This window comes from Pseudomonas sp. S3E12 (assembly GCF_001702295.1).
Classification (GTDB): domain Bacteria; phylum Pseudomonadota; class Gammaproteobacteria; order Pseudomonadales; family Pseudomonadaceae; genus Aquipseudomonas; species Aquipseudomonas marginalis.
Genome location: NZ_MBDT01000030.1, coordinates 113,472 through 170,122, shown reverse-complemented (window position 1 = coordinate 170,122; position 56,651 = coordinate 113,472). Strand labels below are relative to the sequence as shown.

The following is a 56,651-nucleotide window of genomic DNA, read 5'->3' as shown; positions in this document are numbered from 1 at the left end:
GAGATTCTTCATGGCATTGAGCGGCTGCCCGAGGGGAAGCGTAAGCACAGCCTGCACACTCATGCAGTAGCCATGTTTCAAGACGACTTCGCCGATCGCATCCTTGCGTTCGATGCCTACGCAGCCGTCCACTACTCAAAGCTGGTGACCGCTCGCGAACAGTCTGGAAAGCCCATTGGACTCGCTGACGCTCAGATAGCCGCAATCTGTCGTGCCCAGCAGGCAAAACTCGCAACAAGGAACGTCAAGGACTTTGAGGGCACCGAGGTGGATGTCATCAATCCCTGGACAGCGGCAATGGCTGGTTAACCCTGTGCTGAGATAGCGGCCATCGCAGAAATCAAATGTGGCAGGGATTTGCCCCTCCCACATTGACCCGGTGCTATCAGGTTATTCCGCGTTGGATGGCTTTTCCCACAGGTTAATCCCACCTTCCTGCGCAAACCGATCGATCTCCGCCAGTTCCTCCGCACTGAAGCTCAAGTTCTTCAACGCGCCGACGTTCTCGATGATCTGCTCCGGCCGGCTCGCGCCAATCAACGCGCTGGTCACCCGTGGGTCGCGCAACGTCCAGGCCAGCGCCAATTGCGCCAGGCTCTGGCCGCGGCGCTGGGCGATTTCATTCAACGCACGCACGTGGGCGATGTTGGTTTCAGACAGGTGCTTGGCCTGCAACGAACCACCACCCGGGCGGTTGACCCGGGCGTCGGCCGGCACGCCATTGAGGTACTTGTCGGTGAGCAAACCCTGGGCCAGCGGCGTGAAGGCAATCACTCCGGCGCCGAGTTCTTCGGTGGTGTCCAGCAGGTCTTTTTCCACCCAGCGGTTGAGCAGGTTGTAGGCTGGTTGGTGGATCAGCAGCGGGACTTTCCACTCTTTGAGCAGCGCAGCGATTTCGCGGGTTTTCACCCCGGAGTAAGACGAGATACCGATGTACAACGCCTTGCCCTGTTGCACGGCGGTGGCGAGGGCGCTGGCGGTTTCTTCCAGGGGCGTGTCGGCATCAAAACGGTGGGAGTAGAAAATATCCACGTAGTCGACGCCCAGGCGTTGCAGGCTCTGGTCCAGGCTGGCCAGCACGTATTTGCGCGAGCCGCCGCCCTGGCCGTAAGGCCCCGGCCACATGTCCCAGCCGGCCTTGCTGGAGATGATCAATTCGTCGCGGTAGTGCTTGAAGTCTTCGCGCAGCAAACGACCGAAGTTGATCTCGGCGCTGCCGTAGGGTGGGCCGTAGTTGTTGGCCAGATCGAAGTGGTTGATGCCCAGGTCGAACGCGGTGCGCAGCAGGGCGCGCTGGGTGTCGATCGGGGTGCTGTCGCCAAAGTTGTGCCACAGCCCCAGGGACAGTGCCGGCAGCACCAGTCCACTGCGGCCTACGCGGCGATACGGGATAGATTCATAGCGGTTTTCGGCAGCAATGTAAGTCATCGAATCCTCTCTTGGACGTAGGCAAATAAGGCCTGGGAATAACGATATTCCCAGGCCTTTTAACCAGCTGAATCGCTTAAGTCTGCCCTTCCGTTTTACAGCAATTTCCTACCAGAGTGGAACGACATAGCTGACATAGAAGCGGTTTTCATCCTGCACGGTGGCACCGGTAATGTCCGGACTGGCGTGGGCATTTTTCCAGGTCACGCCAAGGCCTTTGAGGGTACCGGTCGGCACTTGATACGCCACCGCCACGTTTCGCTCCCATTCACTGGTGGTGCCCTGGACGGTGCGGATGTCATCGCCGTGGGCGTAGGCGGCGGAGAAGGTCAGGCCGTTGAGGCCGAGTTTGCCGAAATCATATTTGTACTGCGCCAGCCAGGTGCGTTCGCCGGCATGCTGGAATTTGTTCAGCTGCATGTTGGTCAGCGCCGGGGTGTCGGCACCCGAGCCTGGGCCTTGGCGCGCGTCACCGCTGTTAAGGCCGGAGTCGAGGTACGGGAAGTCGCTGTCGCCGCTGTTTTTCTGGATGCCCAGGCCGACGGTATGACCGTCCAGGCTGTAGCTTTCCAGCAGGCTGACGGTGGACTGGTTGATGCGGCCCTTGTTCACGCCATCGCCATACAGGCCCGCTGCGGCAAAGTCCTTGTCACCGTCGGCGTTGCCGCCCACACCCAGGCTGCGGAACACGCGCACGTCGGTATCGATCGCACCGACCGACAAGGCGTCATGGCGCTTGGCGCCGAGGAAGAACTGCTGGTAGTAATCCTCCAGGTTGGAGTACCACAGGCTGACAGTGGTGTTCTGTATGCCGGTGTAATCCGCACCACCGAACAGGAAGCGGTCGCTCTCTTTGGTCCCGCCCGCGGTGATCATGCCCTGGTCGCCGGTTTCGTTGCGGATCTTGGTCTTGAAGATATCGCCGCCGGTGAAGGTGAAGTCGCTGAGGTCCTTGGACACCAGTTGCACACCGGTATTGGTCTGCTGGTACAGGCGCCCGTCGGTGTTGGCCAGCACCGGGTTGTTGCCGTACAGCGTACCGACGCGCAACTCATCCTTGGCAAAGTGCATCTTGAACGTCGGGCTGAGCACGCCGAACTGATCGGCGGATTTGCCGTTGTCCAGCGGGAACATGCTGCCGGGATAGCGGCCCTGGTGATCCTTGTCGTTGAGGTCGCCGCCGGAATCCAGTTTCAACCCATAGAACGCCTGCAGATCGAGGCCGAAGCCCACCGGCCCTTCGGTGTAGCCGGACTTGAAATTGAACTCGAAACCCTGGCCCCAATCCCGAATGCTGTGGGCCTTGGCGTTGCTGTTCACCACGTCCCGTCCCTGCTGGTTGAGATAGCGGTTGAGCAGGGTCACGTCGGCGTGGCTGTCATCGATAAAATCGGCGTGGGCGGACAGCATAAAGCTCGCCATGGCGGCACCCACCATAGGGCTTATCAACGTCTTCATTGTTACCGGTCTCCGTCACTGTTCTGAAATGAAAGCGTCAAACGCTTCACACAATTACGCAGTGACCAGATGACAGTTGCGCGTCAAAACCCGATGCAGACGGATGAAATTAAATTTATGAAAGCCTTTAACTACGCGGGTTAGCGGGCGTTTTCGAAGATTTCCGCGAGCCAGTCGACGAACACACGCACCCTCGGCGACATGTGTCGGTTCTGTGGATAAAGCACCGACACCGGCATCAAGGGCGGCGGTGTTTCCTGCAGAATTTCGCGCATCACGCCCTGCTCGATCAGATCGGCCATGCGGTAATGCGGGCATTGGATAATCCCCAACCCCGCCACCGCACTGGCGGAGTAAATCTCCGCGCCGAACACCGACAGCGCACCGTCGATACTCACTTCCTGCAACTCGCCATCGACCATAAACTCGAACGGAAACAGCTTGGCCGTGGTGCGTGAAACGTAGTTCACCGCGCGGTGTTTACCTAACTCGGCCAGGCTCTTGGGTTCGCCGTATTTGCGCAGGTAGGCAGGGCTCGCGCACGTCACCTGGCGCAGGTTGGCGACGCGCCGACCAATCAACGCGGAATCCCCCAGGGTGCCCGCACGCAATACGCAATCCACACCCTCGGCGATCAGGTCGACAAAGCGGTCCGCCTCACTGATGGACAGCTCGATATCCGGGTATCGCACCATGAATTGCGGCAGCGCCGGCACCACAAAATACTTGGCCAGCGTGCCGTGCAGGTCCACGCGCAAACGCCCCTTGGGCGCCACGCTGCGGAACGCCAACTCGGCTTCTTCCAGCTCCGCGAGTAGCTGCACGCAGCGTTGGTAGTACGCCTCGCCATCCAGGGTCGGGCGCACACGCCGAGTGCTGCGTTCCAGCAGGCGCGTACCCAACCAGGCTTCAAATTGATTGAGGGTGTGAGTCAGGGTCGCACGGGGCAGGTTCAAGTCATCAGCCGCCAGCGTGAAGCTGGAACGCTCGTAAATACGCACAAAGACCTTCATGGCTTTGACTTGATCCACGCTGTACTCCTACACCCTTATTGTTGGCGATTATTGAACAGTCAAGGCAACTCTGGCGCATTTATCGCCCAGGGTAAACATGTGAATCTGCTTCCAGACCCCCGTTCAAGGAACCCAGATCATGACGACTCAAGTGGCAATCATCACCGGCGCTTCCCGTGGTATTGGTGCCGTCATCGCCAAACAACTCGCCGCCGACGGTTACGCCGTGGCCATCAACTACGCCAGCAGCGCCGCCGAGGCGTCGAAGCTGGTGGTGGAACTGCGTCAGGCGGGCCATCAGGCCATAGCGATCCAAGGTGACGTCGCCAAACCCGCCGACATCAAGCGCCTGTTCGACGAAACCGAGGCGCAATTGGGCAAGGTCGATGTGCTGATCAACAACGCCGGCATCCTCAAGACGCTGCCCCTGGCCCAGCACAGCGACGAACTCTACGACCAGAACTTCGATATCCACACCCGTGGCACGTTCAACGCCCTGCGTGAAGCCGCCACCCGCTTGAACGACGGCGGGCGCGTCGTCAATTTTTCCAGCAGCACCGTCGGCCTCAACTTCCCCGGCTACGCGGTGTACATCGCCAGCAAGGCGGCAGTGGAGTCCCTGACCCAGGTGTTTGCCAAAGAGATGCGCGGGCGGCGCATTACCGTCAACGCCGTGGCGCCAGGCCCGGTCGCCACCGAGTTGTTCCAGCACGGCAAGAGCAAAGAGCAGATCCAGGGCATGGCCAAGATGCCGCCGCTGGAACGCCTTGGACAACCGGAAGACATCGCCCGCGTGGTGGCGTTTCTGGTGAGCCCGGCCGGTGGCTGGATCAATGGGCAAATCCTGCGCGCCAACGGCGGGCTCGTTTAAACCACCCACCAAAAATAGGGAGTCGTGCTCATGAACTCACTCGACCGTACTAACCACACTCGCAGCCAATCCAAGTGGATGTTCAACCTGATAACAGCCATCGCGGCGACCACTGCCGCCGTGGCGGCAGGTACCAGCGGGATGCTGACCTTGCCCGTCTGGGCGATGTTTGTCGGCTGGGTCGCCTTCTTCAGTCGCGGCCTGACCCTGCGCGATGGCCTGGCCAACCTCGGCTGCGTATTGCTTGGGATTGTGTTCGGCATGTTGGCGGCCAGGAGCATCGCTGCCTTGGCTCCGATTCTCGGCGTATGGGCATTACCTGCCGTCGTGTTTGTCGTGGCCATGGTCGTGGTTTCCCTGAGGGCCGTACCGGTGATGAACAACCTCGTCAGCTACTTTCTCGGCCTGATCACCTACTTCGCCTCGCACCTCGAGCCATCGCTGGAAACCTTCACCGAACTGGGCGGTGCCAGCAGCCTCGGGGCCTTCGCCGGCTGGTTCTCCCACGCCGTGCAGCAACGTTTCCACCGCCACGCCTAAGCCCACTTCCGACGAGGTCACCCCCATGAAATCGATCATCCTGATTACCGGTGCGTCCAGCGGTTTTGGCGCGCTCACCGCCCGCGCCTTGGCCGACGCCGGCCATACGGTCTACGCCAGCATGCGCGAAACCCTGGGGCGCAATGCGCCGCAGGTGGCCGAAGTGCAGCGCTATGCCCGCGCGCATCAGGTGGACTTGCGCAGTGCCGAGTTGGACGTGACCGACAGCGATTCAGTAGAGGCCGGCGTTGCCAGGATTGTCGCGGACTGCGGACGCCTGGATGTGATCATCCACAACGCCGGACACATGTCGTTCGGCCCGGCCGAAGCCTTCACGCCGGAGCAATTCGCCCAGCTGTATGACATCAACGTATTGAGCACCCAGCGGGTCAACCGCGCCGCACTGCCGTATTTGCGCAAGCAGGGCAAAGGCCTGGTGATGTGGGTGTCGTCCAGCAGCGCTCGTGGTGGAACACCGCCGTTTCTGGCGCCGTACTTCGCGGCCAAGGCGGCGATGGACTCCTTGGCGGTGTCCTACGCCAGTGAGCTGACCCGCTGGGGCATCGAGACCTCGATCATCGTGCCCGGCGCATTCACCAAGGGCACCAACCACTTCGTCCACTCCGGCAAGCCCGCCGACCAGGCGCGGGTGAGTGAGTATGAAGACGGCCCTTATGCCGGTGTGGCGCAAGCTGCCCTGCACGGCCTGGCGGCGCTGGAGCCCGCGGATGCTGATGTGGCTGAAGTCGCCCAGGCCATCGTCGAGATCGTCGACTTGCCCTTCGGCACACGCCCTTTGCGTCGGCATATCGACCCGTCCGAAGACGGCTGCGAAATCGTCAACGGTGTGGCCGACCGGGTACGTGCCGAGTTGTTCTGGAAAGTCGGTCTGCAGGACCTGCTCAAGCCGGTCAACCACTGAAAACACGGAGGCTCGCCATGACCTTGTTGATCCCCGCACTCGCCCCGCTTTACCGCTTCGCCGAACCCCTGGCGTACACGCTGCTGCGCGCAGGCTTTGGGGTGATCATGATCACCCACGGGCTGCCCAAATTGCTGGGCAACGCCCATGGGTCGATGGCAGACCCGATGGCGGCCTCCATCAACCTGATCCAGAACCGCCTGCACTTGCCGCAGGCGGAGCTGATCGGCCTGCTGGTGGCCTTGCTGGAAGCGGTCGGTGGATTGCTGTTGATCCTCGGCCTGGGCACACGGCTGGTCGCGGCCATGCTGACCGTGCAGATGTTGACCATTGCTTACTTGCTGGGGCCGACGTGGCCGTGGATCGACCGAGGCATCGAGTACCCGATGCTGATGGCGCTGCTATCGTTGTACCTGGTGTTTCGCGGTGCAGGCCGCTATTCCCTGGACAGCGCGCTGGGCAAGGAGCTCTGAACATGCACACCACCCTGGTGATCACCGCGGGCTTGATCCTGCTGGCCCTGATGCTGTTGATCGGGCAGAAGCTTGGCGTCAGCCGGAACATTCTGGCCTACAGCTTTGTGGCGATCTGGTTGGGGGTGGCGCTGATCAATGGCGCCGTGGGGGTGGTCACTGCCGGCCAACCCCTGGTGTCGGAGCTGGTGATCGGCAGTGGCGTGTTTGGCGTGCCCTTGGTAGCACTGGCCCTGTACCTCAGGGCCTGAGCCTCAACGCACCAAGTGCAGGAACTGCAGGTGGCGCTCGTACTGGTCGAGGATGTCGTTGATGATCTGCTCCTTGGTGTAGCCCACCAGGTCGTAGTCCTGGCTGCCCTCGCTCAAGTGCACTTCCGCGCGGTAGTAGCGGCGATTGTTGAGCTGCTTGGACCCCATGCCGCCGCGTGCAAATGAGGGCGTGAAATAGCCGCGCATCTGCACCTGGTACACGAACGGATGCTCTTCGCCGTGACCGATTTCCAGGCTGACGCTGTCGTTGGAGGGGTCGGGCTGGGTGAGGACATTGAGGCCTTTTTCGACAAACACCGCCGTCACTTCTTCGATCGCCGGACGCACCGTGGTCTCAAGGAAGCGGTACACCTCGTCCCGCGACGGGAAATGCACGGCCTGGCTCAAACGCTGGCGCCAACCGCCGGTGCCCTTGCGGGAGCCCGACACCGGCGCCAGCGAATGCAACTGCGCAATCTGCTTTTGCGACTCGAGGTAGAAGGCCTTGTGCAGCCCCCACATCATCAGCAGCAGGATCAGCGAGAACGGCAGCGAGGTCAGCACCACCGCCGATTTCAGCGAATCAATACTGCCGGCAAACAGCAAGGCACTGGTGACCAGCGCGGTCATCGCGCCCCAGAACACCCGCAGCCATTTCGGTCCATCTTCATCGGCGTTGCCGCCTTTGGACGAGAGGGTGGACAGCACTACGGTGCCCGAGTCAGCGGAAGTTACGAAGAACACGAAGCTGATAAACACCGTGACCGCGATAACCGTCTTGCTCCACGGGTAGGTTTCCAGCAGCAGGTAGAGGCTCATCGACGGATCATCGATGGCCGACTGAGCGAGGGCGGCCATGCCGTGGTTGAGCACCTGGTCGATGGCGCTGTTGCCGAAGATCGACATCCACGCCAGGGTGAAACCCAGCGGGATCAGCAGCACGCCGAACACGAATTCGCGGATGGTCCGGCCACGGGAAATGCGCGCGATAAACAGGCCTACGAATGGCGACCATGCAATCCACCAGGCCCAGTAGAACACCGTCCAGCCGCCCAGCCAGTCGCTCGGTTTGTCGTAGGCGTACACATCGAAACTCTTGGTCGGCAACGCGCCCAGGTAGTCACCGATGTTCTGGATCAGGGTGTTGAGCAAGTGCTGGGTCGGCCCGGCGAACAACACGAACAGCAGCAGCGCGCAGGCCAGCAGCATGTTGATGTCGGACATCACCCGCACGCCCTTGTCGACGCCGGCCACGGCGACCAGAATCGCCGCGCCCATCATCAGGGTGATCAGGCCGACCTGGATCCACTGGGTGTGGGCAACGCCGAACAAGTAGTCGAGGCCGGAATTGAGGTGCAGCACGCCAAAGCCCATGTCGGCCCCCAGGCCGAACACCGTGGCAATGATGCCGAAGCCATCCACCGCATAGCCGATAGGGCCATTGATGCGCTTGCCGATCAGCGGGTACAACGCCGAGCGCAACGCCAGCGGCAGGTTATGCCGGTAGGCGAAATACGCCAGCGCCATGCCAACAAACGCAAACACGCCCCAGCCGTGCAGGCCCCAGTGCAGGAACAGCACCTGCATGGCCTGGCGCGCGGCGTCGGCATTCATGGCCTCGCCCTGGGGCGGTTGCACCAGGTGCGTCAGCGGCTCGGACACGCAGAAGAAGAACAACGTGATGCTGATCCCGGCGGCGAACAGCATGCCGGCCCAGGACAGGTAACTGAATTCGGGCTCGTCGTGGTCGGCACCGAGTTTTATCTTGCCGTAGCCCGATAGCGCGGTGACCACCACGAAGACCAGATACAGGGTCATCGCCAGCATGTAGTACCAGCCGACCGTGTTGGCCGCCCAGTTTTGCGCCGCCAGCAACCAGGCCCCGGCCTGTTGCGGGATAGCGATGACAGTGATGCCGAACAGCAAGATGAAGGTGGCGGCAAAGTAAAAGACCGGCGCATTCATGCGCACCAGGCCGCTGGATGGGGTGGACGATGCACTCATGAACGATGCACCCCGAGGGTGAGGGATGTGGCTGTATAAAACGGACTCAGCAAAGGTAAGCCTCCTGTTGTGAGCGGGCAGCGAACCACCGGGTTTAACTTGAACGAACGTTCAAGTTAAACATGAATAGGCGGTTTGGGGCTAATCGCAGGGCTGAGTGGTATGACGGGTGAGCAAAGGAAATCGTTCAGCGACTGCTGACTGAAATACGGGCTCCGTGTGAAATGCCGTCAAAATGTGGGAGGGGGCTTGCCCCCGATGGCGGTGGTCCAGCCAATTCATTTTTGACTGACACTCCGCTATCGGGAGCAAGCCCCCTCCCACAGGGTTTTGTGTGATTTTTAAGACCGGCGCTATTTTTGCGCCCCATCATCATGCTGCAGATTCGCCTGCGTAATATTCGCCCCCGCCGGCACACTGCGGGTCAGCCACACATTGCCGCCAATGGTCGAGCCCTTGCCGATGGTGATGCGCCCGAGGATCGTCGCCCCGGCATAGATCACCACATCATCCTCGACAATCGGGTGGCGCGCATGGCCCTTCTGCAGTTGCCCATCTTCGTCCGCCGGGAAGCGCTTGGCCCCCAAGGTGACGGCCTGATAGATGCGCACCCGCTCGCCGATGATCGCGGTTTCGCCGATCACCACGCCCGTGCCGTGGTCGATGAAGAAACTCGGGCCGATCTGCGCGCCGGGGTGGATATCGATGCCGGTGGCCGAGTGGGCGATTTCCGCACTGATCCGTGCCAGCAGCGGCAAGCCGGCGCGGTACAGGTGGTGGGCCAGGCGGTGGTGAATCACCGCGAGGATCCCCGGGTAGCACAGCAGCACTTCATCCACGCTGCGTGCGGCCGGGTCGCCGTGGTAGGCAGCGAGTACGTCGGTGTCCAACAGGCTGCGCAGGGACGGCAAGGCCAGGGCGAAATCCTGGATCAGCCGGATGGCATGGGCGTCGATCTGGCTGTCATCCTCGCCGCCCTGGCGCGCGGCATAACGCAACTCCAGGCGCGCCTGGGCCAGCAAGGCATTCAGTGCGACATCGAGGGTATGGCCGACGTAGAAATCTTCACTTTCTTCACGCAAGTCCGCCGGCCCCAGGCGCATCGGAAACAACGCACCGCAAAGGGACTCGAGAATCTGGGCAACGGCTTCACGGGACGGCAATTCGCGGCCGCCATGCTCGCCGCTCAAGCGGCCATTGCGTGTTCGCCACTGGTCACGGGCGCTGCGCAGTTGGCTGACGATGGTCTGTAATTGCCAATGGCTGGAACGCTCACTCACGGTATTCACTCCTGACGTAATGGCCATCACTTTACGGTATCCACCCTGGCCGCCCTTAAGAACCAATGGTGTGATGCTAAGAACCATCAGACATAAGCGATTGTCGGTTGCCCGATGAAAAGTGCCTGCCTATAGTCGCTCCATCCCTTAGCCACCGTGCGTAGCCATGATCAAGCAACAGCTCGACCGTTTTAACCGCCTGGAACTGCTCGGCGGCGCCACCGCCCTGGAAAAACTCGAACGGCTGTCGACCTGGTTGGGACGCGACATCTACGTCAAGCGCGACGACACCACGCCGCTGGCCATGGGCGGCAACAAGCTGCGCAAACTCGAATACCTGGCGGCCGATGCCATCGCCCAGGGCGCCGATACCCTGGTGACCGCCGGCGCGATCCAGTCCAACCACGTACGCCAGACCGCCGCCCTCGCCGCCAGGCTCGGCCTGGGCTGCGTCGCCCTGCTGGAAAACCCCACCGGCACCGAAGACCCCAACTACCTGGGCAACGGCAACCGCCTGCTGCTGGAGCTGTTCGACGCCAAGGTAGAGTTGGTGGAAAACCTCGACAACGTCGACGACCAACTCAACGCCCTTGCCGATCGCCTGCGCAGCAACGGCAAGAAGCCATACCTGGTGCCCATCGGCGGCTCCAATGCCCTCGGCGCCCTCGGGTACGTGCGCGCCGGCCTGGAGCTGGCCGCACAGATCGAAGACAGCGGTATCGAATTCGCCGCCGTGGTGCTGGCCTCCGGCAGCGCCGGTACCCACAGCGGCCTGGCCCTGGCCTTGAGTGAAGTGCTGCCGCAGTTGCCCGTGATCGGCATCACCGTATCGCGCACGGAAGAAGCGCAGTTCCCGAAAGTCCAGGGCCTGGCCGAACGCACGGCCGAGTTGCTCGGCGTGGACCTCCCCGACGCGTTCAAGGTGATCCTGTGGGACGAATATTTCGGCCCCCGTTATGGTGAACCGAACGCCGGCACCCTGTCGGCGGTCAAGCTATTGGCGAGCCAGGAAGGCCTGCTGCTGGACCCGGTCTACACTGGCAAGGCCATGGCCGGCTTGCTGGACGGTATCGGGCGTCAGCGTTTTGAAGACGGGCCGATTATTTTCCTGCATACCGGTGGAGCACCGGCGTTGTTTGCCTATGACTCGGTTTTCAACTGAATAAACGCGGGCTACTTGTGGGAGGGGGCCTGCCCCTCCCACATTAGACTCGCCAAATATTCCTAATTAGAATATCAAATAAGATTTATATTATTTTCAAGTCTTAAAACCCGGCTTTATCATCGCGCCGTAGGCGAAGACGCGCTACGCGCTTTAAGGCAGGATACGTCTACTGCGTCACCTGCTTCGCTCAACATAAAAAACACAGGGGCTCTTCATGACTATTTCTGTATTCCGTCGCACGTTGCTGGTTGGCACTTTGGGTCTGGCTCTCGGCGCCGGTTGGCTGGGCCAGGCGGTTGCCGGCGAGCAACTGGGCAATATCAAAAAGGCCGGCGAGATCAAAATCGGCCTGGAAGGCACCTACCCGCCGTTCAGCTTCGTCGATGAAAGCGGCAAGCTCAGCGGCTTCGAAGTCGAGCTGTCCGAGGCCCTGGCCAAAGAGCTGGGCGTGAAGGTCAAGCTGCAAGCCACGCCATGGGACGGCATCCTCGCCGCCCTGGAATCCAAGCGCCTGGATGCGGTGGTCAACCAAGTCACCATCTCCGAAGAGCGCAAGAAGAAGTACGACTTCTCCACGCCTTACACGGTGTCCGGTATCCAGGCACTGGTGCTGAAAAAGAACGTCGACACCATCAAGACCGCCAACGACCTGGCCGGCAAGAAAGTCGGGGTAGGCCTGGGCACCAACTACGAACAATGGCTCAAGGACAACCAACCCAAAGCCATTATCAAGACCTATAACGATGACCCGACCAAGTTCCAGGACCTGCGCATCGGCCGTATCGACGCCATCCTGATCGACCGCCTGGCCGCCCTGGAATACGCCAAGAAAGCCCCGGACACCGCCGCTGCCGGCGACGCCTTCTCCCGCCAGGAAGCCGGTATCGCCCTGCGCAAAGGCGAGCCCGAGCTGCTTGAAGCAGTGAACAAGGCCCTCGACAAGCTGCGCGCCGACGGCACCTTGAAGAAGCTGTCCGAGAAGTACTTCAACGCTGACGTCACTCAATAATGGAAGCAGGTTTCCAACTCGCGCTGGACTCCGCGCCCTTTTTGCTCAAGGGCGCGTATTACACGGTGATTCTCAGCCTTGGCGGGATGTTTTTCGGCTTGCTGCTGGGCTTCGGCCTGGCCTTGATGCGGCTGTCGCGCTTCAAACTGCTGAGCTGGACAGCCCGCGTCTACGTGTCGTTCTTTCGCGGCACGCCCTTGCTGGTACAGCTGTTTTTGATCTACTACGGCTTGCCGCAAGTGGGCATCGAGCTGGATCCGATCCCGGCCGCCATGATCGGCTTTTCGCTGAACATGGCCGCATACGCCTGTGAAATCCTGCGGGCCGCCATCGCCTCCATCGAGCGTGGCCAATGGGAAGCCGCCGCCAGTATCGGCATGACCCGTGCGCAGACCCTGCGCCGGGCCATCCTGCCGCAGGCAATGCGCACCGCCCTGCCACCGTTGGGCAACAGCTTTATTTCGCTGGTCAAGGACACCGCGCTGGCCGCCACCATCCAGGTGCCAGAACTGTTCCGCCAGGCTCAACTGGTGTCTGCGCGTACCTTCGAAATTTTCACCATGTACCTGTCCGCCGCCCTGATCTACTGGGTGCTGGCCAGCATCCTGGCGCATTTCCAAAACCGCCTGGAAGACCGGGTCAACCGGCATGACCTGGAGTCTTGAAGCATGATCGTGGTTGAAAAACTGACCAAACAATTCAACGGTCAGGTGGTACTCAACGGCATCGACCTGGAGGTCAAGGAAGGCGAAGTCGTCGCCATCATCGGCCCCAGCGGTTCCGGCAAGACCACCTTCCTGCGCTGCCTGAATTTCCTCGAAGAACCCACCAGCGGCCGGATCAAGGTGGGCGACATCCAGATCGACGGCAGCAAACCGCTCAACCAGCAACAAGGCCTGGTGCGGCGCCTGCGCCAGCACGTGGGTTTTGTGTTCCAGAACTTCAACCTGTTCCCCCACCGCACAGCACTGGAAAACGTCATCGAAGGGCCGACCGTGGTCAAGAAGATGCCCCGTGAAGCCGCTGTTGCCCTTGGGCGCAAGCTGCTGGCCAGGGTTGGCCTGGCGGGCAAGGAAGACGCCTACCCACGGCGCCTGTCCGGCGGCCAGCAACAGCGCGTGGCGATTGCCCGCGCGCTGGCCATGGAGCCGGAGGTGATCCTGTTCGACGAACCCACCTCGGCGCTGGACCCGGAGCTGGTGGGCGAAGTGCTGGCGACCATCCGCAGCCTCGCCGAAGAAAACCGCACCATGGTCATCGTTACCCACGAAATGAGCTTTGCCCGCGATGTGGCCAACCGGGTGATCTTCTTCGACAAGGGCGTGATCGTGGAGCAAGGCGAAGCCAAGGCGTTGTTCGCCAACCCCAAGGAAGAACGCACCCGGCAGTTCCTGAGCAAGTTCCTCGCCCACTGATGTGCCGAGGGAGCTTGCTCCCTCACCACACAATCTGCTCATACAGAAAATCCTCGCCGTCCACGCGTAAACACGCCGTCTCCCCGATCCAAAAATCCCCTGTCCAGTCAGACCTTTCTGAATCTGCTCCAACCCGCCGTTTAGCCTTTTGCCGCCATTGACGCTCCTTGGCCAACCCTCTTATCTAGCGTCCAGAGGATTGGATCCTATCCCGGCTACTCACTGAATCGTTCCTTTCAGCCCACCTGCGCACCCGCGCCGCGGGGCTGGAACGATTGCTGCTGGCTGCATCAAGGAGATTACTTATGACGCGCACTGCAACCCCGGCCCTGCTCACGGCCCCCACCTTGCCCCAGGCTAACCGGCACGGCATCAACGCACTGGCGGCCAGTCAGCTGCAGGTGGACATCGCGCCTTACCCCGGCATGGATGAGGGCGACCTGATCGAACTGTTCTGGAACAACTGCTTTGCCGCCTCACGCAGGGTGAGCGCGTGCAAGGTCGGCTCGCCGACCCATCTGCGGGTGCCGGAAAGTTTTGTGCTGGACGGCCCGGCCCAGGTGCATTACCAGGTCATGCAAGTCGGTCGTGCACCTGTCCGCTCGGCCGTGAAAGGTGTGTGTGTAAAGACCCGATACCCCGGCGGCCAGCCCTCCCCCCTGTACAGCGACGAAAACCACAACCTCGCCCCCGTCGGTTTGCCCGAGACCATCCGTCGCTACGGCGTCAACGGTCGCCAGGTGCGACGGGGTATTCCGCTGACCATCGCGCCTTACCTGAACATGGCCACGGGCGATGCCATCACCCTGCGCTGGGGAGATGTACGCATGGACCTGCCCAGGATCCAGGCCAAAGCCGTCGGGGTGGTCGTGCAGGTGTGGGTGCCTTCGACGGTGATTGTCGAGGCGGGTGACGACAGCCGCCTGGAGGTGACGTACTGCATTCTCGATCGTGTCGGCAACAATTCGCGCTGGGCACCCACGCGTACGTTGCGCATTGCCGCCTGCGCGCCGAGCCAGCCGGCCGGGACCTCGCGGGTCTACCAACCACGGCCCCTCGGCTCACCCTGTGAACCGGGGTGACAGACCTTCTATGCATATTCCCAAAAGTTAGTTTATTTAAATATTTAACACGCTTAGGGTATATGCACCGGACCACCGGACATCTCTGATTTTTCTGTTTTTATTTCATTGAATGCGAGGTCGGTATGGTCAGAATTACCCCGGTGCATAACGCCAGGGCATTACGTGCAGCCAAGGAGCGGCGCTGATGTCTAACTTGGCTCTAACACCCCCCCAGAGTGATCTGGACGTCGCTCCCCTGCTGTTGCCGGCCACCGTGCTGCGCAACGATGCAGAGGCGCTTAAGGCTGCCCATGAGCTGGCCCAGGCCGCGCGCCTGCACGCCGCCCAGCGTGACCAGCAACGCAAACTGCCGTGGGCGCAGATCGAACAATTCACCCGCAGTGGGCTGGGCAGTATTTCCATCCCCCGCGAATACGGCGGCCCACAGGTGTCGTTCACCACCCTGGCCGAAGTCTTCGCGATCATCAGCGCGGCAGACCCGGCCCTCGGGCAGATCCCGCAGAATCATTTCGGCATCCTGCAGGTGTTGCAGGGCGCCGCCACCGAGCGCCAGAAAGAGCAGCTGTTCCAGAGCGTCCTCGACGGCTGGCGCATCGGCAATGGCGGCCCGGAACGCGGCACCAGGAACACCCTGGAGCTCAAGGCGCGCATCACCGCCCAAGGCGACGGTTACGTGATCAGCGGCCAGAAGTTCTACTCCACCGGCGCACTGTTTGCCCATTGGGTGGCGGTGAAGGCGCTGAACGACGATGGCAGGCAGGTCATGGCGTTTGTACGCCGTGGCACCGCAGGGCTGCGCATCGTGGATGACTGGTCGGGCTTCGGCCAACGCACCACCGCCAGCGGCACCGTGCTGCTGGACCGCGTGCCCGTGGACGCCGAACTGGTCGTAGACAACTGGCGTATCGGCGAAAGCCCGACTATCCAGGGCGCCGTTTCCCAACTGATCCAGGCCGCCATCGACGCCGGCATCGCCCGTGGCGCGCTGGATGACACCATCGCCTTTGTGCGGGAGCGTTCGCGCCCGTGGATCGACGCCAAGGTCGAGCGTGCCAGCGATGACCTCTACGTGATCGCCGATATCGGCAAGCTGAAGATCGAACTGCACGCCGCCGAGGCGCTGTTGCGCAAGGCCGGGCAAGTGCTGGACCAGGTCAGCGCCGCGCCGATCACCGCACAGTCCGCCGCGCGTGCGTCGATTGCCGTGGCCGAAGCGAAGGTGCTCACCACTGAAGTGTCGCTGCTGGTCAGCGAAAAGCTCTTCGAACTGGCCGGCAGCCGCGCCACCCTCGCCGAATTCAACCTCGACCGTCACTGGCGCAACGCCCGGGTGCACACCCTGCACGACCCGGTGCGCTGGAAGTATCACGCCGTCGGCGCCTATCGCTTGAACGGCACGTTGCCGGCTCGCCATTCCTGGATTTAACCGACCAGACCTCTGGAGAAACTCATGACCTTTTCTCACCGTGTCGCGGTTATCACCAGCGACGAACAAGCCCTTATTGTCGCCAGCGACCTGGCCGAAGACTTGCGCCGCGACAGCGCCCAGCGCGACCGCGAACGCCGCCTGCCGCTGCCAGAACTGGACGTGTTCTCGCGCTCCGGCCTGTGGGGCATCAGCGTACCCAAGGCGTACGGTGGCGCGGGCGTGTCCAACGTCACCCTGGCCAAGGTCATTGCCCTGATCGCCCAGGCGGATGCCTCCCTGGGCCAGATTCCGCAAAACCATTTCTATGCCCTCGAAGTGCTGCGCGTGAATGGCAGCCCTGAACAGCAACAACGCCTGTACGCCGAAGTACTCGCCGGCCAGCGTTTCGGCAACGCCCTGGCGGAACTGGGCACAAGGACCGCCCATGATCGCGTCACCAAGATCACCCGCGACGGCGACGGCTTCCGCATCACCGGCCGCAAGTTCTACGCCACCGGCGCGATCTACGCCCAGCGCATTCCTACCTCGGTGGTGGATGAACACGGTATCCAGCAACTGGCCTTCGTGCCCCGCGACAGCGAAGGCCTGAACGTGATTGACGATTGGAGCGGCTTCGGCCAGCGCACCACCGGCAGCGGCTCGGTGGTGTTCGATAACGTGTGGGTCGCTGCCCACGACGTGATCCCGTTCCAGAGCGCTTTCGAGCGCCCGACCACGGTCGGCCCGCTGGCGCAGATTCTTCACGCCGCCATCGACACCGGCATCGCCCGCGCCGCCTTTGAAGATGCGCTGCACTTTGTGCGCACCAAGACCCGCCCATGGATCGACTCCGGCAACGACAAGGCCACCGAAGACCCACTGACCCTGAAGAGCTTCGGCCACCTGAGCATTCGCCTGCACGCCGCTGAAGCCTTGCTGGAACGTGCCGGTGTTTACCTCGACCGCGCCCAGGCCGACAGCAATGCAGAGACCGTGGCGGCGGCGTCCATCGCCGTCGCTGAAGTGCGCGCCTTGAGCACCGAGATTTCCCTGGCCGCCGGCAGCACCCTGTTCGAGCTGGCCGGCAGCCAGGCCACCCTCGCCGAGCACGGCCTCGACCGCCACTGGCGCAACGCCCGCGTGCACACCCTGCACGACCCGGTGCGCTGGAAGTACCACGCGGTGGGCAATTACTACCTCAACGCTGAAAACCCGCCACTGCGGGGGACCATTTGATGGCAAAGAAAAAGATCCTGCTCAATGCCTTCAACATGAACTGCATCGGGCATATCAACCACGGTATGTGGACCCACCCACGGGACACGTCCACCCAGTACAAAAGCATCGAGTACTGGACCGACCTCGCGCAAACCCTGGAGCGCGGGCTGTTCGACGGTTTGTTCATCGCCGATATCGTCGGCGTGTATGACGTGTACCAGAACTCCATCGATGTGCCGCTCAAGGAGTCGATCCAGCTGCCGGTCAATGACCCGCTGCTGCTGGTTTCGGCGATGGCCGCCGTGACCCGGAACCTCGGTTTCGGCCTCACCGCCAACCTCACCTATGAGCCGCCGTACCTGTTCGCCCGGCGCATGTCCACGCTCGATCACCTGAGCCGTGGCCGGGTGGGCTGGAACATCGTCACCGGCTACCTCGACAGCGCCGCCAAGGCCATGGGCCTCACCGAACAGGTCGAGCATGACCGGCGCTACGACCAGGCCGATGAATACCTGGAAGTGCTCTACAAACTCTGGGAAGGCAGCTGGGAAGACGACGCGGTGCTCAACGATCCGCAGGCGCGGGTCTATGCGCAGCCGGGCAAGGTGCACAAGGTCGAGCACCATGGCGAGTTCTACCAGGTGGAGGGTTATCACCTGTGCGAGCCGTCGCCGCAGCGTACGCCGGTGCTGTTCCAGGCCGGCAGTTCAGACCGTGGCCTGTTGTTCGCCGGGCGCCATGCCGAGTGCGTATTCATCAGCGGGCAGAACAAGGCCGCGACCAAGGTGCAGGTGGACAAGGTGCGCGCCAGCGCGGTCGAGGCCGGGCGCAACCCGGATGACATCAAGGTGTTCATGGGGTTGAACGTGATCGTCGGCGCCACCGAAGAACTGGCCTGGGCCAAGCATGCCGAGTACCTGAGCTATGCCAGCGCGGAGGCCGGCGTCGCGCACTTTTCGGCGTCCACCGCGATTGATTTTTCTCAATACGAAATCGACGAACCGATCCAGTACGTGAAGAGCAACGCGATCCAGTCGGCCACCAAGAACCTGCAGAACAACGACTGGACCCGACGCAAGCTGCTCGAACAGCACGCCCTCGGCGGGCGCTATATCACCCTGGTCGGCTCCCCCGAACAGGTCGCTGACGAGCTGGAATCCTGGATCAGCGAAACCGGGCTGGATGGCTTCAACCTCACGCGCATTGTCACGCCGGAAAGCTATGTGGACTTTATCGATCTGGTGGTGCCGGAGTTGCAACGACGGGGCTCGTACAAGACCGCTTATGAGACCGGCACGCTGCGCGAAAAAGTCTTCCACGCCAGTGCTCGCTTACCCGAACAACACACCGGCTCGACCTACCGCCACTGATTGGAAAAGGTGGGAGCAAGCCCCTCCCACAGTGGATCTCCACTGTTTGTACAAATACCTTATGACTGGAAATCGACCATGAAAAAAACACTGCTCTCCCACCCAGTCAAAGCACTGGCTCTGGCCTTCGGGTTGTTCAGCTCGGCGGTGTTCGCCGCCGATGCACCGTTGAAAATCGGCACCACCGCCGCCTTCGCGATTCCCCTGGAAGCCGCCGTCGCCGAAGCCGGCAAGCAAGGCTTGAAGGTCGAGCTGGTGGAATTCACCGACTGGATCGCGCCCAACGTCAGCCTGGCCGCCGGCGATATTGACGTGAACTACTTCCAGCACATCCCGTTCCTGGAAAACGCCAAGGCCGCCGCCGGTTTTGACCTGGTGCCGTACGCGCCGGGCATCATCAACAACGTCGGGCTGTATTCGAAAAAGTACAAAAGCATCAACGACCTGCCCCAGGGCGCCAGCGTGGCGATTGCCAACGACCCGATCAACAGCGGTCGCGGCCTGCAACTGCTGGCCAAGGCCGGCTTGATCACCCTCAAGCCGGGCGTGGGCTACAAGGCCACCGAAGAAGACATCGTCAGCAACCCGAAGAAGATCAAGATCCTGCAAGTCGAGGCCGTGCAACTGGTGCGCGCCTATGACGACGCGGACCTGGTGCAGGGCTACCCGGCCTACATCCGCCTGTCCAAGACCTTCGATGCCGAGTCGGCACTGCTGTTCGACGGCCTCGACCACCCGGAATACGTGATCCAGTTCGTGATCCAGCCAAAAAGCAAAACCGACCCGCGCGTGATCAAGTTCGTCGACATCTACCAGCACTCGCCGGTGGTGCGTGCCGCCCTGGATAAATCCCTCGGCAAGCTCTACCAAGTCGGTTGGGAAGATAAAAAATGACCGCCGCCCACGCTCGACTGCGCGACCTGGGCTCACCGCCCAGGGACGCCGAACAGACAGAACTGCATCCGGACCTGAACCGCGCGCACGTGCGCTTTATCAACCTGGGCAAGACCTACGACGGCGGCGTGCATGCCTTGCAAGGCATCGACCTGGCGATCCAGCACGGTGAAGTGTTCGGCATTATCGGCCGCAGCGGCGCCGGCAAATCCTCGCTGATCCGCACCATCAACCGCCTGGAACAACCCAGCAGCGGGCGCGTGCTGATCGATCAGGTGGACATCGGCGACTTCGACGAAGACCACCTGGTGGCGCTGCGCCGGCGTATCGGCATGATCTTCCAGCACTTCAACCTGATGTCGGCCAAGACCGTGTGGCAGAACGTCGAATTGCCACTGAAAGTCGCCGGCGTGCCCAAGCCCCAGCGAGAGCAAAAGGTGCGTGAGCTTCTGGAATTGGTGGGTTTGCAGGACAAGCACAAGGCCTACCCGGCGCAGCTGTCCGGTGGGCAGAAACAGCGCGTGGGCATTGCCCGCTCGCTGGTGCACGACCCGCAGATCCTGCTGTGCGACGAAGCCACCTCGGCCCTCGACCCGGAGACCACCCAATCGATTCTCGGCCTGTTGCGCGAGATCAACCGGCGCCTGGGCCTGACCATCGTCTTGATCACCCATGAGATGGCGGTGATCCGCGACATCTGCGACCGCGTGGTGGTGCTGGAACACGGGCGCATCGTCGAGCAAGGCCCGGTGTGGCAAGTGTTCGGCAACCCGCAGCACGAGGTCAGCCAGACCCTGCTGGCGCCGCTGCAACATGGGCTGCCGGAAGAACTGCAAAGCCGTTTGCACACCCAGCCTGAATCGCCGGACGCCGCCGTGGTGCTGCGCTTGCAGTTCACCGGCAGTGCCAGCGATGAACCGGACCTGGCCGCGCTGTTCAGCGCCCTCGGCGGGCGTGTGCGCTTACTGCAGGGCGGTGTCGAACGAATTCAGGGCCACGCACTGGGGCAACTGCTGCTGGCGGTGAATGGCTCGCCCCATGGCACCGAAGAACTGCGCAACCGCGCCGCGAACTGGGCACAACAGGTGGAGGTGCTGGGCTATGTGGTTTGATCGTTTAGTGCAAGGCGCCATCGACACCTTGTTGATGGTCGGCGTGTCGTCGTTGATCGCCTTGCTGGTGGGGATTCCGCTGGCGGTGTTTCTGGTGACCAGTGACAAGGGCGGCATCTACCAGGCGCCGGCGCTGAACCGGGTGCTGGGGGCGTTCGTCAATCTGTTCCGCTCGATTCCGTTTTTGATCCTGATGGTGGCGTTGATCCCGTTCACGCGGCTGATCGTCGGCACCACCTATGGCGTGTGGGCGGCGGTCGTCCCGCTGACCATCGCCGCCACGCCGTTTTTTGCGCGGATCGCCGAAGTGAGTCTGCGCGAGGTCGACCACGGCCTGATCGAAGCCGCCCAGGCCATGGGTTGCCGGCGCTGGCACATCATCTGGCATGTGCTGTTGCCCGAGGCGCTGCCGGGGATTGTCGGCGGGTTCACCATCACCCTGGTGACCATGATCAACTCGTCGGCCATGGCCGGGGCGATTGGTGCGGGCGGCTTGGGTGACATTGCGTACCGGTACGGCTACCAGCGTTTCGACACGCAGATCATGCTTACGGTGATTGTGCTGCTGGTGATCCTGGTGGCGGTGATTCAACTCGGCGGCGATCGCCTGGCGCGAGTGCTGAACAAGAGGTGAGGTATAGTCGGGCCCTCTCAGTGCCCGGTATTCATCACCATGCCCCTCAAGCCCGACGACCTCGACCAGATCACGTCCACCACCCTCGGCCACTACAACAAGGTGGCCGAGGATTTCCGTGAAGGCACCCGCGATCACGATGTGAGCCAGAACATCGACGCGCTGCTGCGGCATATCCAGGGCTCGGCGCCCTTTACCGTGCTGGATTTCGGCTGCGGGCCGGGGCGGGACTTGCAGACCTTTACGCGCCTGGGGCATATCGCCGTCGGCCTGGATGGCTCCGAGCGGTTTGCGCAGATGGCACGCGAAGACAGCGGCTGTGAGGTGTTGCAGCAGGACTTCCTCAAGCTGGATCTGCCCGCCGAACGCTTTGACGGGATCTTTGCCAATGCGGTGCTGTTTCATATCCCCAAGCAGGAATTGCCCCGTGTGCTCAAGCAACTGCATGGGGCGCTGAAGCCCGGCGGTGTGCTGTTCAGTTCCAATCCACGGGGTGAGAACCAGGAAGGCTGGAATGGGCCGCGCTATGGTTCCTATCACGACCTCGAGGCGTGGCAGGCACTGCTCACCGCCGCCGGCTTCGTGGAACTGGAGCATTACTACCGACCCGCCGGGTTGCCTCGACCCCAGCAGCCCTGGTTGGCCAGCGTTTGGCGCAAGGCTTGAGTCAGCCCACATTTGGAATGCATGCCCCTGTGGGAGGGGGCTTGCCCTGATGCCAGTCAGTTAAGGAGGAACACTGTAACTGTGGCGAGCGGGCTTGCCCCGCGTTGGGCTGCGCAGCAGCCCCAATAAGAGCACTGAAGTGTGCCAGACAGCTCCGGGGCTATGTTTTGGGGCTGCTTCGCAGCCCAACGCGGGGCAAGCCCGCTCACCACAGGTGACTGGTTGCCCGTTCTGTCCCTTAACTGACCGGCATTGGGGCTTGCCCCCGATGACAGACTGATACACACCCCTACTGCACCTGATACACCACCGAGGTCCCATCCACCACCGCTGTCACACTCCTTGCCGCAAACCCCTCTCTGGACCCCGTGGAAAAATTCGCCACCAACCGCGTGCCATCGGCAAACGTGGTTTCCTGCACCTGCCGATCCGCCGTCAGCCAGCGAAACCCGGTCATCGCCTGGATGGCCAGGCGCTCATGCAGCGGTCGGAAAAATCGATCCTGGCGCTGGATCAGCGGCAGCCGCGCCTTGAGCGTCGCAGCACTCAGGTGATACAGCGGCGGCACGTTGTAGAGCAGTTGGGTCAGCTCATTTTCAGCCCGTACATTGCTCAGCTTGAGGCTGTCGAACAGCCAGTGATGGGTGGTGATCACCGAGCCATGGAACACCGCCTGATACAGCGGCAGGCGCAGCGTCGGGTCGAAGTAGAGGGTGCGAAACGGCTCGTTCAGCGGCACCGATTTGAAGAACACCGCCGGTTGCTCCGGCGGGTACCAGTTGCCCACGTAGTAGGGCGACTGTTTGTCCTGGGTCATGTCGCGATCCCCCCAGCCCAGCACCGGGGTTTGCATGCCATGGGCGAACAGGATGCCCTGGGCGGTGATGGCGTTGCCGTCTTCGGAGCCGGTCGGCAATTGCAGTGTGGTGTTCAGCCAACGGGCTGCATCGATATTGCCTTCGGCGTTTTGCGCCTGGGTCATCGGTGCGCTGCCGCGGTAGCTGTCGAACAGCATGCTGGTGGCGTACGCATCGAGAAACCAGGCGTTGAAGCCGGCCTTGGCCTGCACGGCTTTCACCCGCGCCTCCAGCAGAGGCCGCACGCAGCGCGGGTCGGTGTAGTGGCCGGACTGCTGGAAGCCGGTCTTGAGCGTGCCGTCCTTCAACACGATGGCGCAGTCGCGGTAAGCCTGGCTGCCCAGGTGGGCGGTGGTCCAGTCGGGGTTTTCGGTGGCGGACAACGCGGTTTGGTAGGAGTCGTAGGGCGCCATCAGGTAGCCGGCGTCGACACCGGCGCGGATGGTCTCGGGGTGCCAGAGGCCGCCTTCCCAGCCTTCGCCCAGGGTCAGCATCAAGCGCGGCAGCCCGGCGTCGCGCAGCGTCTGTACCACCTGGCTGCCCCAGGTGCCGGGGCTATCGCGCAGGGCACCGGCAAAGTCCACGGCCAATTCGCGACGCAACTCGCCGTAGCGCGCGGCAAGACGGGTCATATCGGGCTCGTCCACCTGCCAACTCTGCCGGGCCTTCCTGTTGATCGCGGCGTTGAGGCCGCGTAACAGCACGCCTTGCTCGTAGCGATTCAAGGCGCGGGGCTGCACCAGCACCGCTGCGGAGTCCTTGTCCAACAGGCCACTGAGTTCATGAGCGCGCAAACGCTGGAGCAACAACGGCCAATCACGCACATCCTCCGGCGCCAGCAGGTCATTGCCCCACAGGTAGACATGGCTGGCGCCCAGCAGCTTTTCAGCCCCAGGGGTTTGCCGCAGCTTGTCTGCCAGGGGCTCATAGCGACCCTGCGCGACCAGCCATTGGCGATAGCGCTTGGCCCCGGCCAGGGGATCGCTTTCGCCCAGGTGCAACAGCAGGGTCATGGGGGTGGCAGGCCCGAGCGAGGTGAACTCATGGGCCAGCGACAACGCCTGGCCCCGCCAGCGCAGGCGGTTGTTATAGGGATTGGTCAGCAGCCAGTTGAGGGTGAAGGCGCCGTGATCGACGCCCCACAGCGGCAGGCTGAGGTCCTGGGTGGTGTTGATGTCACCCTGCGCCACCAGGAAAGCGTTCCACATGGCATTGCCGGCCGGCACGTAATGCCCTTCGGCCAACGGCCATATCAACCCTCGGCCCATGGCGCTCGGCGGTTGCAGAAGAATCGGCAGCTCACCGGCTTCCCGCGCCGTGATCGACAGCACCAGGTCGCGCTGCTCAAGGCTGGCAGTCACGCGATAGGCACCGTCGTCCCATTGCCAACTGACCTGTTGCGCGTTTTGTGCGAGTTGACTGACGGCACGCGCCGCTACGCCGTTGGAGGCCTGCACCTACGGCTGACCACTGGGTGTCACACGGATGGCGAGGGTGGCCGGGTCGAGTTCGACTCGCCACAACGGGTTTTCCAATACAGTGCCGGCAAAGGCCAGGGGCGACAGGAAGCAGCAGATCAGCAAGGTAAGACGCAGACGGTTCATGGCAGGCGACCGTTGAGAGGTGGAGGTCGAAGGGTAAAGCGCTCAACGGTTGGCCAGGGCAACAAGTGTCGCTTTCGGAAGTTTCCCACGGATCAAATGCCCAGCTGAGATCAATTGTGGGAGGGGCGGTGCGACGATTCGACTTGCTCCCGATGGCGGTGGGTCAGACAAATATTTTTTGCTGACCCACCGCCATCGGGAGCAAGCCCCCTCCCACATTTTTAACCGTGTTGTTCCTGTTGTTCCTGCTTTGGCTCGCGGATCTTGTACCAGGCCACATACAGCGCCGGCAGGAACAACAGCGTCAGCAAGGTGGCGATGATGATCCCGCCGATCATAGCGTAAGCCATCGGCCCCCAGAACACTTCGCGGGCAATCGGGATCATGCCCAGGCTCGCCGCCGCCGCCGTGAGCAGGATCGGCCGGCGCCGATGCTCGGTGGCTTCCACCACCGCGTCCCACGGCGTGTAGCCGGCCACTTCATATTCGTGGATCTGCGTCACCAGGATCACCGAGTTGCGGATGATGATGCCGATCAGCGCCAGGATGCCGAGGATCGCCACAAAGCCCATGGGCGTGCCCGTGGGGATCAACGCCAGCACCACGCCGATCAGCCCCAGCGGCGCGACACTGGCCACCAGGAACATCTTCTGCACGCTGTGCAGCTGGATCATCAGGAACGTCGCCATCAGGAACAGCATCAACGGCACCACGCTGGCAATCGGGCCCTGGGCCTTGCCGCTTTCTTCCACGGTACCGCCGGTGGCGACCTTGTAGCCCACCGGCAGGCCGGCGCTGAATCTGTCGATCTCCGGCTTGAGCTGCTTGACCAGGTCGGTCGGCTGCATCTCATCGCGGACCGACGCTTTAATCGTGATGGTCGGCTTGCGGTCGCGACGCCACACCAGCGGCTGCTCCAGCTCATACCGCACAGTGGCGAAGGCCAGCAGCGGAATCGAGGTGCCGTTGGGGGTGACGATCTGCAGGTTCTGCAAGGTTTCCGGCGTGCCACGTTCGGCGTCTTCGGCACGGCCGACCACGCTGATCAGGTAGATGTCGTCGTGCACCTGGGTCACCGAGGCGCCGCTGACCACGCTGTTCATCAGTTGCGCCACGTCTTCGGAGGACAGCCCGAGCTGGCGCGCCTTGTCCTGGGCAATGTCGATGCGCAGCACTTTGCCCGGCTCGTTCCAGTCGTAGATGATCTCGCCCAGGTGGGTGTTTTGATCCAGCAGGGTCGCCAGTTCGATGGCGTGTTTACGCACCTGGTCGGTGTCTTTGCCGGACACGCGATACTGGATCGGACGCCCCACCGGCGGGCCCATTTCCAGCGGCTGCACGAAACTGCCGATGCCCACGAAGTCGTCGCGCAGGCGCTTCTGCAGGCGCGCAATCAAGGCACCGCGCTCTTCCAGGCCTTTGCTGACGATCACCAGTTGCGCGTAGTAGGGGTTTTCCAGTTGCTGGTCGAGGGGCAGGTAGAAACGGATCGCGCCCTGGCCGATATACGTGCTCCAGCGAGCAATGTCCGGGTCGTCCTTGATGATCGCTTCGAGGCGGTCGACGGCCTTGCGCGTCTCGTTGATCGAGGCGTTTTGCGGCAGGTTGAGGTCGACGAGGATTTCCGGGCGGTCCGACGACGGGAAGAACTGGTTCTGCACAAACTGCATGGAGAACACCGACGCCACGAACAGGCCCACGGTGATGCCGATGGCCCACCAACGGTTGCGCATGGCCCAGAGCATGCCGCCATTGAACGCGCGGCCGATGCGCCCCGGCTCGGCGCTGTGGGGTTTCACCTTGGCGCTGAGGATATGCACGCCGATCACCGGCGCAAACAGCACCGCCACCACCCACGACACCAGCATCGCCACGGCAATCACCGCGAACAGGGTAAAGGTGTACTCGCCCGCCGAACTGGCGTTGAGGCCAATCGGTACGAAGCCGGCCACGGTCACCAAGGTACCGGTGAGCATCGGGAATGCCGTGGAGGTGTAGGCGTAGGTCGCCGCCTGCTCCTTGGTTTCGCCTTTTTCCAGGCGCGTGATCATCATCTCCACGGTGATCATCGCATCGTCCACCAACAGGCCGAGGGCGATGATCAACGCACCCAGCGACACACGCTGCATGGTGATGCCGCTGTATTCCATGAACACGAATACCAGCGCCAGCACCAGTGGAATCGAGCACGCCACCACCAGCCCGGCGCGCATGCCGAGGCTGATAAAGCTCACCACCAGCACGATGATCACCGCTTCGAACAGTGCGCTGGTAAAACCGCCGACGGCTTCTTCCACCACTTCGGCCTGGTCGGAGACCTTATGCACACCGACGCCCACCGGCAGGTCGGCGGTCAGTTCGTCCATGCGCGTGTGCAGCGCCTTGCCAAACGACTGGATATTGCCGCCCTTCTGCATGGCGATGGCCAGGCCAATCGCCGGCTTGCCGTTGAAACGGAACATCGGCCGCGCCGGGTCGACGTAGCCACGGCTGATCTCGGCGATATCCGCCAGGCGATAGAAGCGGTCATTGAGGCGCAGGTTGACGTTGGCCAGGTCTTTCTCCGAAGCGAACTGCCCCGAGGTACGCACCGAGATGCGCTCCGGCCCGGCCTCGATCACCCCGGCGGGGGTCACCGCGTTCTGCGATTGCAGGCTTTGCACCACCTGGCGCTGGTCGATGCCCAGGGCCGCCAGTTTGCGCGTGGAGAAGTTCAGGTAAATCACTTCGTCCTGCTGGCCGATCATCTCGACCTTGCCCAGCCCCGGCACCGAACGAATCTCGGCGCGCACCTGCTCCACGTAGTCGCGCAACTGGCGCATCGACAGGCCGTCGCCGGTAAAGGCATACACCGAGCCGAACACATCGCCGAATTCGTCGTTGAACGACGGCCCCTGCAAGCCCTGGGGGAAGGTGCCGCGAATGTCGTCGATCTTCTTGCGGACCTGGTACCAGATCTCCGGAATCGCCTTGGCGCTGGTGGTGTCCTTGAGGAACACGAACACCGTGGATTCACCCGGTCGCGTGTAGCTTTTCACATAGTCGAGGGCGTCGAGCTCCTCGAGCTTTTTCTCGATGCGGTCGGTGACCTGCTTGAGGGTTTCTTCCTGGGTCGCGCCCGGCCAGCGGGTCTGGATCACCATGGTCTTGATGGTGAACGAGGGGTCTTCCTCGCGGCCCAGGTTCATGTAGGAGAACACGCCCATCAGCAGCGCGACAAACATCAGGTACCAGACGAAGGACTGATGCTTGAGGGCCCAGTCGGATAAGTTGAAGCTGCCTTTCATCGCGGGCTGTCCTCGTCGATTTTGACTTTCTGCCCGGGCTTCAGGCTGTTCACGCCGGCGGTAACGATACGCTCGCCGGGTTTGACGCCGCCGTTGAGCAAGGCGCTGTCAGCGTCACGGCTAAGCACCGTGATGTCGCGCGGTTGCACGGTCTGGCTTTGGGTATCGAGGATCCAGATGCGGGTCTTGCCGTCGACTTCCTGCAAGGCGCTCAGGGGCAACTCGATGCGTGGGGCGATGGCCGAACTCAAGGTCACGCTGATCGCCGTGCCAAGGCGGAATGCGGGCGGCGTTTCGACCAGGGTCAGGCGCGCGCGACGGGTGCGCGTGGCGCTTTGGGCCTGGGGTTCGATCTCGCGCACGGTGGCGGTGGTGTGGACGCTGGGGTCGAGTTGCCCGGCGACGAGGAATACCACATCCGCCGGCAGGCGCTCGGCGAGGCCGGCGGGCAGGTCGATCACCGCCTCCTTGATGTCCGGGCGTGCCAGGGTCACCACTTGCTGACCGGCGCTGACCACCTGGCCGGCCTCGGCATTCCAAGCGGTGACGATGCCGGCGTGGTCGGTGCGCAGCTCAGCGTAGTTGAGCTGGTCCCTGGCCTGGTTGACCGAAGCCTGGGCCTGGTCGAGGGAGGCCTGGGTGGTTTTCAGGTCGGTCTGGGCCACGTCCAGTTGGGCCTGGGCGCCGACGCCACGGTTGAACAGCTCCTGCTGGCGGCGGGCATTGGCCTGGGCGTTGATGAACTGCGCCTGCACCCGCGCCAAATCGCCTTGGGCGGCGCGCAATTGGTTCTGTTGGTCGGTAGGGTCGAGCACGGCGAGCAAGGCGCCCTTGTCCACTTCGGCGCCCACATCCACGGCACGCCGGGCGATGCGACCGGGGACCCGGAAGCCCAGATTGCTTTCATAGCGCGCCTGGATGGTGCCGGCGAAACGGCCGAGGGTTTCCTGGTCCTCGGATTTCACCTCCATGGACAGCACCGGGCGCACGGGCTCGGGCGCCGGTTCTTCCTTGGAGCAGGCCATCAGCAACAGGCTGGCGGCGAGTACAACCGTCAGGCGCTTCATGGCTGGGCTCCTGGCTGGGCGATCTCGACCAGCATGCCGGGGTGCAGCAATTGCCCACCGGCCACCACGACTTTTTCGCCACCCTTGAGGCCGTCGCCAATAATTACTTTGCCGGTGAGGTAACGCGCCACCGTGACCTTGTGCAGTTGCGCCTTGCCCTCGCCGTCCACCAGCCATACGGCGGGCTCGTTGAGGTCTTTGGTCAACGCCGACCAGGGCAGCTCGATACTCGCCTTGGCCGGGCCATTGGCGGTGGCACTGACCACCGAACCAAGCCGCATGCCTTCGGGTAACGATTGCAGGGCGATCTTCACTTGCACCGTGCCGGTATTGGCGGCCACGGCAGGTGTGACTTCACGCACTTTACCCACGGCCTTGATGCTCGGGTTATCCAGCAGGCTGACGGTGATCGGCGCATCCGGCGGCGGCTCAACCAGCAGTGACTCATAGACGTTGAACACCGCATCGCGCTCGCCATCGCTGGCCAGGCTGAAAATCGGCACGGTGGCCTGCACCACCTGACCGACTTCGGCCTGGCGCGCGGTGATCACCCCCGGCGCATCCGCGATCAGCGCGGTATAGCCGAGTTGTTCACGGGCGTTGGCCAACTGCGCCTGCGCGGCGGCCAGGGCACTTTGGCTGCTGCGCAGCGCGGCCTGGGCGGAATCGTATTCGCTGCGGCTGGTGTAGCCCTTGGGCAGGAGCTTTTCCTGGCGCACAAACGCAGCGGCGGTTTGCTTGACCCGCGCCTGCTCGGCCACGACCTGGGCCTGGGCGGAATCGACGTTGGTCTGCAAATCCTTGGGATCAAGCTTGGCCAGCACCTGTCTGGCTTTGACGCGATCGCCCACATCCACCATGCGCTGGATGATCTTGCCGCCGACGCGGAAGGACAAATCGGTTTGCACGCGGGCCTGGATATCTCCGGTCAGCGTGACGGCCGCGGCGAAATCGGCGGGTTGTACGGTTTGAACAAAGACCCGCGAATGGGCCTTGGGCTCAGCTTTTTCCTGGCCACACGCGCTCAGCAACACAACTAAACCCAGACCGACGATACAGATGGAAATACGACCGCCCATGCAGACTCCTTGTGCGCGATGCGATGTGCCAGTGTGTATGCGACTGTGAGCTTAGTTCAGGGTTCCTTATCTGCATGGGGAAGGCGTATTGAGGTGAGTTCATCGGCCTCATCGGGGGCAAGTCCTCTCGCACATGTGACGTGTGAATACATTCAAATGTGGGAGGGAGCTTGCTCCCGATATCGGCATAACAGTCAGCGCAGAACTAGCCCTGCCACTTCCCGCCTTCAACGATCACGCTCTCAGGCTTGGTGTCATCGCTCAGCTCCTTGCGCACATATTGGTCGTAGAGCTTGAGCAGGAATTTCTCCTCACCCAGCTTCGCCAACTCGGCATTCACCCAGTCACGCAGTTCGATATTGCCCTTCTTCACCGCCGGGGCGATGGGCGCTTCGTCACCGAGTTTCTGTTCCAGCACGCGGTAGCCCGGGTTCTGCTTGGCCCAGCTGAACAGCACCAGGTTGTCTTGCGCATAAGCATCGCCACGCCCGGCCGACAGCGCTTGCAGCGACTCGGAGTTTTTCTCGAACTTCAGCAGTTTCCAGTCCGGGTGGTTCTTGGTCAGCCAGATATCGGCAGTGGTACCGGTGGTGACGATGGTGGTGCGGGTGGCCAGGTCATCCAGGCTTTTCACCGCGCTGTCCTGGGGCACCAAAGCCTGCACCGCGACTTTCAGGTTGGGGTTGGTGAAGTCCACTGCTTCCTTGCGCTCGGGCGTCACGGTCATGTTGGCGAGGATCAGGTCGACCTTGTCGCTTTGCAGGAACGGAATACGGCTGGCCGGCTCGACGGCGACGAATTCGACTTTGTTCTCATCGCCCAACAGGTCCTTGGCGAATTGGCGGCCGATGTCGGTATCGAAACCGACATAGCGGCCCGCTTCGTTGACGAAGCCAAATGGTGGCTTGTCGGTAAACACGCCGACGATCAGCTTGTCGCGCGCCTTGATCTTGTCGAGGTAGCTCACGGCGGCAGCAGGTTTAGCAGGCTCTTCGGCCTTTTTATCGCAGCCGGCCAGTAAGGCGACGGCCAACAGTGGCAGCAGTAACTTTTTCATAGCAGCTCCAGTTCCTTGGTTTTCTTGGGCAGTGTTGAGACAAAGGAGAACTTCTCCAGGAACTGCTGCGCGCGTGCGGTTTGCGGGTTCGTAAAGAATTCTTCGGGGGTGTTGTGTTCGAGGATGCGCCCGGCCTCCATAAACACCACGCGGTCGGCGACGGCGCGGGCGAAGGCCATTTCGTGGGTGACGATCAGCAGGGTCATGCCATCGCGGGCCAGGCCCTGGATCACCTCCAGCACCTCCTTGACCATCTCCGGGTCGAGGGCGGCGGTGACTTCGTCAAACAGCATGACCTGGGGGTTCATGCACAGCGAACGGACGATGGCGATGCGTTGCTGCTGGCCGCCGGAGAGCTGGCGCGGGAAGGCGTCGCGCTTGTCCGCCAGGCCGACGCGCGCCAGCAGTTTCTCGGCCTGCGCGCGGGCTTCGCGCGGCTCGCGCTTTTGCACTTTCAGCGGGCCGAGCAGGATGTTGTCGAGCACGCTCATATGCGGGAACAGGTGGTAGCTCTGGAACACCATGCCCACGTCTTGGCGCACCTGGCGCCAGTCGGTGGTTTTATCCAACAACTCTTTGCCGGCAAACCGCAGGCTGCCGCTATGGGCCACTTCCAGGCCGTTGAGGCAGCGCAGCAAGGTGCTTTTGCCGCAGCCGCTGGGGCCGAGGATCACCACCACTTCGCCGCTTTGCACACTCAGGTCGATGCCCTTGAGCACCTGCTGGTCGCCGAAGAATTTGTTGAAACCCTGGAACTCGATCAATGCGCTCATGCTTGGGCCCAGCGCCGTTCCAGCACCTTGGAGGCGGCCGACAACGGGTAGCAGATAAAGAAGAAAAACAGGAACAGCACGCCGTAGATCAACACCGACTCATAGGTGCGCTCGATAATTTGCTGGCCGACCTTGATCACGTCCACCACACCGATCAGCACCGCCAGGGAACTGGTCTTGATGATGCGCGTGTAGACGTTGATGGTCGGCGGGGTCATGCGCTTGAGGGCCTGGGGCAGCAACACGTAGCCGTACAACTGCGGGTCGGACAAGCCAATCGACAGGCCCGCTTCGCGCTGGCCGCGGGGCAGCGAATGCAACGCGCCGCGTACCACTTCGCCCACTTCGCTGGCGCCCCACAGCGACAACACCAGCACCGCGCACCAGAAGCTGGGGATGCTCAGGCCAAAGAAGATCGGCAGGCCAAAGAACAGCAGGTACAACCACACCAGCACCGGAATCGCCCGGAACAGCTCCAGGTAAACCCGCAGCACCGCGTTGACCAGCCTGTTGTTCAAGGTGCGCAGCACGCCATACAACACGCCGCCGACCGTACTGAAGGCGATGCTCAACAACGAAATCGACAGGGTTTGTGCAGCGCCCTTGCCCAGTTGCGGCAACGACACCCACAACAACTCAAGACCCGAACTGGCCATGCTGGAGCCTCCTTTCCAGGCGGCTGAGCAGCAGCGACAGCGGCAAGAACAGCAGCACGCAAATCAGCGTCAGCACGGCGAGCATTTCGTAGGTCTTGTAGTAGAGGGCGATGTAGCTCTTGGTGGTGTAGAGAATCTCCGGCACCGCCACGGCAGAGACCACGGTGGTTTCCTTGAGCAGGAAGATGAAGTTGGCGAACAACGCCGGCAGGCTGAGGATGCCGGCCTGGGGCAGGATCACATGGCGCAGCAGTTGCCAGTCCGACAGGCCGATGGACTTGCCCGACTCGATCTGCGCCAGCGGCACCGCTTCCACACCGGCGCGCAGCACTTCGGTGAGGTAGGCACCGCCTAGGAACGTCATGGTGATGATCGCCGCCCAGAACCCGGAGATATTCAAACCCAGGGCCGGCAAGGCGAAGTACACGAAGAACAGCTGGATCAGCAGCGGTGTATTGCGCGCCAGTTCCACATAGAGCGCCACCAGGCGCGACAGGTACGGCGTGCGAAACACCAGCAGTGCAGCGTTGATCAGCGCCACCAGCAACGAGGTGGCAATGGCGATCAGGCCCACTTGCAGCGTGACGCCCACGGCGTTCAAAAACGCCGGCAGGGTGCTGAGGATAAAAGCGAAATCGAAGGTCATTGTGAGTCCATGACGCCGCAGGGGTAATGCGGCGAGCGCCGTCCGATCCGGCGTGGGTAACGCCGGGTAGCGCGAACTTTAAAGGTATAAAAAGTAAAATTTAAATACCGAAATAGCATATTGATATCACCCAAAAAGATAACCTGGGGATTCGCGGGGTTGGCGGGTGGCAGCTATGGTTGAGGGGTCTGTGTTTCGAGGGAATGAACAATGAACAAAGCGAAACCGATTGATCCGCAGGAGCTGGTGAAATGGTTGGTGGCGTTGCGCAGGGCGATCAATAGCCGCGCGCTCTGATACGCTGAAAATCCACTGTGAGATGAAGATCAAATGTGGGAGGGGGCTTGCCCCCGATAGCGGTATGTCAGTCACAGATGCATTGACTGAACCACTGCTATCGGGGGCAAGCCCCCTCCCACATTTTGATTGCATTCCAGATTCCACACATAAAAAACGCCGACGCTATGTGAGCCGTCGGCGTTGAAACCTTGAAGGGGGTTTTGGCTTACATCAGAACGCGGGCACGACTGCGCCGTTGTACTTCTTCTCGATGAAGGCTTTGACTTCCGGGCTGGTCAGGGCCTTGGACAGTTTCTGGATAGCGTCGCTGTCCTTGTTGTCCGGGCGCGCCACCAGGAAGTTCACGTACGGCGACTTGGCATCTTCGATGATCAGCGCGTCCTTGGCTGGGTTCAAGCCTGCTTCCAGGGCGTAGTTGGTGTTGATCAAGTCCAGGTCAACCTGGTCCAGCACCCGTGGCAGCAGGGCCGATTCCAGCTCCTTGAACTTCAGGTTCTTCGGGTTGCTGGCGATGTCTTTCGGCGTGGCCAGGGCGTTGGTCGGGTCTTTCAGGGTGATCACGCCGGCTTTCTGCAGCAGCAACAGGGCGCGGCCGCTGTTGGAGCCTTCGTTCGGGATGGCCACGGTGGCGCCATCCTTGAGCTCGGAAATATTCTTGATCTTTTTCGAGTAACCGCCGAAGGGTTCAACGTGCACGCCAACCACGGTGACCAGGTTGGTGCCCTTGCCCTTGTTGAAGTTTTCCAGGTACGGCAGGGTCTGGAAGTAGTTGGCGTCCAGGCGCTTCTCGGCAACCTGTACGTTTGGCTGTACGTAGTCGGTGAAAACTTTGATTTCCAGGTCCACGCCTTCTTTGGCGAGGGTTGGCTTGACCAGTTCGAGGATCTCGGCGTGCGGGATCGGGGTGGCGGCCACCACCAGTTTCTCGTTGGCCTGGGCGAAGCTTGCAGTCAGGGCAGCCGCCAATGCGGTAAACAACAGAACCTTTTTCATGCAGTGTCCTTATCGGAATTCCGGGGCGTCTCTGACGACCGTTTTTAGGTGGTGTGCCAGCGAAGTGCTATCGCGGCGTGGAATGGACAATACCTAGATTTTTTATTCCCGAACAATATCTTTTATTCACGTTGATATTCCATTTTGCTCATGTAGCTGCTTGTTCGCGTAGAAAGCTGCGCAAGGTTTCCTGCTCAGCCGGGCTGGCATTGGCGAAGATGCGCTGCACTTGCTCCAAGGGCGACCCCGCCACCGGCAGGTTCAGGTGTTCGGGCAGAATTTCGTCGCCGCTGCTCACCAGCAAGGCGAAGTGGATGACGTTCTCCAGCTCGCGGGTATTACCCGGCCAGCTGTGGTGTTCCAGTACGCGCTGGGCGGCGTCGCTGATCAACGGCACCGGCAGGTCCAGGCGCTGGCTGTAGATGCCGAGGAAGTATTCGGCCAACGACAGGATGTCCCCCACCCGCTCACGCAATGCCGGCAGATCCAACTGGCCTTCGCTCAGGTAATGGAACAGCCGCTCATGAAACTTGCCGGCGGCCACGGCCTGGGCCAGGTCGATGCTGGTGGCGGCCACCAAGCGCACGTCCACCGGGCTCGGCTGGTGGGCGCCCACGCGGGTGACTTCATGGTTTTCCAGGGCCGCCAGCAGTTTCACCTGGATCGGCAGCGGCAAGTCGCCGATCTCATCCAGATACAACGTGCCGCCATTCGCCGAGCCAAACCACCCGGCCCGGCTGCTGGCCGCGCCGCTGTGGGCGCCGGCGGCATAGCCAAACAACTCGGCGTCGGCGTAGGTTGGGCTGATGGCGCCGCAATTGACCGAGACAAACAAACCGGAGCGGTCGCTGCCCCGGTGAATATGCCGCGCCAGCAATTCTTTACCGCTGCCGGTCTCGCCTCGAATCAATACGGGCAAGGCGCGCGGGGCGAGATTTTCAAGGTCTTCGCGCAGCTTGCGCGAGCGCGGGTCGACAAACACCAGCGCCTTGGCGCGGATGCTCAGCGGGCTTTTTTCGGCGTCGGGGAAGGTCAGCAGCGGCTGACCAAAGGTTTCATGCAGACTCATGGCAGGCTCCCGCCCCAAATCCACTCAGGGACGGGGCGTTGAAAAAATATCAGGCGGTGCGCCGGGCGTGATGCTCCAGGCGGCTTTGCAGGCGATACAGGTAGGCAAACCCCTGCTCCCAGCGCTGGTGACCGGACTTCACATTGATATGCCCGGCCCCCGACAGAATGCCGGCTTCGGCGCCCCAGTTACGCGCCAGCTCCAGGGCCCGGGGGGCGCTGACGGCGCTGTCGTTATCGGAACTGACCACCTGGCTGGGAAACGGCAACAGGTCGGTCGGGATCGGCGCAAAGTTGCGCAGGGCAGGCGAGCACGCCGGACGTTCGACGTCCGCCGGAGCCACCAGCAAGGCACCGCGCACCTGCCGCAGGAACTGCACGGGTGCGGTGGCAGCCCAATGGGCCACGGTGATGCAGCCCAGGCTATGGGCGATCAGAATTACCGGGGTGCTGTCGGCGGCGATCGCCTCGGCCAGCGCGGCGACCCAATCTTCACGGCGCGGTGTGAGCCAATCGGCCTGCTCCACCCGTGCGCTGTTGGGCAGGCTGTTCTGCCAGTGACTTTGCCAATGATCTTCTGGCGATCCTTGCCAGCCCGGCACGATCAGATAACGAATCAACTCGCTGTGCATGGGTGTGCCCTCCTGCAGCGTTTAACGTTGTAGGACAGTATAGGGACGAGGGTTATATTCGTTAAGGAATAAGAAGCTATTTATTAATAACCAAAAACTCAAACCCACATTGACTCGATTTCACATTCAATTTGCAGTGGTTTCAGATGACGTGATTGGTACGAGGCATGCAGTCGATGGTGCGATCCACCACGGTCTTGGCCATGTCCAGCAAATGCCACACCGCATGGACTTTCGCGCGGTCGTGCGGCTGCAGGTGCTCACAACAGTCCCATACGGTGGCCGATGCGCTGTGGATCAGGGGAGCGATATAAAGTTGGGCGTCTTCGAAACAGAGGTTTTCGTTGGCGACAAGGCAGTCAACGGGTGGGTCGGGAAGTGCTTTGGTCATGGTGTAACTCCTATTGAACACGGGAGCGACCACTAACGCTGCTAAACGATAGGTGGCAGCTGTACGCGGGTTAGCAGACTGGCCAATAGGAACACCAGCGCACCCGAGGGTGCCCCACGCACAGCCACCATAAACGCGGATGCGAACCGTGTGCCTATTGAACTCAGGCTGCTAAACCCGATCACTGAAAACCAGCGACGGGCCGAAGACTAGCCATCCATTCCAACAGTCACAAGGCGGCGGGGATTGTCTCGGAAACGTCCTGCAATTTAAAGGGACACGGCTTGCTGGCCCTTTACAAATCATGACGAAATGCCAGCATCGATCACCTGATGAACTTTCTTGTAGGAAATATCTTCCATGACGGTTTTTTATGGCTCCGCTGACGACTTTTCGCTTTTCCGGAGAGTGGTGAGGTTAGTTAAATATTGACTCCAACCAACCCCGTAAATAATCGCAATGAATATAAATATAAGTACTTTCCACCACGAAATTTCTAAAGTCAGGCTTTCTAAAACCGCATTCAACGAACTACTGAGCGCAAAAGCCAGCTCCGAACCGGATGATCAAACTAATCGATTCGATGCAAAGCCTGCTTACATCGCCCCCCATCACTCGCAGACCCTCAGCGCAGAACTGCGCAATATACGAAAAATCGTTGATCACGAAAAACACGTCCTTATCCTAGATGGATTTAAAGTCGATGATCTTGCAGGTTTCAAATCTTTGATATGGACGTTCGGCTCTTTGCTGGGAGCGCCAATGGTGCAGAACCATCTTGGCCATAGGGTTATTGAGGTGTATGACCGGGGAGGTAAAAGCATTGAAGAAGGTGCGAGATATCATCAGACCCGTCAGGGCGCATATGTCCATAACGATGGCGTAAGCGATCCGCTCCCTATCGATTATTTGATTCTGGCTTGTGGCCAGAAAGCCTTACTCGGCGGCGAAAGTATTCTGATAGACGCAAGTGCGGTATACGCTGAATTAATGGCATTCCCTGAGGTACTGGAAGAACTTAAGTGCGATTTCTATTTTGAAAATCGAGGTATGGCGCAGGAAGAACAATTATTCAGAGCGCCAATCTTGAGCTTTTCAAATGAGGGCATCCCTTTGATTAGGTACTTCCGCGTCTATATCGAATCGGCCCACATCAAAGCGGGAGCGCCATTAACCCTGGCGCAAATACATGCATTGGATTTTCTAGATACAGTCCTTGATCAATCGTCAGTTCAACATCGAGTGCTGCTTGAACCAGGGCAGGTTCTTATTTCAGCTGACAACAAGTTTCTCCATACCCGAACGCATTTCATCGATAAGAGCGCTCCGCGCTTAGAGATTGATGACGCAGTCTCTTTGAAAGATCTCAATCGATACATGTTACGAATGTGGTTGCGCAAACGATGATCCCTCGCTGGCCATAAGGCACAACTTCATATTCCCATCACAAGCCGAGCCCCATGGACAACTCCAACATCGCGATCACCCTTGTTTTGATCTCCGCCTTCATGCACGCCACCTGGAACGCGGTCGTCCGGGCGGGGAGCAGTCGCTTCATGACCTTGGCCATGGTCGATGGTACGGCGTTGCTGATCTGCCTGGCGGCGTTGCCGCTGGTGAATACGCCAAGCCTGCAGGTGTGGGGCTACGTGCTGGTTTCCGTGGTGCTCAACACGGCCTATCGATTGTTTCTGATCAAAGCGTATGAAACCGGCGACTTTGGGCAGGTCTACCCGGTCATGCGCGGGGTGCCACCGGTTTTAGTCGCGCTGTTTTCCTATTTCCTGCTGCACGAGCAGCTATCGTTTCATGCCATGGCGGGGGTGTTGCTGATTTGCGTAGGCATTATCAGCCTGACATTCGTGCGCAGGATGTCCGCGCGTATGTTCAAACCAATTCTGATGGCGGTGTGCGCAGGTGCTTTCATCGCGTCCTACACAGTGGTGGATGCCAAAGGTGTCAGAGCCAGTGAGACGGTGCTGCAATACATCATCTATCTGACGGTATTCCAGAGCATTCCGATTCCGGCGCTGGCGTTTTTCAAGAAACGTCTGGAATTCGCAGAGGCCATTCGCAACCATTGGAAAGTCGGCGTAATGGGCGGCGTTTTTTACCTCGCTTCCTACGGCCTGGTGCTGTTCGCGCTGTCGCTGGATGCGGTGGCCAAGGTCTCAGCGTTGCGGGAAACCAGTGTTATTATCGGCGCCATTATTGCCGCGCTGTTTTTTCACGAGCGGTTCGGCTGGCGGCGGATGCTTTCGGCGTTCGTCATTGTTTGCGGGATCATCCTGATCAAAGTGAGCACCTGATGGGCCAACGTCCGCCACCTACACCCATGCTGCAAGCCTTTGTCAGTGCTGCACGAACAGGCAGTTTCGCCCGCGCAGCATCAGAGTTGAGCCTCACCGCCAGTGCCATCAGTCATCAGATCGCAGGTCTGGAAGAGTGGTGGGGCGTTCAGTTGTTCGAGCGCCATTCGCGGGGCGTCAACCTCACAACCGCCGGGCAGGCTTTGTTGCCGGTGACCGATGATTTTTTCAAAACCCTTGAGACGGTGTTGCACTCGCTGAATCCGCGCAAATCTCAGCCCCTTTATCTTTCGTGCACTTCGTCCCTGTGTTCGACCTGGCTAATCCCCAGAATGCATGGTTCCCATACCGACGCTTCATTCAATCTCGACCTGGTATTGACCAGTGCGGATATGAATAGCGCCAATCTCGGTGCCCATCAATTCGATGTTGCGATTGTGATGGGGTACGGCGACTACCCGGATCATCATGCCGAGCTTCTGATGCGCGATGCCGTGTTCCCGGTTTGCTCACCGGAGTTTCAACGCATGAATGGCGATATTTCGCTGACGGATATCGCGCGGTATCCACTCATTCACCGTGTGGACGATCAAGTGTGTCCAGGGTGGGAAAGCTGGTTTGCGTTCCAGGGCGTGGCAGCTGCGCCTTATCACCATGGGCCGCGCTTTCCGGACTCAAGCCTGGCAATCAGTCTGGCGGTGAAGGGTGGCGGGATTGCGCTGGCCAGGACAGCGTTGGTGTATGACCAGTTGGAAGAAGGTGCGTTAGTCACACTAGGCGGCCCGCTGATGATGTCGCCGGCGGCGTACTACGTTATTTGTAGGAATGGGCGGCAGTCGGAACCTGATATCGCTCGGTTGATTGACTGGCTTAAAGAGAGCGCTAGAAAGTTTCAGCAAGAAGTTGAAATCCGGTATCCGCAAATCGCTGGGGTTGGCGCACTTTGATCGTGTGATGTTACTGAAACGGAGGCAAAAAAAAGGCCGCACCCTGCCAAGGAAACGGCCAAAAAATTGTCGAGGCTTTTGCAACTAACGTGCGGTAATCACCGACAGCTTGGTAATCCCCGCGCGCTCGATAGACGCCATGGCTCGCGCCACTTCGCCGTAGTTCACACCATCGTCAGCCTGCAGTTGCACCCGCACATCGGGGTCCTTGGCCTTGGCCGCCTGCAGGTTGAATTCCAGCAGGTCCGGCTGGATTTCGTCCTTGTTGATAAACAGTTTGCCGGCGCCGTCGATGCTCACCACCAGCGGGTCCTTCTGCTCCACCGGGGCTACGGCCTCGGTCTTGGGCAGGTTGATCGGGATCGCATTGGTCAACAGCGGCGCGGTGACGATAAACACCACCAGCAGCACCAGCATCACGTCCACCAGCGGCGTGACGTTGATCTCGCTCAGTACCTCATCACTGTCTTGCGTGGAGAAGGCCATATCAGGATGCCTCCTTCACTTTTTGCGGGTTACCCGGCGCATGTTTAGTCAGGGCCGGGTGCAGCAGCACACGGAAAGAGTTCTTCTGCGCCAGGCTGTAGAAGTCGTGGGCAAAGTCATCCAGGTCGGCAGCCGTGAGCTTGAGGCGACGCAGGAAGTAGTTGTAGACCAGCACCGCCGGCACCGCGACGGCGATCCCCACTCCCGTGGCGACCAGGGCTGCACCAATGGGGCCGGCCACGGTTTCAAGGCTGGCGGAGCCGGCGGCGCTGATGCCCTTGAGCGCTTCCATGATCCCCCACACCGTGCCGAACAGGCCGATAAACGGCGAGGTGCTGCCGATACTGGCGACCACGGCCAGGCCGGTTTCCAGGGAGCGGCGTTCACGTACGATCTGCTGGCGCAGGGCACGCTCGAGGCGGTCCTGGTGGTTGATCGCCTGGCTCAGGTCGGCCGCGTGCGGCGCTTCCCCGACCTGGATCGCGGCGTAACCGGCCTGGGCCACACGGGCAGCGGCGCCAGGCTGGGTTTCGGCCAACTCGGCGGCCGAGTCGAGGCTCGACGCCGCCCAGAACTGTTTGTGGAACTTGCGATCCTGCGCTTTAAGGCGACCGAACTGCACGCCCTTGAGCAGGGCCAGGCCCCAGGTGGCGACCGAAAAGACCACCAGCAGCCAGATCACCGCGCTTTCGATGGATTCAAGTGGAGATGCTAATGCCATGATGTTTTCCCTCTGTACAAGTCGCGGCGTGTGGTGCACACCGCAGCGCAATAGTTAGTGAATCTTGAAGTCGATCGGTACGCTGACCCAGCCGTCCTGGGCCACATCGCCCTGCTTGGCCGGCACGAAGCTCCACCGCTTCACGGCGGTCAGTGCGGCGTCGTCGAGTTGCTGGCGACCGCTGCTTTTCTGGACCTGGATCTCGCCCGGCTTACCGCTGGCCAGTACATGCACCCGCAACAACACCGTGCCTTCCCAACCGCGACGCTGCGCCAGTGACGGGTACTCCGGCGCCGGGTTCTTGAGGTACGCGGCGTTGGCCGAAGCCGGTGTCACCGGGGCTGGCGCGGGCGGAGCGGGCGCGGGGGCCGGTGGCGCCGGTTGCGGTGGCGTGGGCGCCTGCTCCACCGGTTTCGGTGCGGGCTTGGGCTCAGGCTTTGGCACCGGCTTGGGCTTGGGCTTTGGAATCGGCTTGGGCGGCGCCGGCTTGGCGGCCAGCTCATCCACCACCGGCGGCGGTGGCTCGACAACAGGCGGTGGCGGTGGTGGCGGCACAGGCGGTGGCGGTTCCACCACGGGCGGTGCCGGCTGGGAAAATTCGATGGTCATCGGCGGAATTTCCGGCGGCACAATCGGCAGCACCGGCGTGGGTTTCTGGCTGACCCAATAAATCACTGCACCGTGCAGAGCCAGTACCAACAAACCGAGCAGGATCCCTTCGCGGCGACTGGAGAAGCGCTTCGGGGTTTGCTGCGTTCGCAATTGCCCCAACGGCGCGCGGTGCGGCCGGCCAAGGTCGACCAACTCACCACTCGGTGCCTGGCGCCATTGCGCCTCGGGTGCACTGGCGGCGGTCTGGACATTGCCCATTGATTGACTCCCTACGGTTTCGAAACAGAAAAACCGACGGGCCTGCGTGGAAGGCCGTCGAGGGCTGAATCATCGGGGCCAGACGCTTATCTCTTAAAGTAATCTTTGAAGTTATAGATAGATCAAATTTGAATAAACGAATGCTCTGCAAACACCAAAGCCCCGGCCGGCGTGGCCTGGCGCCGAGGTGGTTTTTTTTGATGCTTTTCAGGCATACAAAATATTCAGTTAAGGCATGGCTCAACGGGGCTGTTTGCGCACAAATCGAACAGTTCGGCCTGTAAGCACTGCCCCGCAGCACTCAGGCCATGACGGGCATACAACGCCAGGCGCACGCCTTGCACCACAGGCAAACCGCTGTCCGGCCCCAGTTCCACATGCCCTGGCTGCACGACCCGTCGCGGCAACAGACTCACACCCAACCCCGCCGCCACCGCCGAACACACGCTGGCCAGGCTGGCGCTGGAATAACCGATACGCCAGCGCCAGCCGCCCACTTCCAGGTGGTGCAGCATTTCATTGCGGTACAGGCCGCCCACCGGGAATGCCACCAACGGCAGAGGGTCGCGCCCCAGGCACGGCGTGCTGCGGCTGTCGACCCAACACAGCGGCTCGGGCCACGACGCCAGGCAGTCATCGCTGCTGCCCATCTGCTTGACCAGCAACACGTCGAATTCACCACTGCGGTATTGACGCTGCAACTCGGGGCCCAGGCCGCTGGTGACCTCCAGGCGCACCCGTGGATAGGCCAGCACAAATGCCGACAGCAACGGCATCAGGCGCTCGGCGGCAAAGTCTTCCGGCACCCCCAGGCGCAGCACGCCGTCGCTCTGTTGGTTGATCAACACATCGGTGGCTTCTTCATGCAGCGCGAGGATGCGCCGCGCATAGGCCAGCAAGCGTTCGCCCTCGGCGGTGGCGACCACGCGGCGCTGGTCGCGGTCCAGCAACTGGCACGCCACCGCCTCTTCCAGGCGGCGGATCTGCTGGCTCACGGTGGACTGGGTCAAGTGCAGGCGCTCGGCGGCGCGGGTGAAGTTGCCGCAGTCCACCACGGCGACAAAGCTGCGCAACAGCACGGGATCGAACATCAGCGTCACCATTCTCTTTGCCACTGGTTGGCATGGTTATATTTAATTTCAGAATACCTTCGGTGCTGGCCATACTCACGCCTCATTTGCCGACTGCAAGAGCGTTGCATGACCCTGAATAAATCCCTCGCCGGCTGGGGCCTGCTGGTGGTGCTCGGCCTGAACCTGCGGCCGATCCTCAGTTCCATCAGCCCGTTGCTCGGCGAAATCCGCCAGGCCACCGGCCTGAGTTTCCAGAGCAGCGCCCTGCTGACCAGCCTGCCGGTGGTATGCATGGGGCTGGTGGCGCTGGTGGGCGTGCGCGTGGAAGCCCGCCTCGGCGAACGGCGTGGCATCGCCCTGGGCCTGATGATGATCCTGCTGGCATGCCTGGCACGCTGGCTGATGGGCCAGGCGTCGGCGCTGCTGGTCACGGCGTTGCTCGGCGGTGCGGGTGTGGCGCTGATCCAGGCCTTGGTGCCGGCGATGATCAAGCGCGAATTCCGTCATCGCGTGCCGGTGGCGATGGGTGTGTACTCGGCTTCGCTGATGGCGGGCGGCGGGCTGGCAGCGCTGCTCAGCCCGATGGTGGCCACGCATTTCCAGGAATGGCAGGCGGGATTGGGGGTGTGGCTGCTGCCGGCGTTGGGTGCCTTGCTGCTATGGGCCTGGCTGCCCCTGGGCGCGGCCAGAAATCCACAGGTGGTGCCGGCCTTCAAGGACCTGCGCAATCGCCGCGCCTGGTTGCTGGCGCTGTATTTCGGCCTGGTCAATTGCGGCTACATGAGCCTGGTGGCGTGGCTGCCGGCCTACTATCAGCAACTGGGTTGGGGCGTGCTGCCCAGCGGTTCGCTGCTGGCGTTCATGACCATCTTCCAGGTGCTCGCCGCGTTGTTGATGCCGGTGCTGGCGCAGCGCGGTATCGACCGTCGGCCGCTGCTGGGCATCGCCCTGCTGGCCCAGACCGTGGGTTACCTCGGCCTGATCGTCGCGCCGCAGGAATATCCGCACCTCTGGGTGGCGTTGTGCGGCTTCGGCCTGGGCGCATGTTTCGCCCTGAGCCTGCTGTTGACCCTCGACCACCATCGCGACCCACGCCAGGCCGGGCAACTGGCGGCCTTTGTGCAAGGCGTGGGCTTCTTGATCAATGCGGTGTCGCCATGGCTGACCGGCTGGCTGCGCGGGCTGACCGGCAACTTTGTCAGCGCCTGGGTGGTGCTGACGGTCACGGCGGTGGCGATGCTGGTGGTGACGCGCGTGTTCAGCCCGGCCACCTATCGCACGGGGCTAGAAGTCATAGCGCCCGGTCACTCCTAACGTACGCGGCGTACCGAGCAGGCCTTCGTAGCCGCCGTTCCCCCCCGTCCACAGCGTGGTGTAGTAGGTCTTGTCGAAGGCGTTTTTCAGCCATAACGACACGTCCCACTGCCCTTGCTCATAGTTGCCACGCAGGCCGGTGGACAGGTTGACCACGGCGTACGCAGGAATCTGTCCATAGTCGGAGTCCTCTACCGTGCCCACGGCCTTGGAGCGGAAGGCATAGCTGGCGGTGACGTAGGGTTCGAAGCCGTTATCCAGGTTCCACTTGTATTCGCCGTTGGCGTTGGCGATCCATTTCGAGGCCCCCACCACTTGGTGCCCACTCAGGTCACAGGAGGCCGGCGCACCGGGGCGCAGACTGACTTCCGGCGGGCACGGCGCATCTTTGTAAGACAGGTAGCTCACATCGTTGAACGAGCCGTTGAGGTTCAGCGTCAGGCCCTTGATCGGCACCAGGGTGCTTTCCACCTCGACGCCCCGCGAGCGCACCGAACCGGCGTTGGTCAGGTACTGCACACGGTTGTCCTGGTCATAGGCATTGGTCTGGTAGCCGTTGACCTGGGTCCAGAACAGGTTGGCATTGAGCTGCAGCCGCCGGTCCCACAGGGTGCTTTTGAAGCCCAGTTCGGCGTTATTGGCGCGCTCGGTGCCGATCAACAGCGAGTCGGCCCCGGCCGTCGGTGCCGAGCCTACCGCCAGGTTGACCCCGCCGGACTTCTCGCCATGGGACAGCGTCGCGTAGCCCAGCAGGTTTTCGTTAAAGCGGTAGCTCAGGTTGAGCAAACCCGAGGGGCTGGTGCTGTATTGCGTGAGGTCGCCGGAATCGTACGCCCCCGCGCGGCCGCGTCGAGCCGTCGCGGCAGCACCGGTGACCGCCGCACCGCCAAGGGGAGCGTTGCGCGTGACCCAGGCACTTTTTTCTTCATAGGTGCCACGCAGGCCGGCGGTGAAATCCAGGCGCTCGGTGAAGTGCCAGGTGCCCTGGGCAAACAAGGCAAAACTGTCGGTGCGAATGTGCCCGTTGCCGACGCTGCTGACGTTGGCCAATGCGCCGGCTGGCGTGCCGTTCCAGATGTCGGCCTGGGGCCCGTAATAGGAAAAGGATTTGTTGTCCAGCGAGTTGCCGAAGTAGTAGGCACCGAGCACGTAATCGAAGAAACCGCCGGTGGGCGACGCCAGCCGGAATTCCTGGGACCACTGCTTATCTTCCACCGACACCCCGGCGTTATACGACGCCGGCACGTTAAGGCCGTCGTCGTTACGCGGGGTGAAATTCCAGAAGCGATAGGAACTGACCGAGGTCAGGGTGAAATCACTCGGCAACGTCCAGTTGGCCTCCAGCGACGTACCGCCCTGGAACACGGTGACGTGCTGGTCGCTGTCCAGGTTGACCTTGCGGTGGGTGCCATCGACCAGGGTCGCGCCTGCCGCGTTGGCCCGCGACTGGTAGAGGTTGGTGCCGTTGATGGTCGGCCCGGTGCTGTACAGCACACGGGTGCCGGCGCTGGAATCCTCTTCGTTGTAATCGCCGATCCAGCGCAGGTTGAAGGTCTCGCTGGGCTTGTACAGCAGTTGCCCGCGAAAGCCCTGGCGCGAGCCGCCGTTGAGGTCATGGCCGTTGTATTCGTTCTTGATGTCGCCGTCGCTGCGGGTGCGATAGGCCGAGAAACGCCCCGCCAGGTCATCGGTGAGCGGGCCGGAAATCGTACCCTTGGTCTGGAAGTAGCCATCCTCGCCCAGCGAGGTTTCAATGCTGCGCTCCGGGGTAAAACTCGGCGCGCGCGTGCTGATGTTGATCACCCCGGCGGTGGTGTTTTTGCCGAACAAGGTGCCTTGCGGGCCGCGCAAGACTTCAAGCTGCTCGATGTCCATCAGGTCGAACACCGCCATGCCCGGCCGCCCGAGATACACGTTGTCGATATACAGCCCTACGCTGCCTTCCAGGCCATCGCTGGCCGGGTTGTTGCCAAGCCCGCGGATCGACACGCTGGACTGGCGCGCATGCATGTAGGCGACGTTGACGCTGGGCACCAGTTGCTGCAGATCCTGAATCCGATACACCCGCTGGCTCTCCAGGGCCTGCCCGCCGATCACGCTCATGGGCGTCGGCACTGCCTGGGCGCTTTCGGTGCGCCGCCGGGCGGTGACGGTGACCGTCTCCAACTCGCCGCCGGCGCTTTCGCCCTTGCTTACCGGCGCGGGTGTTTCGGCGGCCTGGGTCGGCGACCAACTGGAACTGCCGGCCACCAGAATGGCCAGGGGCAAGGACTTCAACAGACTCATAAGCGGCTCCGGAACCCGGAAATATCCATCGAGAGATATTCCTTTAGGTTATTTATTTATGTTTTTACGAACATTTACTGCATAAGAGATAGCCTTTATAAGGAGTCGACCTAATGCATAGCCAATGCATTTCCCGGATATTTTTGATGTGAAAAATGCATATCGATCTGCGCCAGCTTCGTCACTTCATCGCCCTTGCCGAACAACGCAGTTTTGTCGCCGCCGCGTTGACGGTGAACCTGTCGCAATCGGCGTTCAGTCGCAGTATCCAGGCCCTGGAACACAGCGCCGGTTGCCAGCTGATTGACCGTGGCCGCAAAGACCTGGCGCCGACCAAACAAGGCCAGGTATTGCTGGAGCATGCCCGGCGCCTGGTCAGCGGTGCGCAGCAGTTGGCCAATGAGATCAGCCAGTTCAATGGCCTGGAGGCGGGAGAATTGCGCTTCGGTTGCGGCCCGGCACCGGCCGGCGGCTTGATCCCCCGCGCCATCGGCAGTTTTATCGGGCGCTACCCCAAGGCACGGGTGCAGTACCAGGTGGACGACTGGCAAAGCCTGAGCAAACGCCTGCTCAGTGAAGAGTTCGAGTTTTTCGTCGCCGACACCCGCCACTTCGAGGCCAACCCGGACTATCACACTCACCGCCTGCGCCCGCGCCGCTGGTATTTTTGCTGCCGCGCCGGCCACCCCCTGGCCGGGCGTGGCAGCGTAAGCGCCGCCGAGCTGATGAGTTACCCGCTGGCCGTGACCATCCGCCCGCCCAACCTGCGCAAGGTCATCGTCGACCTCAGCGGCCGGCCCGATTTCCTGCCCAATGTCGAATGCGAGAACGGCTATAGCCTGATGGGCGTGGTGCTGCGCTCCGACGCCATCGGCATCGTCAGCGCCAACAGCGACGTGCTGCACATGGCCCGGGGCGAACTGGTGTGCTTGACGATCGAGGGTCTGGCGGAGGATCTGGAGGAGCGTTACACCCGCTACGGCATCGTCAGCCGTGCGGGGTATCGCTTGTCGCCGCTGGCCGAAGCGATGATCGAGCAGATCAAGCAGATCGATGAGTTGGATGAAGAGGTGTGCGCGCTGGAGAACGTCGCGGTCTAGGCCATGCATTCACTGCATCAAAGCCAGTCCCCAAATGCACTTGCCAGCCCCCTGCCCGAACGGCGAAAAACCTCACCTGTCCTCCGTCTGGTGAAGCCCCATGTCCCACCCCAAACCCGTGCGCAACGTGCTGTACATCATGTGCGACCAACTGCGCCGCGATTACTTGTCGTGCTACGGCCACGCCCACTTGCACACGCCGAACATCGATCGCCTGGCTGCCGCCGGTGTGCGCTTCAGCCGCGCCTACACCCAGGGCACCATCTGCGGGCCCTCGCGCATGTCGGCCTATACCGGGCGCTACGTCAGCAGCCACCAGGTGGCGTGGAACGCGGTGCCGTTGCCCCTGGAAGAACTGACCCTCGGCGACTACCTGCGCCCCCACGGCATCCGCACGGCGCTGGTCGGCAAGACCCACGCCACGCCCAATGTGGACGCCTTGCAACGCCTGAATATCGACCCTGACAGCAAGCAGGCCGAGCCGTTGAACGAGGTTGGCTTCGAGGCGTACCTGCGTCACGACGGCATCTACCCCGACAGCCCGCTGTTCGAGGATAAACGCGAGTCCGCGCCCTACACCCATTACCTGCGCGAGCAGGGCTACAGTGGCGCCAACCCGTGGCACGAATGGGCCAATGCGGCAGCCGGTGAAAACGGCGAAGTGCTCAGCGGTTGGCACATGCGCAATGCAGGCCTGCCCGCGCGCGTGGCAGAGGAACACTCGGAAACCGTCTACACCACCGACCGCGCGATCGACTTTATCCGTGAGCAGGCCGAACAACCGTGGTGCCTGCACCTGTCGTATATCAAGCCACACTGGCCCTACATCGCACCGGCGCCGTATCACGCGCTGTATGGCGCCGAGCATATCCAGGCACCGATCCAGCCTGGGGAGACCAGCGATCACCCGGTGTACCAGGCGTTCCGCCAGCACCAGGAGAGCCTGAATTTTTCCCGTGACGAGGTACGGCTCACGGTGATTCCCACCTACATGGGCTTGATCAAACAGGTCGACGACCAACTCGGGCGCCTGTTCGATTTCCTGCAAGGCAATGGCCGTTGGGACGACACCCTGATCGTGTTCACCAGCGACCACGGCGATTTCCTCGGCGATCACTTCCTCGGCGAAAAAGAATTTCTGCTGGAACCTGCGGTGGGCATTCCGCTGATCGTGCGCGACCCACGCGCCGCCGCCGATACCCGCCGTGGCACGGTGGACGCGCGCTTGGTGGAAACCATCGATGCGCTGCCGACCTTCCTCGACGCCCTGGGTTTACCAGCGGCCGAGCATCGCCTGGAGGGCCGCTCGCTGATCCCGCTGCTGCACGGCCAGGAAACCAACTGGCGCCGCTACGCCATCGCCGAGTACGACTACGCCTTCCAGGCCCCGGCCCGCGAACGCCTGGCGCAACCCATCGACCGTTGCCGGATGACCATGGTGCGCAGCGACCGCTGGAAATACCTGGCGTACGACGGCTTTCGCCCACAGCTGTTCGACCTGGAAAACGACCCGCAGGAACTGCACGACCTGGGCAACGACCCGGCCTATGCCGAAGTGCGCGAAACCCATTTGGGGTATCTGTTCGAATGGCTGCGCGGGCTGAAGCGGCGCACCACCATCAGCCACGCAGAGATCGATCTGCGTGGCCAACGGTTTCGGTATGGTGAGCCGGAGGCGGAGAAAGTGGTGCAGATCGGCGTGTGGTAAACCACACATCGAATGTTGGGGGCTCCACTGCCTCTTCGAAGTAGCGTTGTCGCGCAGCAAACGGGTACCTCTGTGGTGAGCGGGCTTGTCCCGCGTTGGGCTGCGCAGCAGCCCCAGAACCAGGCGCAGAGGAGTGCCTGATACACCGCATTCGTCTTCATCAGGGGCGCTTCGCACCCCAGCGCGGGACAAGCCCGCTCACCACGGGTACGGTGTTCACCCTTGCCTGACTGGCATCAGGGCTTGCCCCCTCCCACATCAGAGACCTTTGGTGGTCTGGCTGCGCTGCCCGTGCACGCCCACCGGCACATCGCCCTTGAGCGTCACCCGGCGCACGATGCGTTCCTGGGTGCCGTAGTCGTCGACGGCGTAATGCTGGGTGGCGCGGTTGTCCCAGATCGCCACGTCGCCGGTGTTCCAGCGCCAGCGCACGGTGTTTTCCAGGCGGGTGACGTGGCTTTGCAGCAGGTTGAACAGCTGGGTCGAGTCCGCCTGGGAATAACCTTTCAGGCGCTTGACGAAGTGCCCCAGCAGCAGGGTTTTCTCGCCACTGACCGGATGCACGCGCACCACCGGGTGCTCGGTCTCGTACACCGTCGAGGTGAACACCTTGCGGTATGCCTCAAGCCGCTCGGCCGACACATCCGGCTTGAGCGCGGCGTAGTCGTATTCGTTGCTGTGCACCGCCCACAAGTTATCCGCTAGGGCGCGCAGTTCGACGCTGAGGTCGTTGTAGGCGCTTGAGGTGTTGGCCCAGACCGTGTCGCCACCGGATTTGGGCGCCAGCACCGAACGCAGCACCGAGGCTTTCGGGTAGGCATCGACGAAGGTCACATCGGTGTGCCAGGAATTGGCGCGCTGCCCACGGGTGCCGTCCAGCTCCATGAGGAAGCGCGTGCCGTCGCGCACCGGCACCGTCGGGTGGGCAATCGGCTCGCCGAGCAGATGGGCGAAGGCTTCCTGGCTCTGGTCATCGAGGTGAGTCTGCTCACGGAAGAAGATCACCTTGTACTGCACCAGCGCCTGCTGGATGGCTTCGACCGTGGCGGCATCCAGATCGCCGGACAGTGTGATACCGCGAATCTCGGCGCCGATGCGGCCGGCGACCGGGTGAATATCCAGCGCCTGGGCGACGGGTTGAACAGCTAATGCGGCGTTGCTCATGGTGGTGACCCTCTTGTGCCTGCTGATGGGGACGCTTTCCGGCAACGCTCTATCCATATGCAATTTAGGTCTAGCAAATGAACGAATGCTTCATTGACGGAATAAGAGCTTGCATTTAAAACCTCTGCTCCCGTGGTCGCAAATGCCTTCGACCTATTTTTAAGATGCAGGGAAAGCATATGGATCTTCGCCAACTGCGCTACTTCATCGCCCTCAACGAACACCGCAGTTTCGTGCGTGCGGCAGACGCCATGGGCATCACCCAACCGGCGTTCAGCCGCAGCATCCAGGGGCTGGAACAGGAGTTCGGCTGCGTGTTGGTCGACCGTGGCCACAAGGACCTGCGCCCCACGCCGGAGGGCCAAGTGGTGCTGCAACATGCCCTGTCCCTGGTGCACGGCGCCGCGTTGCTGAGCAGTGAAGTGACGCGCATGACCAAGCTCGACGCCGGCGACCTGCGCTTCGGCTGCGGCCCGGCACCGGCGGTGAAACTGGTGCCGGATGCGGTGGCGCGCTTTATCAGCGCCCACCCGAAAATCCGCACCAGTTTCCAGGTGGATAACTGGGAAAAACTCAGCCGTGCCCTGAGCCGTGAAGAGATCGAATTCTTTATCGCCGACATCCGCCAATTCGAAGCCGACCCGAATTTCCAGACCCGCGCGCTGACCCCCAAGCGCGGGGTATTTTTTTGCCGACCGGGGCACCCGTTGCTGGCCAAGGACAGCCTGTCGACCAACGACATGTTCGACTACCCGCTGGCGGCGCCGCTGATCTCACAGGGCATTCGCAAACTGTTGGCGAACCTGAGCGGGCGCATGGATTTTTCCCCGAGCATCCAGACCGAACATTTCCCGGCGCTGGTGAAGATCGTGCTGCAGTCCAATGCCATCGGCGTGGGCACCGAGGAGGCATTCGCCGAAGACATCGCCCAGGGCACGCTGAAGCTGCTGCACTGGCGCAACCTGCCGCAGAACATGGAAACCATGAGCGCCCGCTGCGGGATTGTCAGCCGCACCGGTTCGCGGTTGTCGCCGGCGGCGAAGGCGATGATCGAGACGCTGGTGGAGGTGGACAGGCAGGAGGTGAGCGTGGCGGTTTGACGGGCCTCATCGGGGGCAAGCCCCCGATGGCGATAGCCCAGGCACCACCCGACTCAAAGCCCCGCCGCCGCCAGGTTCGGCGCCACCCAGTCACTCACCTGGAAGGGCTTGCGAATCAGCTTCTCCTTGGAGGCCAGGTCCACCGAACCCTGCAATTTAGCCAGGAACACCGGGTCCAGGGTCGACGGGAAAATCTCGCTGAGGGTCTGGTCTTTCAAGTCATTGGTGAGGATCACCGGCGGGTAACTGGCCAGCCCGGACACCAGCGCAATGTAGGCTTGCTTGTTGTTGTCATCGGTCAACCAGTGCACCGCCTGCTGCTGGGCCTTGAGCAGCTTGGCGACGGCGTCGGGGTGCTCGTCGACAAACTGTTTGCTGCCCACCAGCACCGCCTGGATGCTGCCGGCGCCACCGAGGTCCTTGGTGGTCAGCGGTATTTCAGCCAGCCCCTTGGCTTGTAACGCCGTCAGGTTCGAACCGCCCCAGGTGGCGTCGATCTGCTTGGCGGCCAGCGCGGCATTGGCGGCGTTGTAATCCAGGCTGATGACTTTGAAGTCCTTCTCACTCAAGCCCTGGCTGGCCAATGCACTGTTGAACGACAACTGGCTGGCCGTGCCACGGAACACCGCGACGCGCTTGCCCTTGAGGTCCTGCAAGGTCTTGATGCCAGAACCCGGCACCACGCCGAGGTACTGCTTGATGTCCCGTGCGGTGGCACTGAGCAGGCGCGTCTCCAGGCCATTGGAGCGGCCGATGATCGCCGCCAGGTCGCCCAGGTACGCCAGGTCCACCTGCCCGTTGGCGAAGGCTTCGTTGATCACAGGGCCGGCGCCCTTGAAGTAATTCCACTGGATCTTGATGCCTTGGTCGGCAAAGGCTTTTTCGAAGATCTGCTGCTCGCGCAGCACGTCCGTTATGCCCCCGCCGCTGTGCTGGCTGCCTGCGCTGAGGTCGGGCACGGCGATGCGGATTTCCTTGAGGTCGGCAGCCTGAACCAGGCCCGCCAGTGCGGTGCCTGCGACCAGGGTGATCAGACGTTTGAACGGCAGTTTCATAAGCGCAGCTCCTTGTGGGCGAGGGTCGCCTGGGGAACAGAAAGTAGGCACAACCTGGTCAAAACTTTAAATACTATAAATTCACAATTTAATAGCTTTTAGGACTATGCGAAGGGAAACGCAGGCTCCAGAGGGCTATGCATGAATAGCATCGAAAATATTCTTCGAATGCATTGGATGCGTGCCGGGGCGCGGCTTTAAATGGCTTTTCTTATCCCCCAATCATCTTGATTACGTTTTTATAAGATCGAAATCACATAACGCCCTTGGCGACAACGGAGGTCCTCCATGGCCCGAATCTCACTTTTGAGCCTCCCGCTCGCGGCTCCCGGCGCCACGCCACGTTGGCCGCTGCGCAGTGAACGGCTGTTGCCATGGTTGCTGCCGGTGACGCTGTTTGCGCTGTGGTGGCTGGCCAGCCGCAATCACTGGATGAGCGAGCAGATCCTGCCGCCACCGTCCCTGGTGTGGAGCAGCGCCGTGGAACTGGCGGGCGGCGAGCTGTGGAGCCACCTGGCGATCAGCCTGCAACGCCTGTTCTGGGGGTTGCTGGCGGGCATTGGCGCCGGGGCGCTGCTGGGGGCGGTGCTGGGTTTCAGCGCGCGCGCCGAGCGCCTGGTGTTTCCGACGTTCAGCGCGTTGTCGCAGGTACCGACCCTGGCCTGGATTCCACTGTTCATGGTGTTCTTCGGCATTGGCGAAACCCTGAAACTGGTGGTGCTGGTGAAGGCGATCGTGGTGCCCGTGACCCTGCATACCCTGGTGGGCGTGCGCGACGCCCAACCCCAGTTGCGTGAAGCCGCCCGCGTGCTGCGCCTGCCCACGCACCTGTTGATCCGGCGCCTGATCCTGCCTGCCGCGCTGCCCGCCTTTATGGCCGGCGTACGCCTGGCCCTGGCGGCCGGCTGGACCTCGCTGCTGGCGGTGGAGTTGCTGGCCTCCAGCGAAGGCATCGGCTACCTGATGGTGTGGGCGCGCCAGCTGTTCATGCTCGATATCGTCTTCGTGTGCATCGTGGTCATCGGCGTATTCGGCGTGGTGATGGACCGTGGCATTGGCTGGCTGGACCGCAAATGGGTGCACTGGCCCCATCCTGCCACGGCGCAGATTCGTCGCGGCCCGCGCTATCAAGGCTGGCAGCGCCTGCAACCGTGGTTGCTGCCCCTGCTGTTGCTGGCGCTGTGGCAGGTCGCGACGCAACAAGGCTGGGTCGACCCGAACATTCTGGTCAGCCCTTGGGTGGTGCTGCACACCACCGTCGCCGGGGTGGTGGATGGCAACCTCAGCGGTGCACTGGGCACCAGCCTGGGGCGAAGCCTGGGCGGCTTGCTGCTCGGTGGCGGCGTTGGCTTTGCCATGGGCCTGTGGCTGGGACTGTCACGGCGCAGTGAGCGGGTACTCGGGCCGACCCTGAGCGCCTTGCGCCAGATCGCGATTTTCGCCTGGGTGCCGCTGCTCACTGCCTGGTTTGGCCTGGGTGAGTTGGCCAAGTGGGTGTTTATCGCCCTCGCCGCCTTCTTCCCGTTGTTTATCGCCACCCAACGCAGCGTGCTGAATCTGTCGCCACAGCTCAACGAAGCGGCGCAGGTGCTGCGCCTGAACCTGTTCCAACGGCTGCGACGCCTGGTACTGCCAGGCGCCGCAGCCGGCATTTTCGCCGGCCTGCGCCTGAGCCTGATCTACGCCTGGCTGGGCACCATCGGTGCGGAATATTTCATGCCGTCCAACGGCGGTATCGGCAGCCTGATGATCGGCGCCCAACAACTGCTGCGCATGGACCTGATCATGAGCGGCATGCTCCTGGTCGGCCTTACCGGCGCGGCCCTCAACCTGATCGGCCAGCGCATCGAAACCCGCGCCACCCGCTGGAGACACGCATGAACGCACCTATCGTCAGCTTCAACCATGTGGGCAAGACCTTCGACGTCGACGGCTTCGAGCTGGAAGCCATCCGCGAATTCAACCTGGAGATTGCCGAAGGCGAATTCGTTGCGATTGTCGGCTCCAGCGGCTGCGGCAAATCCACCCTGCTGCGTTTGCTGGTGGGGCTGGATACGCAGTTTCGCGGCGAGATCCGCGTCGACGGTAAGGCCGTGAGCGGCATTGGCGGCGAGCGCGGCATCGTGTTCCAGGAGCATCGTCTGTTCCCCTGGCTCACCGTGGCGGAAAACATCGGCCTGGGCCTGGTCAACGAGCCACTGAGCGAAGCAGAGCGCAATCGACGCATCAGCGATTTTATCGAGCTGGTCGGCCTCACCGACTTCACCCGCGCCTATCCGCACCAACTGTCCGGCGGCATGGCGCAACGGGTGGCGATTGCCCGCGGCCTGGTGGCCAGCCCGCGCATCCTGCTGCTGGATGAACCCTTTGGCGCCCTCGACGCCCTGACCCGCCAGCAGATGCAGGACGAACTCCTGGCGATCCGCGCCCGCGCCAAAATCACCACGGTATTGGTGACCCACGATGTGGAGGAAGCGATTTTCCTCGCCGACCGCGTGGTGGTGATGGAGCCCCGGCCGGGGCGGATCAAGCAGGTGGTGGACGTCGCCCTGCCACATCCACGTCAGCGCAGCAGTTTTGAATTCCATCAACTGCGTGAAGAACTGCTGCATGAATTGACCAACGATGGCCACTACCAGCCGCCGGTGCGCGAACAGATCCGCGATCTGCCATTGGCCTTTATTGCCTGCTGAAAAAAGGAGTGCCTTGATGCCGCAACGTCCCAATTTTCTCGTGATCCTGGCCGATGACATGGGCTTCTCCGACCTCGGTGCGTTTGGCGGGGAAATTTCCACGCCGCACCTGGACGCACTCGCCCTGAACGGCTTGCGCCTGACCGACTTCCACACCGCCCCGACGTGCTCGCCTACCCGCTCGATGCTGCTCACCGGCACCGACCACCATATCGCCGGTATCGGCACCATGGCCGAGGCACTGACCCCGGAGCTGATCGGCAAGCCCGGCTACGAGGGCTACTTGAATGACAAGGTGGTAGCACTGCCGGAGCTGCTGCGCGAGGCCGGCTACCAGACATTGATGAGCGGCAAGTGGCACCTGGGCCTGACCGCCGAACTCGCGCCCCACGCCCGCGGTTTCGAGCGCTCGTTCTCGCTGCTACCGGGCGCCGCCAACCATTACGGCTTCGAGCCGACCTATGACGAGCACACCCCGGGCCTGCTCAAATCCACCCCGGCGCTGTACATCGAAGACGACCGGTTCGTCGAGCAACTGCCCAAGGACTTCTATTCCTCCGATGCCTTCGGCGACAAGCTGCTGCACTACCTCAAGGAGCGCGACCAGGCCCGGCCGTTCTTCGCCTACCTGCCGTTTTCCGCCCCGCACTGGCCGTTGCAGGCGCCTGCGGACATCGTCGAAAAGTACCGTGGCCGCTACGACGCCGGCCCCGAAGTGCTGCGCCTGGAACGCCTGGAAAAACTCAAGGCATTGGGGCTGATCGACGCCAATGTCGAACCCCATCCGTTGATCGAACTGAACACCCAGTGGGCCGCCTTGAGCGACGAACAGCGCCAGGTGTCGGCGCGGGCCATGGAGGTGTATGCGGCGATGGTCGAGCGCATGGACTGGAACATCGGCCGAGTGGTGGATTACCTGCGCCAGCAGGGGCAGTTGGACAATACGTTCATTGTGTTCATGTCCGACAACGGCGCCGAAGGTGCGCTGTTGGAGGCGTTCCCCAAGTTCGGGCCGCAGTTGCTCACCTACCTCAACCAGCATTACGACAACAGCCTCGACAATATCGGCCGCGCCAATTCCTATGTCTGGTATGGCCCGTCGTGGGCGCAGGTGGCAACGGCGCCGTCGCGGTTGTTCAAGGCGTTCACCACCGAGGGCGGGATTCGCGTGCCGGCGCTGGTGCACTATCCGCAGTTGT

51 protein-coding genes and 1 pseudogene (2 of these 52 cut by a window edge) are annotated in these 56,651 nt (G+C 61.9%); 28 read left to right on the top strand and 24 right to left on the bottom strand.

Annotated features, from left to right (window positions below):
* On the top strand, window positions 1–309 hold the 3' portion of the coding sequence (locus tag BB029_RS24325; protein WP_065941097.1) for a type II toxin-antitoxin system VapC family toxin. 123 nt of this gene lie to the left of the window's left edge; the window shows 309 of its 432 coding nt (coding positions 124–432); its start codon lies off the left edge, out of view; its stop codon occupies window positions 307–309.
* Between the two features lie 81 nt (window positions 310–390).
* Here the strand turns inward: BB029_RS24325 and mgrA are convergent, their stop codons facing one another.
* The 3 genes from mgrA to BB029_RS24310 all read right to left on the bottom strand — a co-directional run bounded on the left by mgrA (window position 391) and on the right by BB029_RS24310 (window position 3,917).
* Window positions 391–1,428 carry an L-glyceraldehyde 3-phosphate reductase gene (gene mgrA, locus BB029_RS24320; protein WP_065941096.1) on the bottom strand — a complete coding sequence of 346 codons (1,038 nt, stop codon included), beginning with the start codon at window positions 1,426–1,428 and terminating at the stop codon, window positions 391–393.
* Between the two features lie 108 nt (window positions 1,429–1,536).
* Window positions 1,537–2,865: an OprD family outer membrane porin gene (locus BB029_RS24315; RefSeq protein WP_083236479.1), complete on the bottom strand. Its 1,329-nt coding sequence runs from the start codon at window positions 2,863–2,865 to the stop codon at window positions 1,537–1,539.
* Between the two features lie 161 nt (window positions 2,866–3,026).
* Entirely contained in the window at window positions 3,027–3,917 is an 891-nt protein-coding gene (locus BB029_RS24310) for a LysR family transcriptional regulator (RefSeq protein ID WP_065941094.1), read from the bottom strand.
* Between the two features lie 121 nt (window positions 3,918–4,038).
* Between BB029_RS24310 and BB029_RS24305 the strand changes: the two genes are divergently transcribed.
* Genes BB029_RS24305 through BB029_RS24285 form a run of 5 tightly spaced genes read left to right on the top strand, consistent with a single transcriptional unit; the run spans window position 4,039 to window position 6,956 of the window.
* Entirely contained in the window at window positions 4,039–4,770 is a 732-nt protein-coding gene (locus BB029_RS24305) for an SDR family oxidoreductase (RefSeq protein WP_065941093.1), read from the top strand.
* A 30-nt stretch (window positions 4,771–4,800) separates the two neighbouring features.
* Window positions 4,801–5,310 (top strand): DUF1097 domain-containing protein, encoded by a 510-nt coding sequence (locus tag BB029_RS24300; protein WP_065941092.1) that lies wholly within the window; start codon window positions 4,801–4,803, stop codon window positions 5,308–5,310.
* A gap of 25 nt (window positions 5,311–5,335) precedes the next feature.
* The gene (locus BB029_RS24295) at window positions 5,336–6,232 is read left to right on the top strand and encodes an SDR family oxidoreductase (RefSeq protein WP_065941091.1); all 897 of its coding nucleotides are present in this window, start codon (window positions 5,336–5,338) and stop codon (window positions 6,230–6,232) included.
* Window positions 6,233–6,249: 17 nt separating this feature from the next.
* Complete coding sequence (locus BB029_RS24290) at window positions 6,250–6,705, top strand: DoxX family protein (protein ID WP_065941090.1); 456 nt, start codon at window positions 6,250–6,252, stop codon at window positions 6,703–6,705.
* Window positions 6,706–6,707: 2 nt separating this feature from the next.
* Complete coding sequence (locus tag BB029_RS24285; protein WP_065941089.1) at window positions 6,708–6,956, top strand: hypothetical protein; 249 nt, start codon at window positions 6,708–6,710, stop codon at window positions 6,954–6,956.
* Window positions 6,957–6,959: 3 nt separating this feature from the next.
* Here BB029_RS24285 and betT read toward each other — a convergent pair whose 3' ends face one another.
* Window positions 6,960–8,921, bottom strand: coding sequence for a choline transporter BetT (gene betT / locus BB029_RS24280; protein ID WP_168166838.1), 1,962 nt, complete (start codon window positions 8,919–8,921; stop codon window positions 6,960–6,962).
* Between the two features lie 392 nt (window positions 8,922–9,313).
* A complete protein-coding gene (gene epsC / locus BB029_RS24275) occupies window positions 9,314–10,240 on the bottom strand; it encodes a serine O-acetyltransferase EpsC (protein WP_027607830.1) in 927 nt (308 codons plus the stop codon).
* A 166-nt stretch (window positions 10,241–10,406) separates the two neighbouring features.
* Between epsC and BB029_RS24270 the strand changes: the two genes are divergently transcribed.
* From BB029_RS24270 to BB029_RS24215, 12 genes are all read left to right on the top strand, one after another.
* Complete coding sequence (locus BB029_RS24270) at window positions 10,407–11,402, top strand: D-cysteine desulfhydrase (protein ID WP_065941087.1); 996 nt, start codon at window positions 10,407–10,409, stop codon at window positions 11,400–11,402.
* 217 nt (window positions 11,403–11,619) lie between these two features.
* Complete coding sequence (tcyJ, locus tag BB029_RS24265) at window positions 11,620–12,414, top strand: cystine ABC transporter substrate-binding protein (RefSeq protein WP_053140248.1); 795 nt, start codon at window positions 11,620–11,622, stop codon at window positions 12,412–12,414.
* On the top strand, window positions 12,414–13,079 hold the full coding sequence (gene tcyL / locus BB029_RS24260) for a cystine ABC transporter permease (protein WP_032884921.1): 666 nt from the start codon (window positions 12,414–12,416) through the stop codon (window positions 13,077–13,079). The genes tcyJ and tcyL overlap by 1 nt, the downstream gene beginning before the upstream one ends.
* A 3-nt stretch (window positions 13,080–13,082) precedes the next feature.
* Complete coding sequence (gene tcyN / locus BB029_RS24255) at window positions 13,083–13,829, top strand: L-cystine ABC transporter ATP-binding protein TcyN (RefSeq protein WP_027607834.1); 747 nt, start codon at window positions 13,083–13,085, stop codon at window positions 13,827–13,829.
* Between the two features lie 305 nt (window positions 13,830–14,134).
* Complete coding sequence (locus tag BB029_RS24250) at window positions 14,135–14,911, top strand: hypothetical protein (protein ID WP_065941086.1); 777 nt, start codon at window positions 14,135–14,137, stop codon at window positions 14,909–14,911.
* 187 nt (window positions 14,912–15,098) lie between these two features.
* Complete coding sequence (locus BB029_RS24245; RefSeq protein ID WP_065941085.1) at window positions 15,099–16,340, top strand: SfnB family sulfur acquisition oxidoreductase; 1,242 nt, start codon at window positions 15,099–15,101, stop codon at window positions 16,338–16,340.
* A 24-nt stretch (window positions 16,341–16,364) separates the two neighbouring features.
* Window positions 16,365–17,558, top strand: a complete 1,194-nt coding sequence (locus tag BB029_RS24240) for an SfnB family sulfur acquisition oxidoreductase (RefSeq protein ID WP_065941084.1) — start codon at window positions 16,365–16,367, stop codon at window positions 17,556–17,558.
* Window positions 17,558–18,910: an LLM class flavin-dependent oxidoreductase gene (locus tag BB029_RS24235; RefSeq protein ID WP_065941083.1), complete on the top strand. Its 1,353-nt coding sequence runs from the start codon at window positions 17,558–17,560 to the stop codon at window positions 18,908–18,910. The genes BB029_RS24240 and BB029_RS24235 overlap by 1 nt, the downstream gene beginning before the upstream one ends.
* A 78-nt stretch (window positions 18,911–18,988) precedes the next feature.
* A complete protein-coding gene (locus BB029_RS24230; RefSeq protein WP_065941082.1) occupies window positions 18,989–19,804 on the top strand; it encodes a MetQ/NlpA family ABC transporter substrate-binding protein in 816 nt (271 codons plus the stop codon).
* Complete coding sequence (locus BB029_RS24225; protein ID WP_065941081.1) at window positions 19,801–20,916, top strand: methionine ABC transporter ATP-binding protein; 1,116 nt, start codon at window positions 19,801–19,803, stop codon at window positions 20,914–20,916. Before BB029_RS24230 ends, BB029_RS24225 begins: the two co-directional genes overlap by 4 nt.
* The gene (locus BB029_RS24220) at window positions 20,906–21,550 is read left to right on the top strand and encodes a methionine ABC transporter permease (RefSeq protein WP_016974994.1); all 645 of its coding nucleotides are present in this window, start codon (window positions 20,906–20,908) and stop codon (window positions 21,548–21,550) included. The genes BB029_RS24225 and BB029_RS24220 overlap by 11 nt, the downstream gene beginning before the upstream one ends.
* Window positions 21,551–21,589: 39 nt before the next feature.
* Entirely contained in the window at window positions 21,590–22,216 is a 627-nt protein-coding gene (locus BB029_RS24215) for a bifunctional 2-polyprenyl-6-hydroxyphenol methylase/3-demethylubiquinol 3-O-methyltransferase UbiG (protein ID WP_065941080.1), read from the top strand.
* Window positions 22,217–22,505: 289 nt separating this feature from the next.
* Here BB029_RS24215 and BB029_RS24210 read toward each other — a convergent pair.
* From BB029_RS24210 to BB029_RS24155, 12 genes and pseudogenes are all read right to left on the bottom strand, one after another.
* A pseudogene (locus BB029_RS24210) lies at window positions 22,506–24,677 on the bottom strand (glycoside hydrolase).
* A gap of 221 nt (window positions 24,678–24,898) precedes the next feature.
* A complete protein-coding gene (locus tag BB029_RS24205) occupies window positions 24,899–27,964 on the bottom strand; it encodes an efflux RND transporter permease subunit (RefSeq protein WP_065941079.1) in 3,066 nt (1,021 codons plus the stop codon).
* Window positions 27,961–29,031: an efflux RND transporter periplasmic adaptor subunit gene (locus BB029_RS24200; protein WP_065941078.1), complete on the bottom strand. Its 1,071-nt coding sequence runs from the start codon at window positions 29,029–29,031 to the stop codon at window positions 27,961–27,963. Before BB029_RS24200 ends, BB029_RS24205 begins: the two co-directional genes overlap by 4 nt.
* Window positions 29,028–30,110 (bottom strand): efflux RND transporter periplasmic adaptor subunit, encoded by a 1,083-nt coding sequence (locus BB029_RS24195; protein WP_065941077.1) that lies wholly within the window; start codon window positions 30,108–30,110, stop codon window positions 29,028–29,030. The genes BB029_RS24200 and BB029_RS24195 overlap by 4 nt, the downstream gene beginning before the upstream one ends.
* 205 nt (window positions 30,111–30,315) lie before the next feature.
* Window positions 30,316–31,167, bottom strand: a complete 852-nt coding sequence (locus BB029_RS24190) for a transporter substrate-binding domain-containing protein (protein WP_027607847.1) — start codon at window positions 31,165–31,167, stop codon at window positions 30,316–30,318.
* A complete protein-coding gene (locus BB029_RS24185; RefSeq protein ID WP_065941076.1) occupies window positions 31,164–31,940 on the bottom strand; it encodes an amino acid ABC transporter ATP-binding protein in 777 nt (258 codons plus the stop codon). The genes BB029_RS24190 and BB029_RS24185 overlap by 4 nt, the downstream gene beginning before the upstream one ends.
* Window positions 31,937–32,596: an amino acid ABC transporter permease gene (locus BB029_RS24180; RefSeq protein ID WP_065941075.1), complete on the bottom strand. Its 660-nt coding sequence runs from the start codon at window positions 32,594–32,596 to the stop codon at window positions 31,937–31,939. Before BB029_RS24180 ends, BB029_RS24185 begins: the two co-directional genes overlap by 4 nt.
* Window positions 32,577–33,242 carry an amino acid ABC transporter permease gene (locus tag BB029_RS24175; RefSeq protein ID WP_065941074.1) on the bottom strand — a complete coding sequence of 222 codons (666 nt, stop codon included), beginning with the start codon at window positions 33,240–33,242 and terminating at the stop codon, window positions 32,577–32,579. Before BB029_RS24175 ends, BB029_RS24180 begins: the two co-directional genes overlap by 20 nt.
* Window positions 33,243–33,752: 510 nt before the next feature.
* Window positions 33,753–34,535: a MetQ/NlpA family ABC transporter substrate-binding protein gene (locus tag BB029_RS24170; RefSeq protein ID WP_027607851.1), complete on the bottom strand. Its 783-nt coding sequence runs from the start codon at window positions 34,533–34,535 to the stop codon at window positions 33,753–33,755.
* 148 nt (window positions 34,536–34,683) lie between these two features.
* On the bottom strand, window positions 34,684–35,604 hold the full coding sequence (locus BB029_RS24165; protein WP_065941073.1) for a sigma 54-interacting transcriptional regulator: 921 nt from the start codon (window positions 35,602–35,604) through the stop codon (window positions 34,684–34,686).
* A gap of 49 nt (window positions 35,605–35,653) precedes the next feature.
* On the bottom strand, window positions 35,654–36,235 hold the full coding sequence (locus tag BB029_RS24160) for an alpha/beta hydrolase (protein ID WP_024072766.1): 582 nt from the start codon (window positions 36,233–36,235) through the stop codon (window positions 35,654–35,656).
* A 142-nt stretch (window positions 36,236–36,377) separates the two neighbouring features.
* Window positions 36,378–36,626: a hypothetical protein gene (locus BB029_RS24155; protein WP_065941072.1), complete on the bottom strand. Its 249-nt coding sequence runs from the start codon at window positions 36,624–36,626 to the stop codon at window positions 36,378–36,380.
* 459 nt (window positions 36,627–37,085) lie between these two features.
* Between BB029_RS24155 and BB029_RS24150 the strand changes: the two genes are divergently transcribed.
* The 3 genes from BB029_RS24150 to BB029_RS24140 are packed head-to-tail and all read left to right on the top strand — an operon-like array spanning window position 37,086 to window position 39,882.
* A complete protein-coding gene (locus tag BB029_RS24150; protein ID WP_065941071.1) occupies window positions 37,086–38,033 on the top strand; it encodes a TauD/TfdA family dioxygenase in 948 nt (315 codons plus the stop codon).
* A gap of 53 nt (window positions 38,034–38,086) precedes the next feature.
* On the top strand, window positions 38,087–38,935 hold the full coding sequence (locus BB029_RS24145; RefSeq protein ID WP_065941070.1) for an EamA family transporter: 849 nt from the start codon (window positions 38,087–38,089) through the stop codon (window positions 38,933–38,935).
* Window positions 38,935–39,882 (top strand): LysR substrate-binding domain-containing protein, encoded by a 948-nt coding sequence (locus BB029_RS24140; protein WP_065941069.1) that lies wholly within the window; start codon window positions 38,935–38,937, stop codon window positions 39,880–39,882. The genes BB029_RS24145 and BB029_RS24140 overlap by 1 nt, the downstream gene beginning before the upstream one ends.
* Window positions 39,883–39,966: 84 nt before the next feature.
* Here BB029_RS24140 and BB029_RS24135 read toward each other — a convergent pair whose 3' ends face one another.
* From BB029_RS24135 to BB029_RS24120, 4 genes are all read right to left on the bottom strand, one after another.
* Entirely contained in the window at window positions 39,967–40,368 is a 402-nt protein-coding gene (locus BB029_RS24135; RefSeq protein ID WP_010565408.1) for a biopolymer transporter ExbD, read from the bottom strand.
* 1 nt (window position 40,369) lies between these two features.
* Window positions 40,370–41,089, bottom strand: a complete 720-nt coding sequence (locus BB029_RS24130) for a MotA/TolQ/ExbB proton channel family protein (protein ID WP_027607855.1) — start codon at window positions 41,087–41,089, stop codon at window positions 40,370–40,372.
* 54 nt (window positions 41,090–41,143) lie between these two features.
* Entirely contained in the window at window positions 41,144–41,959 is an 816-nt protein-coding gene (locus BB029_RS24125; RefSeq protein ID WP_012721645.1) for an energy transducer TonB, read from the bottom strand.
* A gap of 224 nt (window positions 41,960–42,183) precedes the next feature.
* Window positions 42,184–43,050, bottom strand: coding sequence for a LysR family transcriptional regulator (locus BB029_RS24120; protein ID WP_065941143.1), 867 nt, complete (start codon window positions 43,048–43,050; stop codon window positions 42,184–42,186).
* A gap of 108 nt (window positions 43,051–43,158) precedes the next feature.
* Here BB029_RS24120 and BB029_RS24115 point away from each other — a divergent pair, with 108 nt between their 5' ends.
* The gene (locus tag BB029_RS24115) at window positions 43,159–44,346 is read left to right on the top strand and encodes a CynX/NimT family MFS transporter (RefSeq protein WP_065941068.1); all 1,188 of its coding nucleotides are present in this window, start codon (window positions 43,159–43,161) and stop codon (window positions 44,344–44,346) included.
* On the opposite strand, the gene BB029_RS24110 is transcribed toward BB029_RS24115, so the two are convergent.
* On the bottom strand, window positions 44,317–46,632 hold the full coding sequence (locus tag BB029_RS24110; RefSeq protein ID WP_065941067.1) for a TonB-dependent receptor: 2,316 nt from the start codon (window positions 46,630–46,632) through the stop codon (window positions 44,317–44,319). The two genes, BB029_RS24115 and BB029_RS24110, sit on opposite strands and share 30 nt — an antisense overlap.
* A gap of 155 nt (window positions 46,633–46,787) precedes the next feature.
* Here BB029_RS24110 and BB029_RS24105 point away from each other — a divergent pair, with 155 nt between their 5' ends.
* Both BB029_RS24105 and BB029_RS24100 read left to right on the top strand, forming a co-directional pair.
* A complete protein-coding gene (locus BB029_RS24105; protein WP_065941066.1) occupies window positions 46,788–47,732 on the top strand; it encodes a LysR family transcriptional regulator in 945 nt (314 codons plus the stop codon).
* Window positions 47,733–47,832: 100 nt separating this feature from the next.
* Complete coding sequence (locus BB029_RS24100) at window positions 47,833–49,440, top strand: alkaline phosphatase family protein (protein WP_065941065.1); 1,608 nt, start codon at window positions 47,833–47,835, stop codon at window positions 49,438–49,440.
* Between the two features lie 258 nt (window positions 49,441–49,698).
* Here BB029_RS24100 and BB029_RS24095 read toward each other — a convergent pair whose 3' ends face one another.
* Entirely contained in the window at window positions 49,699–50,604 is a 906-nt protein-coding gene (locus BB029_RS24095; RefSeq protein WP_065941064.1) for a TauD/TfdA family dioxygenase, read from the bottom strand.
* Window positions 50,605–50,783: 179 nt separating this feature from the next.
* On the opposite strand from BB029_RS24095, the gene BB029_RS24090 reads away from it, so the two are divergent.
* Window positions 50,784–51,704 carry a LysR family transcriptional regulator gene (locus BB029_RS24090; RefSeq protein WP_065941063.1) on the top strand — a complete coding sequence of 307 codons (921 nt, stop codon included), beginning with the start codon at window positions 50,784–50,786 and terminating at the stop codon, window positions 51,702–51,704.
* A gap of 53 nt (window positions 51,705–51,757) precedes the next feature.
* Here the strand turns inward: BB029_RS24090 and BB029_RS24085 are convergent, their stop codons facing one another.
* Window positions 51,758–52,759, bottom strand: a complete 1,002-nt coding sequence (locus tag BB029_RS24085; protein WP_065941062.1) for an ABC transporter substrate-binding protein — start codon at window positions 52,757–52,759, stop codon at window positions 51,758–51,760.
* Between the two features lie 288 nt (window positions 52,760–53,047).
* On the opposite strand from BB029_RS24085, the gene BB029_RS24080 reads away from it, so the two are divergent.
* The 3 genes in view from BB029_RS24080 to BB029_RS24070 are tightly spaced (at most 16 nt apart) and all read left to right on the top strand, a layout consistent with a single transcriptional unit that may run on beyond the window.
* Complete coding sequence (locus tag BB029_RS24080) at window positions 53,048–54,640, top strand: ABC transporter permease (RefSeq protein ID WP_065941061.1); 1,593 nt, start codon at window positions 53,048–53,050, stop codon at window positions 54,638–54,640.
* Window positions 54,637–55,452 (top strand): ABC transporter ATP-binding protein, encoded by an 816-nt coding sequence (locus BB029_RS24075; RefSeq protein ID WP_065941060.1) that lies wholly within the window; start codon window positions 54,637–54,639, stop codon window positions 55,450–55,452. The genes BB029_RS24080 and BB029_RS24075 overlap by 4 nt, the downstream gene beginning before the upstream one ends.
* 16 nt (window positions 55,453–55,468) lie before the next feature.
* Window positions 55,469–56,651, top strand: the 5' portion of a protein-coding gene (locus tag BB029_RS24070) for an arylsulfatase (RefSeq protein WP_065941059.1). Its footprint extends 428 nt past the window's final position; the window shows 1,183 of its 1,611 coding nt (coding positions 1–1,183); the start codon lies at window positions 55,469–55,471; its stop codon lies off the right edge, out of view.

Excerpts from the sequence above, each read along its gene's own strand:
- BB029_RS24075 (WP_065941060.1), top strand. The coding sequence starts at position 54,637 with ATGAACGCACCTATCGTCAGCTTCAACCATGTGGGCAAGACCTTCGAC.
- BB029_RS24080 (WP_065941061.1), top strand. The coding sequence starts at position 53,048 with ATGGCCCGAATCTCACTTTTGAGCCTCCCGCTCGCGGCTCCCGGCGCC.
- BB029_RS24140 (WP_065941069.1), top strand. The coding sequence starts at position 38,935 with ATGGGCCAACGTCCGCCACCTACACCCATGCTGCAAGCCTTTGTCAGT.
- BB029_RS24135 (WP_010565408.1), bottom strand. The coding sequence starts at position 40,368 with ATGGCCTTCTCCACGCAAGACAGTGATGAGGTACTGAGCGAGATCAAC.
- BB029_RS24305 (WP_065941093.1), top strand. The coding sequence starts at position 4,039 with ATGACGACTCAAGTGGCAATCATCACCGGCGCTTCCCGTGGTATTGGT.
- BB029_RS24165 (WP_065941073.1), bottom strand. The coding sequence starts at position 35,604 with ATGAGTCTGCATGAAACCTTTGGTCAGCCGCTGCTGACCTTCCCCGAC.
- BB029_RS24230 (WP_065941082.1), top strand. The coding sequence starts at position 18,989 with ATGAAAAAAACACTGCTCTCCCACCCAGTCAAAGCACTGGCTCTGGCC.
- BB029_RS24190 (WP_027607847.1), bottom strand. The coding sequence starts at position 31,167 with ATGAAAAAGTTACTGCTGCCACTGTTGGCCGTCGCCTTACTGGCCGGC.
- BB029_RS24200 (WP_065941078.1), bottom strand. The coding sequence starts at position 29,031 with ATGAAGCGCCTGACGGTTGTACTCGCCGCCAGCCTGTTGCTGATGGCC.
- BB029_RS24130 (WP_027607855.1), bottom strand. The coding sequence starts at position 41,089 with ATGGCATTAGCATCTCCACTTGAATCCATCGAAAGCGCGGTGATCTGG.
- tcyJ (WP_053140248.1), top strand. The coding sequence starts at position 11,620 with ATGACTATTTCTGTATTCCGTCGCACGTTGCTGGTTGGCACTTTGGGT.
- BB029_RS24170 (WP_027607851.1), bottom strand. The coding sequence starts at position 34,535 with ATGAAAAAGGTTCTGTTGTTTACCGCATTGGCGGCTGCCCTGACTGCA.
- BB029_RS24185 (WP_065941076.1), bottom strand. The coding sequence starts at position 31,940 with ATGAGCGCATTGATCGAGTTCCAGGGTTTCAACAAATTCTTCGGCGAC.
- BB029_RS24095 (WP_065941064.1), bottom strand. The coding sequence starts at position 50,604 with ATGAGCAACGCCGCATTAGCTGTTCAACCCGTCGCCCAGGCGCTGGAT.
- BB029_RS24175 (WP_065941074.1), bottom strand. The coding sequence starts at position 33,242 with ATGACCTTCGATTTCGCTTTTATCCTCAGCACCCTGCCGGCGTTTTTG.
- BB029_RS24220 (WP_016974994.1), top strand. The coding sequence starts at position 20,906 with ATGTGGTTTGATCGTTTAGTGCAAGGCGCCATCGACACCTTGTTGATG.
- BB029_RS24215 (WP_065941080.1), top strand. The coding sequence starts at position 21,590 with ATGCCCCTCAAGCCCGACGACCTCGACCAGATCACGTCCACCACCCTC.
- BB029_RS24245 (WP_065941085.1), top strand. The coding sequence starts at position 15,099 with ATGTCTAACTTGGCTCTAACACCCCCCCAGAGTGATCTGGACGTCGCT.
- BB029_RS24240 (WP_065941084.1), top strand. The coding sequence starts at position 16,365 with ATGACCTTTTCTCACCGTGTCGCGGTTATCACCAGCGACGAACAAGCC.
- BB029_RS24315 (WP_083236479.1), bottom strand. The coding sequence starts at position 2,865 with ATGGTGGGTGCCGCCATGGCGAGCTTTATGCTGTCCGCCCACGCCGAT.
- BB029_RS24235 (WP_065941083.1), top strand. The coding sequence starts at position 17,558 with ATGGCAAAGAAAAAGATCCTGCTCAATGCCTTCAACATGAACTGCATC.
- BB029_RS24090 (WP_065941063.1), top strand. The coding sequence starts at position 50,784 with ATGGATCTTCGCCAACTGCGCTACTTCATCGCCCTCAACGAACACCGC.
- tcyL (WP_032884921.1), top strand. The coding sequence starts at position 12,414 with ATGGAAGCAGGTTTCCAACTCGCGCTGGACTCCGCGCCCTTTTTGCTC.
- BB029_RS24270 (WP_065941087.1), top strand. The coding sequence starts at position 10,407 with ATGATCAAGCAACAGCTCGACCGTTTTAACCGCCTGGAACTGCTCGGC.
- BB029_RS24295 (WP_065941091.1), top strand. The coding sequence starts at position 5,336 with ATGAAATCGATCATCCTGATTACCGGTGCGTCCAGCGGTTTTGGCGCG.
- BB029_RS24180 (WP_065941075.1), bottom strand. The coding sequence starts at position 32,596 with ATGGCCAGTTCGGGTCTTGAGTTGTTGTGGGTGTCGTTGCCGCAACTG.
- BB029_RS24300 (WP_065941092.1), top strand. The coding sequence starts at position 4,801 with ATGAACTCACTCGACCGTACTAACCACACTCGCAGCCAATCCAAGTGG.
- BB029_RS24250 (WP_065941086.1), top strand. The coding sequence starts at position 14,135 with ATGACGCGCACTGCAACCCCGGCCCTGCTCACGGCCCCCACCTTGCCC.
- BB029_RS24105 (WP_065941066.1), top strand. The coding sequence starts at position 46,788 with ATGCATATCGATCTGCGCCAGCTTCGTCACTTCATCGCCCTTGCCGAA.
- BB029_RS24115 (WP_065941068.1), top strand. The coding sequence starts at position 43,159 with ATGACCCTGAATAAATCCCTCGCCGGCTGGGGCCTGCTGGTGGTGCTC.
- BB029_RS24145 (WP_065941070.1), top strand. The coding sequence starts at position 38,087 with ATGGACAACTCCAACATCGCGATCACCCTTGTTTTGATCTCCGCCTTC.
- BB029_RS24155 (WP_065941072.1), bottom strand. The coding sequence starts at position 36,626 with ATGACCAAAGCACTTCCCGACCCACCCGTTGACTGCCTTGTCGCCAAC.
- BB029_RS24085 (WP_065941062.1), bottom strand. The coding sequence starts at position 52,759 with ATGAAACTGCCGTTCAAACGTCTGATCACCCTGGTCGCAGGCACCGCA.
- BB029_RS24290 (WP_065941090.1), top strand. The coding sequence starts at position 6,250 with ATGACCTTGTTGATCCCCGCACTCGCCCCGCTTTACCGCTTCGCCGAA.
- BB029_RS24225 (WP_065941081.1), top strand. The coding sequence starts at position 19,801 with ATGACCGCCGCCCACGCTCGACTGCGCGACCTGGGCTCACCGCCCAGG.
- BB029_RS24195 (WP_065941077.1), bottom strand. The coding sequence starts at position 30,110 with ATGGGCGGTCGTATTTCCATCTGTATCGTCGGTCTGGGTTTAGTTGTG.
- tcyN (WP_027607834.1), top strand. The coding sequence starts at position 13,083 with ATGATCGTGGTTGAAAAACTGACCAAACAATTCAACGGTCAGGTGGTA.
- BB029_RS24205 (WP_065941079.1), bottom strand. The coding sequence starts at position 27,964 with ATGAAAGGCAGCTTCAACTTATCCGACTGGGCCCTCAAGCATCAGTCC.
- betT (WP_168166838.1), bottom strand. The coding sequence starts at position 8,921 with ATGAATGCGCCGGTCTTTTACTTTGCCGCCACCTTCATCTTGCTGTTC.
- BB029_RS24125 (WP_012721645.1), bottom strand. The coding sequence starts at position 41,959 with ATGGGCAATGTCCAGACCGCCGCCAGTGCACCCGAGGCGCAATGGCGC.
- BB029_RS24285 (WP_065941089.1), top strand. The coding sequence starts at position 6,708 with ATGCACACCACCCTGGTGATCACCGCGGGCTTGATCCTGCTGGCCCTG.
- BB029_RS24160 (WP_024072766.1), bottom strand. The coding sequence starts at position 36,235 with ATGCACAGCGAGTTGATTCGTTATCTGATCGTGCCGGGCTGGCAAGGA.
- BB029_RS24150 (WP_065941071.1), top strand. The coding sequence starts at position 37,086 with ATGAATATAAATATAAGTACTTTCCACCACGAAATTTCTAAAGTCAGG.
- mgrA (WP_065941096.1), bottom strand. The coding sequence starts at position 1,428 with ATGACTTACATTGCTGCCGAAAACCGCTATGAATCTATCCCGTATCGC.
- BB029_RS24100 (WP_065941065.1), top strand. The coding sequence starts at position 47,833 with ATGTCCCACCCCAAACCCGTGCGCAACGTGCTGTACATCATGTGCGAC.
- BB029_RS24110 (WP_065941067.1), bottom strand. The coding sequence starts at position 46,632 with ATGAGTCTGTTGAAGTCCTTGCCCCTGGCCATTCTGGTGGCCGGCAGT.
- BB029_RS24120 (WP_065941143.1), bottom strand. The coding sequence starts at position 43,050 with ATGTTCGATCCCGTGCTGTTGCGCAGCTTTGTCGCCGTGGTGGACTGC.